Here is a 56,275-nt window from a genome sequence, read left to right on the forward strand (position 1 = left end):
AGTGTGCGTGACGGCGAACAGGTGCTTTATCACGAGTGCCTGGTGCGGATTCTCGGCGCGGACGATCATCCGATCGCGTATCCGTCAGCGTTCATTCCCAGTCTTGAACGACTAGAACTTATGCGTTTCCTCGACCGTTATGTCGTTGGCATGGCTTTCGAGTTCATGGAGTCGAACGTCGATCTGCGCCTGGGCGTCAATATTTCCGCGCAGAGCGTGAATGAAATTCGGTGGTGGGAATCGATTCTCCTGCTGCTCGAGAGCAGGCCCGATATTGCGTGTCGGCTCGTCGTGGAGATTACCGAGACCACGCAACTGTCGCCCGTGTCGGGGCGTGTGTTCGTCGAGCGCCTGCAGCGCATGGGCTGCAGCATTGCCGTGGACGATTTCGGCGATGGATTCAGCGTCGAGAATGGCGCCCGGATCGCTTCGCCGGACATCATCAAGATCGCCGGTCGCTTGTTGCCGACCGACGGTCGTGACCGGGTGCGACGCAATCGGTTCGAAAAAACGGTGGCCCGCGCCCGAAATCATGCAAGACAGGTGGTGGTGGAAGGCATAGAGGGCGTTGACGGGTTGCGCACGGCAGCGTTGGCCGGGGCGCAGTGGGTCCAAGGTTACCATACCGGCAGGCCGGATCGGTTAAGAAAAGTGGAGCGCTCTACCGCCGGAGCGGTAGAGAGATCGATGCAGCAGTTCGAGCGTGTCGCGGATGCATTGATGGATCGGCGGGACGAAAAAAAGGTCCGTGACGATGCGAGGGTTGCCTATGCGTTTGGGCTGTCAAGCGCGTTATATGGAAGACATTCCGCAATCGCCACGGGCTTGCACGACGGCCTGACCGACGTGATGCGAATGAATTCCGGTCATTCGAATATATCGATGCAGTTCCTTCAGTGTTTTGTGGTGCTTGGGCGACTCAATGGCCAGACATTGGCCGGGTCATTCAGATCAGGAGCCTCTTCGTGACACGGTGGACGGCGCCATCGAAGTCGAATATTTCATTCACGCGAAGTTGCTCAAACTTGAGGAATACATGGCAGGGTTAAACACTTGCCCGGCACCAGATGCAGGGCAACGCCTCGTCGTCGGCGTGTCGCTGTTCGTGCGCGGCGCAGGCCAGTCGCTGTGGGAAAACGGCATCTTCCAGAACTGCCTGCTGTTGATCCTGCTGCTGCGCCAGTCGCCGCTCGTCGCTCAAGCTGTGATGGTGAATGGCGGCGAGCAAGTTGCCGATCAACAGATGATGCTCGGCGAGTGGAACGTGCCGCTGCTGTCGATGGACGAAGCGCTCGAGCGCTGCGACGTGCTGATCGAAATGAGCGCGCAGTTCGGCGCGGACTATCTGCGCGCGTTCCGCGAGCGCGGCGGCAAGGTCGTCACGATGCGGGTCGGCAACGACTATGTGATCGACATCGAGCGCGCGATGTTCGACAAGCCGTCGGGCTTCCTGTTCTCGGGCGCGCCGTACGACGCGGTGTGGACGATTCCCGAATTCGAGCGCTCGTGCCTGCACTACTACCAGACGGGCCTGCGCGCGCCCGTCACGATCGTCCCGCACATCTGGCATCCGATGCTGTTCGACAAGGCGCGTGCGACGCTCGGCGCCGGTTTGTCGTTCGGCTATCAACCGGGCAAGCCGCGCTGGCGCGTGACGATGTTCGAGCCGAACATCTGCATGGTGAAGACGAGCATCATTCCGATGCTGGTCACCGAGGAAGCCTACCGCGCGAATCCGACATTCCTCGAATTCGTGCGCGTGTGCAACACGATCCACCTGAAGGATCACACGACGTTCATTCACTTCGCGAAGAGCCTCGACATCGTGAACCATGGCATCACGACGTTCGAAAGCCGTTATGCGGTGTACGAGTTCATGGCCGCGTACGGCGATGCGGTGGTATCGCACACGTGGGAGAACGCGCAGAACTACCTGTATTACGAGCTGCTGTACGGCGACTATCCGCTGATCCACAACTCGCCGTTCCTCGGCAAGGCCGGGTATTTCTATCCGGACTTCGACAGCCAGGCCGGCGGCCGCGCGCTGCTGCAGGCGTTCACCGGGCACGACGCGAATCTCGATGCGTACCGCGAGCAGGCGAAACGCGTGCTCGACTCGGTCAGTATCTACAACCCCTGCAACGTTGCCGAATATTCCGACGCGATTGCGTCGCTCTATCGCGCCGCATGACGCAACGCTCTCTCCGGACCTCAACATGAACGCACACCCGACCCTCTCCCGCGCGAAATGGCTGATCGGCTGCGCTGTCGCTGTGATCTCAATCGGTGCGTACGCGCAATCCGGTGGCGAATCGGCGGCTCGCGCGGCTACGCAAGCTACCCAGAGGACCGTGGTTTCCGGTGCGATCACGCCGGCGGCCGCGAGCGCAACCGCTGCTGCCGAGCTTGCCGCCTAGGCGCAGGCCGCGGACATGGAAGCGCTCGCATCCGATACGTGGCTCGTCACGCACACTAACGCGTCGGGAGCGCCTGCCGTCCAGGCCCTGCTCGACAGTGACGATCAGCGTCCGGCCGTGGTGGAACCCCTGCTGGCACGCTTCGGCAAGGGGCACTTCTCGGCGTCGCTGAGGGCGGGCGGGACGGGGGCGTCCGTCTGGCTCGACCGCCTCGACGCGCTGTTGCCGTTCATCGCGGTACCGGGTGCCGAACTCACCGTCGCGCCTCATCGCGTGATGCTCGGCGGACTGGCGCCGGATCGCGCGGAAGGCTGGCGGCAGCGTTTGCAGCAGGCGCTCGGGCCGGCTTTCGACGTGCAGGTGTTCGACAAGGCTGCCGCGGTTGCACGCGGGTCCGATTCGTTTCTGCATGCGATGAACGCGCTGCTTCAGGGTGATTCCACGTGCAACCCGTGGCAAGCGGCGGGTGTATTGAACCGGCAAATCGTCGACTTTACCGCCGGCGACGACAAGCTGCCGCCGTCCGCGGCCGAGAACCTTTCGATGTCCGCCCAGTTGATGAAGGCCTGTGCCGCACGCAATCAGATGCTCCGGCTCACGATTGCCGCCCATGCGGACCGTACGGACGACGGCGAGCGGCTGCTCGCGCTGACGCAGCGACGCGCTGATGCCATCCGGGGTTTTCTCGTGAATGCAGGCGTGCCGGCTGCGTCCCTGGTCACACGGGGATACGGCGCGGACCGTCCGGCGGCCGGCACGCTGACTGCCGCCGGTCGATTTGCCAACCGGCGCGTCGAGTTCACGCCGCTTTGAGCGAGGGGAGGCTTGTATGCGAAGCGATACGGCAATCGACGTGCATGATGACTTCACGATACCGGGCGCGATGTCGATCAAGGCATTGCATGCGGCACTCTCGCATGCGCAACGGACCTTCCTTGCGCAACTCGTCGAGTATGCATTGAGTGACGATGCATTCCTGGTCGCGTTACTGATCGTGCCACTGCTCGATTTCGGCCAGGGGCGGCCCATTCCCGACATCGACTTGCGTGCGGTCTGCGGCTTTACGGTCCGACGATGGACGGATGCGGTCGATGAACTCGTGGGCCTCGGCGCTCTGCAGCGCTCGCGGCCCCGCCTGCCGGCCCGGCGTATGTCTGCCTTCAGGCTGGGTAGCCAGTTCAGGCCGCGTCGCGTTCAAGCTGCTCACGATGGATGTCGCGATGTGTAGGCGTTCATTATTAGCGCTAGCCGTGCTCAGAAACGTTGCTAGCGGAAATTCTCAAAGAAGCCTCGGCGAACAGGGACTTTTTGAAGTTTTCTGGCGGCTGCTTAGCCGTTGCGTTTCTGCAACAGAAACTTGGCCGATGTTCACTAACGTTGCTAGCACGTTGCACGTGTTCTTTAATACTGCTAGCGCACGTGTCGCGTGGATTGATAGGGATCCATATGGCTTCGATCGAAGAGCGGGCCGCTCGAGCAGCGAAGATTGCGTCCGTGCTTCGACCGCTTGGCAACGGCGTGCTTTCCCGACAGCAGGCTGAACGAGCAGCACAGCTATTAGGCGTTCACTGCACCACCGTATATCGCCTGCGTCGACGTTTCCTCGCAGATCCGGTCGCCAGCACATTAGAGCCAAGGCAGCCGGGTAGGGCGACCGGGGGCAGACTGGACGCCGCCGTCGAATGCGTCATCGACGAGGCCGTGCACGAATGGCTCCCTGATCAGCGACACCTTGCGCATCCTGCAACTGATCTTGTACTTGAGGTGAAACGTCGCTGCAGCGTTGCAGGTCTATCGCCTCCAAGCAGGTCAACAATTGCTCGACGGTGGCTCTCCTATCGCGAGCAGGATGCTTTGGCACGAGCTGCGCTCCCGAACGCTGCAGTTGCCCCTGGCACATTCCAGGTCCGACATCCGTTAGATATCGTGCAGGTTGATCACACGCAAGCGGACATCCTGCTCGTTAGCGAACTGGACGGACAGATTATCGGTCGACCGTGGCTGTCTGTGGCTCTCGACGTTGCTACGAGATGTGTGCTTGGCTTTTATGTCGGAATGGAGAGGCCGGGGGCTGCGACGGTAAGCTTGCTCCTCTCGCGCGTAGTTCTGCGGAAAGAGCCGTGGCTCGAAAGACTAGGCGTCGAGGCTGACTGGCCGATGCGCGGTATCCCTCGAACGCTGCATCTTGATAACGCGGCCGAATTCAAAAGCCGTGCCCTTCGCAGTGGATGCCGCGAGTACGGCATTGAACTGATGTACCGACCGGTGGGCAAGCCGCACTTTGGTGGCCACATCGAGCGGCTGAACAGGACCTTGATGGAGCGCGTGCGTGGCCTCCCTGGTTCGACTGGATCGTCAGTCAAAGGGCGCAAGGCGCGCCAGGCCGAAAAGACAGCTTCACTTACGTTGAAGCAGTTCGAGCAGTGGCTGGCTGTCGAGATCGGCAGGCGTTATCACTGCGGCCCCCACCGCGGTTTGTTGGGACTTCAGCCCGTGCAAAAGTGGCAGGAAACATGGCGAGCATCGGATTCACGATGCTTGCCAGCTCAACCGGATGCCGAACTGAAGTTTCTGATCCGGTTCCTGCCAGTCGCATCCCGGACCATTCAGAGGGACGGCCTCAAGCTCTTCCTGATCCGCTATTGGCATCCCTTGTTCGCGGCATGGCGGGAAACACGCCGGTCCGTGACGATCCGCTATCACCCAGAAGACCTCTCGCGCATCTTCGTAAGCGCTGGCAGAGGCAGTTTCGTTGAAGTGCGATACGCGGACTTGCGTCGGCCTCCCATCTCGCTGTTCGAACAGCGAGCAGCTTTGCGAGCTATCCGGGCTAGGGGACAACGGGCAGTATCGGAGAGGGAGATATTCGAGACTGTTGAGCAGCAGCGACAACTGGTCGTCACTTCCCAGCGGGCTACTCGAGCGCGACGCCGCATGGCACGTCAAGCTGGCGGTTTGGTTCCGAAGCGCAGCATCGAAGATCTTTCACTCACTGAACAGCGGCAGGTCGAGCAGGTGAACTACGACGCACCAGTTACTGCGTATGACGTTGAACAGTGGTAGGGGGCCAGCATGAAGCAAGGTGATTTCGCGCATCTGCTACCCGCAGCAAGAGATCAGGTCCTACTCGGAAAAGAGGATCGCATAAAGGGTCTGCTACGTGACCGGTGGATCGACTATCCCCGAGCGACTGAAGCCTTGCAGCTACTGCAGCGGCTCTATGACACGCCGAGACGCGAGCGCATGCCGTGTCTTCTGCTGCACGGCGACTCGAATATCGGGAAAACCAAGATAACGGCCAAGTTCAGGCGAGCGCACCCCAACGAGTTCGACGAGAGAACCGGGGTAGAGCGGTGTCCGGTCGTGAGCGTACAGATGCCTCCCACCCCCGATCAGCACCGCTTTTACGCCGCCTTGCTCTTTGAGCTCGGTGCGCCACATAACCCCGCCGCGGGGCTTGCCACACTCGAGCGGCTCGCTCGCGACATCTTGCGGCGGATGTCGCCGCAGATGCTAATCGTAGACGAGGTTCATCACCTGCTCGCCGGAACGTACCGTGAGCAACGCGCCTCTTTGAACCTTCTAAAATACCTCGCCAACGACCTGCAGATTAGCATGGTCCTTGTCGGTACGCGCGATGCCGTTCTAGGGCTTCAGACCGATTCACAGATGATCAGCCGCTACAGACCATTCGAGATCCCAAGGTGGAGGGAAAGTGAAAGTCTTCGCAGGCTCATGGCTGCGTTCGAGAAAGTCTTGCCGCTACGAAAACCATCGAATCTGTCGCGACGTGAGATTGTCCAGCTCGTTCTCGAGATAAGCGGAGGGCTGACTGGCGCCATATCTACGATCCTCAACGAAGCAGCAGAGTTGGCGATCAGGAACGGTGACGAGTGCATCGATATCGCTCACCTTGAACAAGTTGCCCGCGCGCATGTCTGACACCCACAGGCCATGGCCCATCGCACCTCGCACCTCGCCCCTCGCCCCTTCCTGGAAGAGGCGTTTGGTAGCTGGTTGGGTCGAATCGCGGCGCGGTATCAGACGAGCGTAGACTTGATCTGGGAATCGGGCACAGGCGTAGTAGCGATGCCTAGCCTGACCAAGGCCGGCTGGATCCTCTTCCCCCAGTTCCATCCCCAACCCTGAGCCGTCTATCTCGCGTAGCGCGGCTCAACGACGGCATTCTGAGCATGATCCAGACGCCACATGAGTGGGTCTTCGACCAGAAGTACTTGGTGTATTGCTTCAGATGTCTTGTTCTGAACGACGCCGATGTCACTGCGTCACGGTGGAAGAGGGAGTGGCTCGATCCGTCAGCCGACTACTGCCGGGTGCACCACAGCCTGCTCGAGACTGTTCCGCAATCGATTTTCGCCAGAGCTCGGAATTTCGACGCCGCGCTGCGGGCGATATCACGTTATCGATGCCCACCGTTTAGGCTGAGCAAAACACTACGCTAGCAGTATTAGTGAACATTGCTAGCGCTCCGTTGGGCACGGTTAGCGTTAATTGTGAACTCCTACAGCGGCGGCCGTCGATCAGGGCGCGCTCGCGGGCGGAGAACGTAAAGAAAGTGTTGAGTTCGAACTCGGTCAGTTCATGCGGGAAGTGCCGCAGGCCGAGGTACGCCAGGGCGCCAGTGATCCATCATACGCACTCCTGCGCGAAATGGACTGTGAAGCGTAGCCAGAAAAATTTTGGTCCGCAACCCGATAGCTGCATGGCCGACGCTATGTAGAATCGTTATTAAATTATTAATAAAGTAATTTATCGATATTTGATTTATTTTTAAATCGCGATCATATCCATTCTTTCAATAAATCAACAATCGTCAAATCTCGTCAGCGGTAGTGACTTTCCACGATTCGCTGTGCTAAGTTCAACCCAAACGTTTTCTGGCGGCGGTTTGCTGTGTCTACCGAACGACTGCCAGAGAGAAACCAAGCACACCAAGAATCAAGAAAAATGCGAGTAGAGACCCTGCGACGGACGTTGGCCGAACGTCATGCTCTGCGCGAAAGCGCGCGCCAACAAGGCCTGATGAACCACCGCTTCGCCGCGCAACGCTCTTCGGATCGCGCGGCGCGACCGCTGTGGATGCGCGTCACGGCGATCATCATGGTTGCGGTGACCTACTTTGCGCCAGCCGTTTTCCTTGCCGACGAAGTCGCGCATGCGGCGCCGATCGTTGATCCGCGCGCGCCTATTCCTTTTCAGCCCACGATCACGCAGACGAGCTCAGGCGTGGCCGCGGTGAACATTGCCACGCCGAATTCAAACGGCGTGAGCCTGAATCAATATCAGTCGTTTGGAATCGATTCGAAAGGATTGGTGCTGAATAACAGCACCGTCGCGGGGACGCCCTTGCTGGGCGGGACCTTGGGCGCCAACCCGAATTTGAAAGGTCGGTCCGCTACGTTGATCATCAACCAGGTGACGTCGACCGGGCCAGCTACCGGCCTCTACGGCCCGCTCGAGGTATTTGGCGCGCCCGCTTCCGTCGTGATCGCGTCGCCCAACGGGGTTTCCGTGTCGGGTTTGAGCGTCACCAACGTCACGAACCTGACGCTGACCACGGGCACGCCCCAGTTTCTCACAGGGGTTGGCGGCACGGCAACCGACTTCGCGCATGCCGGGGCAGTTGCCTATGACGTTCGCTCGGGTTCGATTTCAATTTCGGGGCCGGCGGGCAACAACGGTACGCCCGGCGCGGGTATCGAAGGCACTGTGGGCAACCTGGATCTGATTGGCCAAACCGTTTCGATCCAGGCACCGCTGTATACGAATCAGCGCGTAAACGTCATTACTGGCAACCAGCTTGTATCCCCAACCGCTTCGGATGCGTCCGGCGTGACCTACGGCACTGCGTCGAACGGCGTGCCGAACATCGCGACGGCGATCCCGACGGCCAACGGCCTTGCGATCGACGCGAGCCAGTACGGATCTGTCACGAGCGGACAGATCTATATCGTGCAAAACGCCGCCGGACTGGGGGCGAACATGCAAGGCCCCCTGTCGGCGACGGCCGGCAACGTAGTCCTCAATGCGAACGGTGACATTCCGTCGGCAAGACCTTCGCGAACCAGAACGTCAATCTGACGAGCACGGGCACCACGACGATCACCGATACCGGCCTCGCAAACCAGAACTATACGGTCGCGGCGAACGGCGATATCAATGCAGATCGCATCGAGATTCTCGTCGGCGCACTCGACGACGCATCGAACGTGATACCGACCTTTCACGGTTTCGACGCGGAGCGAATCCCGTGGTTCGACGTGCGGGATGACCTGCCGCGTCATGCGGCGATGCCGTGATGTCTTTTGACACAAAAACCAGCCACCTTACAGGAGAGGTTTACATGCCGTCCAGTTCGTCGTTCAACACGTATAGCAAGTTGCTTAACCCGGAATTCCGTGCCCGGATCGACGCGATGCTCGCGCAGTTCGAGGCCGCGTTCTACGAGAAAATCGAGAAGGCGGGGGACATGCTGAAGCCCGACGCGTTCGATCTCGGCATGTACAAGCGGCACAACGTCGAGACGATCCTGCGCATCGCGCTCAAGCGAGCGGTCGACCCGCTTGTCGCGAACTACTGGGCGTCGCGCGATCCGCAGCTTTGCAAGGAGTGGGGCCTGTACGGTGCCGAGGAAGGCCGGCACGACCGAATGTTCGCGCGCGACCTGCATGAAGTCGGAATGACCGACGAGGAGATCTATGCAACGCGGCCGACGTTCGCGACCGAACTTCTGAACGGCTATTTCTATTACACGATGGCGACGGAGGGTCCGCTGGCGTCGATGGTCAGCGGTTTCTACTTGGAGTTCGTCGCCGGCCGCACGCAGCCCGATTGGCTCGACAGCGTCGAGGTACATCTCGGCAAGGATTTGACGAAGGGCGCACGGCGCCATTTGCAGCAGGATATCGAGGACGATCACGTCAACATGGTCTGGAACATGATCATGCGCACGGTCAAGACACCGGCGGACGAAGCGCGTTTCGTCGAGCACCTCGTCAAGATCAACGCGCTGTTCGTGTCGTATTTCGTCGAAGTCGCGCGCAGTGCGCGCATATCGGCGCCGAATCCGCTCGAGGCCGCTGTGACGACCCCGGTGGCGGCCATCGGCGTTGCAGCCGAAAGCGGTGCGCTCGCGTGATCCGTATCCCGTTCGTGCCGTGCGTGATCCGTCGCCGCGGCGCACGCGCCCAGATTCGTCAGTCCACTGCATGAGGTCCCGATGAAATTCGAATGGCCGTCGTCTTTGTCGCGACGGGACATGAATGAGCTGGTCGACTTGATGAATACGGTGTCGACGCGCGAGACGACACTCGGATTCTTCGAGCTGATCCCGGTGTCTGTCGGCCTCACGATGATGGAGGCGCTCGACGCCGACATCCGTGTGCGTGCCGTTGACCTGCTGATCGCGCGTGAGCAGCCGAGCAGCAGGATCATCGGCATGCTGATTCTCGCGCGTCAGGCGTTGCCGGCGCGGCGGCACATCGTCGAGATGAAGCGCTGCGTGATCGAACCCGCGTATCGCGGCCGATTCCTGATCGACGGTTGGCGGCTCGCGCTCGAGCGCGTGCGCGAGATGGGCTGCGACATGATCGTCATCGACGTGCGCAGCGACGGCAAGGCCGAGCAGCTCTGGCGTCGTCTCGGCTTCGTCGAGTACGGTCGGCTCGATGACTACGCTCGCGTGAACGGCCGCGTGATCACCGGCTATTTCCTGCGCGCGTACGTGGACGACGTGATCGCGCACCAGCAGCGCACGAACACATTCTGGCACCGCCGCGAAACGGCGGCCCGCGACGAGCCCGAGCTCGCGATCGCGTCCGGCCAGCAGGACGACGCATGACGCCGGGACGCCGCAGCGCGCTGGCGTCGCTCGGCGCGATGTGCGTGCAGGGCACGTGGGCCGCATATGCGAACCATGCGTTCGGGCCCTGGACCGCCGGTCGCGCGGCCGTGGTGCAGGGCATCTGCAGCTTCGGGATGACCTATGCGGTAACGCGGCTGATCGAGTGGTCGGTCGTGCGGTTCCGCACCGACGCGCCGACGCTGCGCGCCGCGAAGACCATCGTGCTCGCAATCGGCTGGATGCTGGGCGTGCAAGTGCTCGCGCACTGGCTGGCCGGCACGCCGCACATCGCCGTGACGATCGCGCCGGCGGCATCGCTCGGCGCGATCTATTGCACGGTCTACACGATCGGCCGCGTGAAGCTTGACGAATGGCCGGCCGGCGGCAGTGCAGGGGAATCAACCATGAACGACGGCGCGGCAGCAAACGCGACCGTGGCCGTCACCCACCTATCCGACAGGAATGCATGACATGGCAGGCAACATCGCTGTACTGACGAACGATCTCCAGTACGAACTGGTCAACAAGAACCCTGAGCGCATTCGTGCGGTGGCCGACGCGAAGGACGATTTCTGCCGCTTTCTCGACGGCATGCGCGCGCGCGGCTGCAAGATCGTGCACCTGCAGCTCATCAACAGGGAGGACGACAAGAATGCCGAGCGCTACAACGGTTATCTGCCGGTGACGAAAGGCAGCGAAGGCGCGCAGATCATTGCCGATTTCCTTGCCGAATCGGATCTGGTCGTCGAGAAGAACAAGGACAGCGGCTTCTATGAGACCGATCTTCACGAGATGCTCCAGGCGCGCGGCGTCGACACCGTGGTCGTGACCGGTATGCAGACGCAGATCTGCGTGCAAACCACGGCGGCGGATGCGTTTTTCCGTGGCTACAACATCTGGGTGCCGTCCGACTGCGTCGTGTCCGCGCAGGAAGCGGACAAGAATCGGGCGCTGGAATGGCTCGACGGCTACTGCGCGACCGTGACCGATTCGGCCGACGTGCTCCGCACGATCGACGAATTCGGCCACCTGCCGCGCAAGGTCATCAAGACGCCGTGACGTACGTGCCCGCCGGGCGCCGTGCCGCGCACGCGGCCGGCGGGCGAATGCAGGCACTCGAAATCATTCGATCGAACGAATCCATGAATATCAATGATCTTTCTCGTTCCACGGTCATGCTGGACCATGGCACGGGCGCCAAACTCAGCCGCGAACTGGTGGAGATGATCGTCTCGGTACTGGGCGATACCTATGTCGGCGAGATGGAGGACAGCGCGCTGCTGGACGTCGACGGCGGGCGCCTGGCGATGACGACCGACTCGTTCGTCGTCAATCCGCCGTTGTTCGGCAACGGCGACATCGGCAAGATTGCGGTGTGCGGCACCGTCAACGACCTGGCCGTGGTGGGGGCGACGCCGAAGTACCTGTCGCTCGCGCTGATACTCGAGGCGGGCTTGCCGTTCGGCACGCTCGTGCGCGTGCTGGAATCGATTCGCGACACAGCGCGCGAAGCAAACGTCAAGATCGTCGCGGGCGATACGAAGGTCGTCGGCAAGGGCGAGGCTGACCGGATCTTCATCAATACGACGGGCGTCGGCTTCGTGGGGCGCGCGCCGTTGCGCATGAAACAGGTGCGGCCGGGCGATCGCGTGATCCTGAGCGGCTGGATCGGCAATCACACGATCCATCTGCTGTCGATTCGCGAAGGGCTCGGCTTCGAGACGCGCGTCCTGAGCGATTGCGCGCCGCTCAACGGCATGCTGGCCGAACTGTTCGACGCGATGCCGGAGGGCGCGTTGCGCTCGGTGCGCGACGTCACGCGAGGCGGCCTGTCCGCCGTGATGCACGAATACGCGTCCGCGCTCGACGCGACGCTCGAAATTCGCGCAGCCGATCTGCCGATCCAGGCGGAGACTGCGATGGCAGCCGACATGCTCGGCATCGATCCGATCAACATGGCGAACGAAGGCTGCCTGTGCCTGTTCGTCGCGCCGGAACAGGTCGAGCAGGCGCTGACGGTGCTGCGCGGACATCCGTACGGCAGGCACGCGGTCGAAATCGGCGAGGTGCGCGATACGGGCAAGCGTGCTGTCGTCATGCGCGAGCGCAACGGTGAACTGCGCACGATCGACGAGCTCGCCGGCGCCGAACTGCCGCGCCTATGCTGACCGGAGGCGCAACCGCCGTCGCGCCACGCGCGGATCACGCCGGCGCGTGCGACGTGATCCGTTGGCGCATGCGCGTCACTGGCGTGGTGCAGGGCGTCGGATTCAGGCCGTTCATTTATCGGATCGCGACGTCGCGCGCCTTGCGCGGCTGGGTGCTGAACGATGCCGACGGCGTCCTGATCGAGGTGGAGGGCGCCGCGCACGTGCTGGCCGATTTCGACGCGGCGCTGCGATCGGACTTGCCGCCGCTCGCGCGATTGACGTCGCTGCGCTCGCACGGCGTCGCGCCGCTGCTCGACGAGACGGAACGCTTCGTGATCCGGCACAGCGAGCAGAGCGGCAGCCATCTCGCGCAATTGCCGGCGGATTCGCACGTGTGCGACGCCTGCCTGCGCGAAATGTCGGACCCCGCCGATCGCCGCTATCGCTATCCATTCATCAACTGCACGAATTGCGGGCCGCGCTTCTCGCTGATCGATGCGATTCCGTACGATCGCGACAACACGACCATGCGCGCGTTCACGATGTGCGAGTCGTGCGAGGCGGAGTACCGCGACCCGTCCGACCGCCGCTATCACGCGCAGCCGAACGCATGTCCGGTGTGCGGGCCGCGGGTCGGGCTGTACGACGCGCAGCAGATGCTGTCGGCCGGCGACGCCGCGCTGCGCGCGGCGATCGACGCATTGCGTGCGGGCCTGACGGTCGCCGTCAAGAGCGTCGGCGGATTCCATCTCGTGGCGGACGCACGCAATCCGGACGCGGTCGCGCGGCTGCGCGAACGCAAGCGACGCCGCTCGAAGCCGTTCGCGCTGATGATGCCGACGGTCGACGCGGTGCGGCGCCGAACCGAATGCAGCGAACTCGAGGCGCAATGGCTGACGTCGCCCGGGCGGCCGATCGTGCTGCTGCGCAAGCGGGACGGCGGCGATCTGGCGGAGAACGTCGCGCCGCGCAATCCGAACCTGGGCGTGATGTTGCCGTCGGCGCCGCTGCATTACCTGCTGCTGTCCGATCCCGACATGCCGGCGCTGGTGATGACGAGCGGTAATGTGTCCGGATTTCCGATCGCGTATCGCAACGAGGAAGCGCTCGCCCGCCTGTTCGAGGTATGCGATCGCGTGCTGCTGAACGATCGCGATATCGCGATTCGGATCGACGACTCGGTGATCCGCTGCTCGAGCCACCCGCAGCTGCCGGCGCCGCAGGTCAGTTTCCTGCGGCGCGCACGCGGCTTCGCACCGTACGCGATCGAGGTCGGCCGGACCATGGCGCCGGTCGTGGCCTACGGCGCGGAGCTGAAGACGACGGTCGCGCTGGCCGATCGCGAGCGGATCTACGTGAGCCAGCATATCGGCGATCTCGGCAACGAAGACACATTCCGTTCGCATCAGACGATCGCGTCGCACTTGGCCGACCTGTATCGCGTGTCGCCCGCCGTCGCCGCGTGCGATATGCATCCGTCGTTCCGCTCGACCCGGCTCGCGTCGGACACGCATGCGTCGCATCGGCAGATACAGCATCACCATGCGCACATGGCCGCGTGTCTCGCCGACAACGGACTCGACGGGCCGGCGATCGGCGTGATTCTCGACGGCGCGGGTTACGGCCCCGACGGCACGATCTGGGGCGGCGAGTTTCTCGTCGGCGACGCGCTTGACGTGCGGCGCGCGGGGCACCTGCGCTACCTGTCGCTGCTCGGCGGCGACAAGGCGGTGCACGAACCCGTGCGCACGGCGCTTGCGCTTGCGCTCGAATCGTTCGACGGCGATACGGGCGTGCTGGCACGCGTGCCCGCGTTCGCGGCGCTGGGCGGCGAAGCGCGGCACGTGTACGCGACGATGTGGCGCAACGGTCTCAACGTGACGCGCACGTCCAGCATGGGGCGCTTGTTCGACGGCGTGGCGGCGCTCGCGGGCGTCTGTTCGCGGGCGGAATACGAAGCGCACGGGCCGATTGAATTCGAGGGGCTGCTCGCGCGCGATCTCGCGATGAGCGAGCCGTACCGCCATGATGCGTGCGACACGCCCGCCGACGCACCCGTCGAGCTGGACTACCGGCTGATCGTGCGGCAGGTCGTGGCGGACGTGGCCGGCGGCGTCGAGCCGGCCGCGATCAGCCGGCGCTTTCATTCGACGATCGTGCAGGCGATCGCATCGCTCTGCGAACGGCTGCGCAGCCGGCATGCGCTCGACACGGTCGTGCTGAGCGGCGGCGTGTTCCTGAACGAATTCGTGCTGGTGAACGCGCTGGTCGAGCTCCGGCGCAGGGGTTTCGATGTGCATGCGCATCGCGACGTGCCGACCAACGACGGCGGCATTGCAGTCGGGCAGGCGGTCGTGGCGAGCGCGAGAATGGCGGCGGAACGCCGGTCAGTCGATTGAATAACGCTGTTTCTGGGATGACGCAGATGAATGCACCGCACACTGAATTACCCGATCGACCTGACATGTTCGAGTTCGTCCGGCAACGCGAGTCGAGCGCGCGCACCTATGCGAACGCGCTGGGCCGCGTATTCGTGAAAGGCCGGGGCGTGCACGTGGTCGACAGCGATGGAAACGAATATCTCGATTGCCTGTCGTGCGCGGGCACGCTGGCACTGGGCCACAATCACCCGTATGTCCGCGACCGGGTCATCGATTTCCTGCAATCGGACCAGTTGCTCCAGGCGCTCGACATCACGACGCCCGCGAAGAGCCGCTTCATCGAAGCGCTGTTCGACGCGCTGCCCGACGCGTTCGCGCGGCATGCCCGCATCCAGTTTTGCGGGCCGTCCGGCGCGGATGCGACCGAGGCCGTCGTCAAGTTGATGAAGACGGCCACCGGGCGGCGGTCGATCCTGGCGTTTCACGGCGGCTATCACGGCATGACCGCGGGCGCACTGGCGCTGACGGGCAACCTGACGGCGAAAGCAGAGGTCGCGTCGCTGATGCCGGACGTGCACTTCCTGCCGTATCCGTATGCGTATCGCTGCCCGTTCGGCACCGACGGCTCGGACACGGAAGCGCTGTCGCTCGCCTACATCGAGCGAGTGCTGAGCGATCCCGAGAGCGGCATCGTCGCGCCGGCCGCGATCGTCGTCGAGGCCGTGCAGGGCGAAGGCGGGGTGATTCCCGCGCCGGCCTCGTGGCTGCGCGGGCTGCGCGAGCTCACCGAACGTTTCGGCATCCCGCTCGTGATCGACGAGATCCAGACAGGATTCGGCCGTACCGGCACGATGTTCGCATTCGAGCACGCGGGCATCGTGCCTGACGCGATCCTGATCTCGAAGGCAATCGGCGGTGGGTTCCCGCTGTCCGCGGTGCTGTATCACGAGCGTTACGACGGCTGGAAAGCCGGCGCGCACGCGGGCACGTTTCGCGGCAACCAGATCGCAATGACCGCCGGCACCGCACTGCTCGAGGTGATGCGCGACGACGATATCGCGGGCCGCGCGCGGGAGCGGGGCCGGCAGCTCGAACTCGGCTTGCGCGAGCTGGCGAGCCGCTTTCCGGGTTTCGGCGACGTTCGCGGGCGTGGGCTGATGTGGGGCGTCGAGATCGTCGATCCGGACGGGCCGCCGGATCGCTCGGGGCGCCGGCCGGCCGACGGCGACACGACGCGCCGGCTGAAGCGGGCGTGCCTGGCGCGCGGGTTGATCGTCGAATCGGGCGGCCGTTTCGGTGCCGTGCTGCGCATGCTGCCGCCGCTGACGATCTCTGCGGACGAGATCGGCGAATTGCTTGCGAAGCTCGGGGCCGCCTGCGTGGACGTCTGGCCATCCGGGCAACCGGGTGCGGCGGATCGAGAGGCCGCATCCATGCTCGCCGAAGCGGAGTAACGTCAGAGCTGCGTCGGCGGCCGGCGCAGGTTTGCGCGGCCGGATGCCGCGGCGTCATTCTTTCCAGGAGCAGAACACCTTGCTGTATCGCGTCTTCCGTTGGTCGTTGCTGATCGTCGTCCTGCTGATTGCGGCGGGCGCGGGTGGGGTCGCCCTGTATGGCCGGGCGTCGCTGCCGGCGCTGGACGGCACCGTCATCGCTGGCGGGCCGGCCGGGGTCGGCGCGCGCGTCGAGATCGCGCGCGACCCGCACGGCATTCCGCATATCGTCGCGGCAACCGACGGCGACGCGTATTTTGCGCTGGGTTTCGTCCATGCGCAGGATCGGCTCTGGCAACTCGACATGAACCGGCGCATCGCGTCGGGAACGCTGGCCGAGGTCCTCGGCGCGCGCGCGCTGCCGGTCGACACCTTCATGCGCACGCTCGGCGTGCGGCGCAATGCCGAGCGCATCGTCCGCCATCTGTCGCCCGACGGCCGTTTCGCGCTGGAGCGCTATGCGGCGGGAATCAACTTCTATCTGCAAACGCGGCGCGGGGCGCTGCCGGTCGAGTACCTGATGACCGGCGCGCCGGCGCCCGCACCGTGGACGCCGGCCGACTCCGCCGCGTGGCTGTCGGTCCTCGCGTGGGACCTGAGCGGCAACATGGCAATGCAGATCGAGCGCATGCGGCTCGCGCAGAAGCTGCCGATCGAGCAGATCCACCAACTGATCACGACGTCGCCCGAGGATTCGACCCGGATGGCGACGACCGACTACGTGCCGCTGTACCGCAACCTGTCGACGCTCGCGGAGTCGGCCGTCGGTGCGCTCGCCGCGGCGCCGTCGCGGCGTGTCGAGGGTATCGGCTCGAACAACTGGGTGATCGCGGGCAGCCGCTCGGCCAGCGGCAAACCGATGCTCGCGAACGACCCGCACCTGACGCTGTCGACGCCGGGCCTGTTCTATTTGGCCCATCTGAAGTCGGATCGCCTGAATGTGGCCGGTGGTACGGTGCCCGGATTGCCGCTGGTGCTGATCGGCCACAACGAACGCATCGCTTGGGGGCTGACCAATACGGGCACGAGCGTCGAAGACCTCTTCATCGAGCAGGTGAATCCGGCGAAACGCGACCAATACCGTACGCCGGCCGGCTGGGCGCCGTTCTCCACGCGCACCGAGATCATCCGCGTGAAGGGGCAGGCGCCGGTGCGCTGGACCGTGCGCGAAACGCGCCACGGCCCCGTCGTCAGCGACGTCTCCGCAAAAGCGCGGGACGCGCTTCGCCAGTCCGACCAGTACGTGCTCGCACTGCAATGGACGGCCCTGATGCCGGACGACACCACGATGGAAGCGGGCATCGGCTTCGATCACGCGGGCAACTGGGACGCGTTTCTCGATGCCGCGTCGAAGTTCGGCGTGCCCCAGCAGAACGTCGTCTATGCGGATCGGGACGGCAACATCGGCTTCATCGCGCCCGGACGCGTGCCGCTGCGCGCGCGCGACAACGATCTGATGACCGAGGTGCCGGCGCCGGGATGGGCGGCCCGTTACGACTGGAACGGATTCGTTCCGTTCGCGGAATTGCCGCGGGCGTTCAACCCGCCGGAAGGTCGCATCGTGACGGCCAACAACCGGATCGTGCCGAACGGCTATCCGCATTTCCTGACCGGCGAGTGGGTGATGCCTTACCGGTACAGGCGCATCACCGCGCTGCTCGACGCGCGGGACAAACACACGCTGGACAGCTTTGAAGCGATCCAGGCCGACGTTCACTCGCTGTCACAGGACGATCTGCTCGGGCTGCTGATCGCGCAGGCGGGGCCGCAAGCCGATCCGGACGCCGCGCAGGCGCTGGCCTGGCTCAGTGCGTGGGATCGCGAAGCGCGTGCAGACCGGGCCGAGCCGCTGATCGCGAACGCATGGGAACGTGCGGTCACGCAGGCGATCTTCGAGCCGCGCTCCGGTCATGAGTTGTTCAAGGAGTACTGGGCGCAGCGCAACCTGCACCAGGCGCTGCTGAATGCGTTGCGCGATCCTGCGATTGGCGCAGCGTGGTGCCCGGCGGGGACGGGTACGCAGACCGCGCATCCGTGCGCCGCGCAGGTCGGTGCGTCGCTGCGGACCGCGTTGCGCGAGCTGACGCAGCGCTACGGCCGCGACATGCGTGCGTGGCGCTGGGGCGATGCCCACGCTGCGGTCGCGCCGCACCGGCCGTTCCATCAGGTGCCGTGGCTCGCGCGCTGGTTCGACGTGCGGGTGCCGGTGGGCGGCGACATGATGACGGTCAACGTCGGCGGCAACGATTTCAGCGATGAGGTCGCGCCATATCAGACGAAGATGGCCGCGGCGATGCGCATGGTAGTGGACATGGCCGACCCCGATGCTGCGCGCTTCGCGATGCCGGAGGGCCAGTCGGGCAACCGCTTTTCGATGTGGTACGCGGACATGATGCCGTTATGGGCAAGCGGTCGCTACGTCACGATTCCCACCAGTATCAGCAGCATACGTCAGTGCGACTGTAAGCGATTGATGCTTGGTCCGTCACGCGAGTGATGTCGCAAATGTGTAGCAAGCAAGGCTAACCCATCGAGACGTCGATGCAGTCGTCTCTCATCCTCCAGGAAATCTCAGATGAATCAGAAGAACGCGAATGAGGTGTGCAAACAGATGCTGGTCGGGGCAACGGCGCTTTTTTTTTGCTCATGTTGCGCGGGTTGCCCGACCAGGTATGTCAGACATCGAGGGCCGAATCGTATGATTTCTGCGTTTCGGGAAAGTGTGCCACGCTACGTCCGCATACCGTGACCCAGCAGGAAAGGCAGCATGACACCGATCGAGCAGGTGATACGCGACCCGAGCGCGTCGGACTGGCTAAAGAGAACTCTGGAGAGCGCCCTGCAGCGCGACCCGATCGATGCGGCTAACGACGCGGAAATTCTCGCAGAATTGCTGAGGTCGCGGGGGGACGCTATGGTCGCCGAACTTCGACGGTTGGATGGCTTTCCCCGGCGAGGTTAGGCAGAGTGTTAGTGACCCTGCCTCGATTGCACGTACAGCAAGAAGTTTGATAACTTTTTGCCTGTATGGAGAAGATCATGGCAGAGAACGTGGTACCGAGACGGCAGTACACGAAGGAATTCAAGGTGGAGGCGGTGCGGCTCGCTGAGAGCGTCGGTCAGCATGAAGCCGCTCGCAGGCTGGGCGTGCCGGTGGCGACGCTGGGGAACTGGTGTTGAAGCCCTTAAAAACTGCTAATCGTGTCCATAGATTACGCTAATGTAAGACACGGCCACGGCCCCGCGAGATAAGGCATTGCTGCCGTCTCGCGCGTCTTTTCATGCGTTGCGTTTTGGCAACGCGCGCACGATCCGATGTCCGTTTATTTTGCTAACGCGTTCTACCTGTCCTTTAATTCCGCTAACGCGTCTGACGAGGCTCGATTAGGAGCGGCAATGACGGTTTCCGAGGAAGCAGTTAGCAGAGCGGAAAAAGTAGCAGATGTCCTCCGGCCATTGGGGCGAGGACCGCTTTCGAAGAAGCGCGCGGTTTTGGCTGCCAATCTGCTCGGCGTCCACTGGACTACTGTTTATCGTCTGCGGCGGAAATTTCTGGCAAACCCGGTAGCGAGCGCGGTCATCCCGAAACGACGAGGCCCATCTGAGAGCAGCCATCGATTGGGAGGGGCCGTTGATGCAGTGATTGACGAAGTAGTGCACGTCTGGCTGCCCACTCAACGACATTTGGCGCATCCTGCAACCGATCTCGTGCTGGAGGTTCGACGCAGATGTGAGCTTGCCGGACTGCAACCACCAGGCCGAACCACCATAGGCCGGCGGTGGGCTCAGCATCGCGAGGCAGACGCCCTGCAGCGCGCGGCCCTTCCCAGCGCGCTGGCAGCGCCAGGTTCACTTGTCGCAAAGTATCCTCTGGAAATCGTTCAGGTCGACCATACCCAGGCGGACGTCGTTTTGGTTAGCGAACACGACAGACAGGTGATTGGCCGCCCGTGGCTGACTATCGCTCTGGACGTTGCAACCAGGTGCGTGTTGAGTTTTTACGTTGGTATGGAGCGTCCGGGAGCGGCTACCGTTGGTTTGCTGCTGACCAGGGCGGCACTGCCCAAAGGCCCCTGGCTCGCGAAGATCGAGGCGGACGCAGAGTGGCCAATGCGTGGGATTCCGAGCGTTCTACATCTGGACAACGCTGCCGAGTTCAAGAGCAGGGCGCTTCGCAGTGGATGTCGGGAATACGGTATCCACCTGATGTATCGTCCAGTCGGGCGGCCTCATTTTGGCGGCCATATTGAACGCCTGAACCGCACCCTGATGGAGCGTGTCCGGGGCTTACCGGGGGCGACTGGATCGTCTCCCAAAGGACGGAAGGCGCGAGAGTCTGAAAAGACGGCCTCGTTGACGCTTCGAGAATTCGAGCAATGGCTCGCGATCGAGATCGCCAGACGCTACCACCACGTTCCGCATCGCGGGCTGCTTGGAGCGACGCCAGCTGACACGTGGCGGATGCTTGCCCTTAGCCTTGATTCGCGGCAGCTTCCCGCTTCCAGCGACGCTGAGCTCAGGTTCCTGATTCGGTTTTTGCCTGTAGTGCAGAGGAAAATCCAGGCTGACGGACTGACGCTCTTCCATGTTCGTTATTGGCATCCGATTTTCGTCGCCTGGCGCCAGACGCGGCGGGCGGTCACCGTTCGGTATCATCCGGAGGACCTCTCGCGGGTTTTTGTGACAGCAGGGAGCGGCAACTACCTCGAAGTCCGTTACGCAGACATGCGGCGGCCGGCAATTTCTCTTTTTGAACACCGGGCAGCGTTGCATTCCATTAGGTTGGAAGGACAACAAACTGTTTCTGAGTCGCTGATCTTCAGGACAATAGAAGAGCAACGGCATGTAATTTCCAGAGCCAAACAGACAACGGCCCGTGCACGTCGACGGTCACGCAAAAAGATCGTCCCATTGGAAGAGTTGCGCGACAGGATTGTCCCGTACAGGCATGACTTGAAGGAGCAGGAGGCTGAGGCGGTCGACTACGCGACGCCAGTTCAGGCCTTCGATGTGGAGCAATGGTGAGGTGAAACATGAAGGGTGGGGCACTTGCGCATCTGCTACCGGCTGCCAGACAGCAAGCCGAGTTAGGGAACGACGAACGAATCCTTGGACTTCTTCGAGACCGCTGGATCGACTATCCCCGCGCGACGCAAGCCCTGCAGCAACTTGAGCGCCTCTTTGAGACGCCCCGCCGAGAGCGTATGCCGTGCCTGCTGTTGCACGGTGATTCAAATATTGGCAAGACGAAAATTACGGCCAAATTTCGCCGCGCACATCCAAGCGAGTTTGACGAGAAAAGCGGGGTCGAACGTTGTCCGGTCGTCGCGATGCAGATGCCACCGACCCCTGATCAGCATCGATTCTATTCAGGCTTACTGGTCGAGCTAGGTGCTCCGCACAATGCCGCTTCCGGCTTGGCAGCCCTTGAACGTTTAGCTCGCGAGATTCTCAGGCGGATGTCACCGCGCATGCTGGTCGTGGATGAGGTGCATCACCTACTTGCGGGCTCTTATCGCGAGCAGCGCGCGTCGCTGAACCTGCTGAAATTTCTGGCTAACGACCTTCAGATCAGCATGGTTCTGGTCGGCACCCGCGACGCGGTGCTGGCGCTTCAAACCGATACCCAGATGATTAGTCGGTATGTGCCGTTCGAAATACCACGGTGGCGGGAGAGCGATGGTCTACGGCGGCTTCTCGCGGCCTTCGAACGCGTGCTGCCACTGCGCAAGCCATCGGATCTCGCACGACGCGAGATCGTTCAGTTTGTTCTGAGCGCGAGCGGCGGACTTACCGGTGAGATATCCACGTTGCTGAACAATGCCGCCGAGCTATCAATTCGCAACGGCGACGAATTTATCGACATTACGCATCTCGAGCATGTCTGCCGAGTCGAGCAGTAACATCGTTCCATGGCCGATTGCCCCCAGGCCCTTCTACGAGGAGGCCTTTGGTGGCTGGTTAGGCCGTGTCGCGACGCGATATCAGGTGAGCGTTGCGATGCTGTGGCAGATGAGCTCGAGCGAGGCGCTGCCCTCGCTTGGGACTGCTGGATGGATTCTTTTTCCTCCGATTTCTCCGCCAGCGCTTCAACGATTCTCAACGCTCGCACGCCTTGATGAAGACAGATTGAGGCACATCCAGACGCCATCGGCCTGGCTCTTCAACTGGAGCTGCGTGCCGTACTGCTTCAGATGCCTCGTGCTGAACGACGCGGACGTTTCAGTGCCTCGCTGGAAACGTGAGTGGCTCGATCCGACAGCCGAATTCTGTAGCGTGCATCACACGGTTTTGGAAACAGTCCCCGCCTCTGTATTTCGGCTGTCGGGTCACTTTGCTGCCGCGCTGCGCGCGATTAGCCGTTATCGCGAGAAACGAGCGTTCAAGGACCGCAGATGGCTGCGGTAGCAGAATTAACGGACACGATTAGCGTTGCAGCGGACGCCATTAGCACAAACTTCGAACTTCAACAGCTGCACCGTGCCCAATCACGCGGTCAGGGAAATAGGGGTTTCCGTTTCCGGTTAGCGGGTTATCTGCGAAATACATCTGGAACCGTCTTTCGAAGTCGGCCGCTTGTTGTTCGCTGGATTCCTTATCGGGATCCTGGGTCACCATTTTGTAGTGCATCAGGCGGTTGCGTAACGCGAATAGCGCAGCGGCCGCCTTGTATCGCACGCCCTTCGTGTCGAGGGCGGGAAGATCGAGCAGGCGCAAGGCCAAGTCGTACTTTTCCATTACTGGCGCGAGTTCGACCTTGGGGACGTCGGCCCAGACCCGAGCGACGAACGTCGCCTTGTCTCTCCCGATGCGCAGGTGATTGCGGTCAGGCCGGTCACGGCATTCGGCAAACAACTCGTTCACGAAGGCTTCGACTGCAGCCGCGCTCATCATGATCGCACTCGTCGCAAACGCGTGATGCTCGGCGAGCACGGCCGGGCCATACCATTGCTTCGAGCGATGGTCTATTTCGAGTGAGTACGCCTTCTTTGTGAGCAGCGCCGCGCCAGTCAGGTAATTCATCGACAGGTACGTGCGCATTGTGATCTCGCCCGAATCGCTGAATTCCATGGTGCTCAAGGCCAGCTCCTGTATGAAAAAGGGGGCGATCGCTGCGTACCCCGTACCCTGATAATGCGTCTCGACGGGACTACCTATCCGTCGGCTCGGTGTTGAAGCTGCCGGGAGCATCGGCATCCGCGGCAGGGATCGAGGCCCGTAGGTGTGAGATCAGGGCCGACGAGCCTTTGTGTATAGCACGCTGCCAAGTCCGGATCCAAATCCAACCCAGACATAAGTGCCTGCCCTTGCTATTCAATCCGGTGCCTCGTCGGCGGTTGGCGTCGGCTTATGGTCTAGCCTACTGGCTTCCGCAGTTTCGAAAGTGTAGGTGACCTTTATCGTGTCGTCTCTTACCGGATCGGTCCCGTACAGGTCAATTTCTCCTGCGTGTAGGACGTCCTCCGCGGCATCTGGCCAAGGAAAGGGCGCCAGCACTATGTGGGCTTCCATCGGGAGCCGGACGTCATGCAGCGGACACGGAATATTGACCTGAAACCTCTGGTTACCGTACGACAACAGCAAATAGGCGTACGGTACACGGTCCGGAGCGTTGTGCTTGCGGGTGAGAAGATGGATTGCGAAGCTATCGGCAGGCGTGCTTGTCGCAACCAGCCATTCTGCTGAAGGTATCTGGATAAAGTCGTCGCCTGTCCTGGCACCCATCAGCCAGTCCCGCGTCTCACCAAAATTTGCGAACTCGTCATCCGGCATCACCGACAGGGCCATTTTCACGAATGTCTTAAGGACGGCGACTGGCACATATGGATCGCGTGTCAGTGAGAGGTTCACGACACAATGATCGTCGCTGGCCGTGAACGGTCGATCGTCTTCGTTTGCACCCGCGAATATCTCGAACCGATTGCCCGTCCGTTCAATTCGCCAGCCCGACGGCCCACCGCCTTTTAAAGTCGGAATGCCGGTCTTCCCGCGGCGCCCCGCCAGTAGTCGATTTGGCTTTGACCAGTTCCCGAAGTGGTTTTCGATGCCTGAACCAAAGAACCGGTTGCATGTGTCGCATTCATACTCACTGATGAGACGACGGTTGCCGATTGACTCGGGAACGGCATGCGCGACGTCCCCAAATGTGACCTGCGGTACGCCCTGGCCACAGAACCGGCAACACCGCGGTTCAGGACCTCGAAGAATGCGTTTCTTCTGGCTGGCGATGTTGACCTGTTCGAACGTGAAGCGCAGGCGATAGTTGCGCTCGTAGAAGGCAGCGGCCTTGCGATGGTACTCGGGTTTCATGGACACGCCATTGATCCTCTCGGGACTAGTGGAATCGGTGCGAGCGGAAATATCGGCGCCGTCGGTCGGCCCTGGCGTTGCTTCTTGCTAATTCGGGCCACGCGGTGCTTAGGTGCTGCAGTCTTGTCGCCTGCCAACGAGAATCGCGCTGATCGGCCACCCAGGGGGCGCGCCGATCAACGCATCGAATTTTAGGTGGAGCGCTTGATGTGGGCCTCGAGTGCCAGAGCCACTCTATATCGTTTCGCTCGCGACTCAGCAATGCCGACTTCAGTTGCGTTTCCGGGCGGAGGAACCTGTGCCCCGCGCTTGTACTCCGCGACAATCTTTCCCCATGATTCCGCGAGAACTTTTGGATTCTCGCTCGTGTTGAAAAGTGTCACGACTGCCCGTTCAAGCACCGCGAGCTTATCCTGAATCTCACCCATTTCCCGATTTTCAATCTCTGACATGGTTGGTCCTAGCGAAGTGTTGAGTACGCTGTGGGTGCGCGAACGTCGATATCGCACTCAGCACTTTTATTCTATCGTGCCGCGATATTCCTCTCTTCGATGGACGACCAGAATACATATAGAACATCAACTGGCGCGCGGCCGCGTTCGTACCCGTAGAAAAGTTCGTCCGATCGGAGTCTTATCACTCGCGAAGCAACCTCCGATCGTGCCGGATCTTCCTGTGGCACTGAATCGCCAGTGGCCTTACCGTTGCATCGGGCCATGATGGCCGCAACGATGTCATTTCGGTTCGAGAGCAGATGTTGATCGGTATTGGCCGGCACGGCAAACGCAGCCAGATTGTTTTCTTTCGCGATCTGTTTTCCGACGGCGAAAAATGCACGCACGATTGAAGTAGCGTCGTGCCCAGAATCGCCATCGGTGACGGTGTTGATGGCGCGCATGATGAGGGTCGGACGAGTAGCATCGATTGCCGCGATTGGCTCGACATAGAGCATGGCCATGGCAGAAAGTCGCTTTCTCGCCAGATCGAAGACCAGTAGATGCGAGTGCCGGCGCTCGTGCCACATGCGCACGTTGTCGCCACTGCAGAGTTTCGTTGCGACTTTCGCGAAGTAGGCTGCACCATGTTTTGAGATGACGGCACGGTAGCTGCCGTCGCCCGCAGCAAGTACTCCGCCGCTAAACGCTTCTAACTGGCGATGAATCCAGCGGCCATAGACTTCGCGAATGCGCTGCCCGGTCTGACCGAGCGCCATGACGAGATCCGGGGAGGGTGCCGCTTCGAGGCCGGTACCTTGTGATGTCGTGTCGACGAGCCGGCGCGAGAGCGTGTGGCTGGCTGGCTCGCTAAGCTGCCCGACTAACGTTTGGCTTGACCGGGGAACGGTATGCCCAAGCTCGACATCAAAGAAGTTCGCAAGGCGCTCCGCGGCCTCATAACGACGTTCCAGGTCGTGGGTCGTGAGGCTTAGCGCCTCGACTTCCGAGCCGAGCGCGTCGCAAAGCGCTTCGGGTAGCGTGCCCAGTATCGCACCCAGGTGGCGGACTAGCGTTTGCGGCGTCGACGCACGCTGGTTCTCACGCATCTGTCGAGGCGATAGACCATCTGACGCCCGGCCGACGTCGACGCTGATGAATTGACGGAAATTGCGCGCGTAGTCGAGTGCTTCCCGCAACGCAATGATTCCTTGCTGGTCAATTTCACGCTTTGGCTTCAGCTCGATACGCCGGCGCGCGAAGTGCATCTCGTAGGGGCGTAGCGCTAGCCCGGTCAGGTGAGAATCAAGCCCCGATAGTTCAGCCCAGGATTCGACGCAGCTCCGAAAGTCGAGACTGTAGACGGCGGAAATCGCATCGGCCTGCAGTTTGGAGATGACTTCCGTGCCGGGGCCGCGTCCATCGAGTAGGTCTGCCACTTCTCCATTAAACAGAGTCAGTTGCTCCTCGTAGGCGCGCATATCCCGCCACGTGGCACGAATCAGGCTCGCGGCGAGAATCCCGCCTGTCGCATTGAGTTGATGCCGCAGATGCGGCAGCGCCTTCTCTTCAAGTTCCGGCTCGAGCTCGGCCACCCGAGCCCAGTAAGCGTCGTATGTGGCATTGCCCGAGCCGGAAGTCGGTCGACGACATACCTCCGCACATTCATCGTATCGTGCGTTCCAGAAGGCGCTGGCGTTGCGATTGACGTGGACGAAATCGCCTCGCTCGGATGCGTCGTCGAGCAGGATCCGAGTCACCGGGGCGCGCCAGTTATGGTCCTGGACTGCCTCGATGCCTCTTGCTTTGCGGCGCCAGGTGCGTAACGCCTCGACCGTTGAATAGCCCCGTCCTTCAATGGCCCAGCCCAATACACCTTTCGCGATGCGCGCGAATGGGCGGATCTGCTGAAACTCGGCTCGTGACGTGACCTTGAGCATCTTTGCGAGGTATTCGAACGAATCGAGATGCTTGTCGCCAATTTCCAGTACCCACTTGGCGGCCGTATCTGGATCAGCGCTGGTGTCGCGCATTCGTCGATACAGGGCGAGGAGGCGACCGACGTTCGACGTTGTTATCGACGATGCATAGACCTTCTCGAAGGCTAGGACGCCGGCCGCGCTTCCGAGGTCGTGCGCTGCGAGTACGCCGAGAAACGATTCGAGTTCGTCCTCGGAGTGCTGCACGGCGTAGCTGAGGCAATGAGCGAGTTGATCGAATCCCAGCGCATGCGGATCGGCCAGAAGCAAGGTGATCGTGCGTATTGGGTCGGCGCGACGCTCGCAGGCGGTGAGTAGAAAGTATTGGGCTTGCGCCAGTGCCTCATGCGTGGCGCCGCGTGCTTTCAGAGCGTGGACGACCTGTTCGGCCTTTTCAGGCAGGGCGTCGCATTCAAGAAATTGGTCGAACAATGCCATCTTGGGCAACTCGCGCGCACCGAGAACGTCGATGACAAAGTTCCAGTTGCGTGCCTTATGCGCACGCCACAGTGTTTCGCCAAGCGCTTCGAAAATCTCGGGGCCGTCGTGGTAGCCGCGTGCAGAGAGCGCAGCCAGTGAGCGATTCAGATCGTCGGGCGAGCATCGATGCCAGAAGGGCAGTAGCCGAACCGTGCTGTTTCGCGGCACCCCAAGTTTGAGTAGACGTGCGATCGAGCGCTTTGCCTGTCGATTGGCAACGGTTCTATCCCAAGTATCGTATCCATCGCTTCGCAGTGGCTCGAGCCAGGCGAGTTCCTCGAGGGTGCGAATCACCCCAAGCTCAGTGAAGACCGTTAGATATTCGGAGTCGATGTTTTGGCAGATCTTCGCGAACTTAGTCAGCCCCTCGGCTGAACCTACACCAAGTCGTCGCGCGCTGCGAACAACGTGCTCGCCAATCATGCCGATTTCTTTGAGGTGTTCCTGCGAATCGGGCAGTGAGAAATGGCGTAGGAAGAAGTCGAACGCCGCGTCGAAGTAGATCTGGCGCCACCAACGCGAGCGCGTGAGCGCCGCGAACACACATCTCCTGCCTTGCGGTGTACCGACCGATCGTAGGCGGGCGGCGGTGCGACGCCACCAAACCATAGGCATCAATGCGCTGAGTGCGCCTTGGGCGATCCGCTCGCCACGTGTGAGGCCGGGTAGCGCGTCATCCGGGATGCGCAGTGCACGTTGGGCAAAGGCAGCCTCCTCCGGTTGACCGTAGATCGAGTGCTTTGAGAGGTGCTCAATCACATCGTGAGCATGATTGCGAAAGGCTTCGATGACGATTCGGCCGTACACCAACCCTCGTGGTGGAAGTGGCTGACACGCCCAAGGATCAATCTCGCGGGAGGCCTTTCGCCATGCCTGTTCGATCGAGTGGCGGACATTCGCGGAAGCAATCGCCTGCGTGCGATACGTTCGATAGGACTGTAGTTGCACCCGGGCGTCGTCGATAAACGCGGTCGGTGCGGTGAGCGTGGAGGCAGTTGGCATACGGTCGTTCTGGAGAAGTCAGCGTAACGCCGAAGCGTCAGAGTCTCTGATATCAGGTCGACGCTGGAGGCGCCGAGGCCGCTACTGGCGATTGTGAGGAAAAGCGGGCAAATGCGCGAGCGGCCGAGCGCAGATGGAACAATCCGTCGTTGTGCTGCGACGCTTCGCGCTTGTCGCCGAGGGTGCCGACCGTGTCAAATTGGTCTTGCATGTTTTCATAACGTAACATAACATAACGTAACACAAATTTTGGCGAAATGTTACGCTATGGCGCGCGAACCGAACATTACTCAAGATCAAGTAAGCAAGGTGGCGGAGCAGATCCGCGACGCCGGCGGCCGGCCGACCGCGCGCGCCATCCGCGAGCGCTTGGGCACGGGGTCGATGGCGACGGTGCTGAAGTTCTTTCAGGCGTGGCAGGATGCCCAGGTCCGGCCGGCCGAGGCGCCAGTGGTGCTCCCTCTAGCGTTGCAGCGGGGCTTGCTGGATTTCGTTGCCGCGGAGGTGGAGCGGAGTAAGGGCGATTTGCGAACGGACCTTGAAATCGCGAACCAAGCCAATGCGGATCTCATCCTTGAAGCGGAGCGGCAAACGGCGCTTGTCGATAATCTGTCCGCATCGCTCGAGAGCGCGTACGCAGATAAGGCCGTGCTGTCCGGGCGCCTTGAGCAGGTCGAGGCGGAGCGCGACGAGGCTCGTCATGAAGCGGCGGTTGAGCGTGCGGCGGCAGAGTCCGCTCGTACGGACTTGGCCAAGGCTCTGCTTCGATTAGAGGCAATGCCACGCTTGGAGGAGGACCTCAAGACCGTTCGTGATGCCTTGGAGAAAGAACGCGCGGCCCGTGTCAAAGCCGAGCAAGAGTCGGCGGTCTCAGCCACGAAATCGGACGCTGCGCGCGAAGCGCAAACCACACTCGAGCGCACGCTCGAAGAGTCCCGTCAACATGGTCGAGAGAGGGAGGCCGAGTTGGTCGACGTGAGGTCGGAGCTGAAAGAGGCTCGAGCCGCTATCGAGCTTTTGCGGAGCGAGCAACGTGTCGCTCTCAGTCGGCCGCGGGCGCGCGCGTCGTTGTCCGCGACGCGCGTCGATCGAAAGTCAACGGAGGGAAGGAAGTAGCCGCGAAGTTGAGATGTCTATTCTCGAACGTGAAGGCGTCACCAAAATTCGACGCCTCTAGCATCAGCTCGCTTGTACGCCGCTTCGTGAAAATCCTGCAGGTCAAACGCCCGGCGACGCGTGTCCAACGCGCAGATGGCCGCAGCCTCGACAACAAATCGAGCGGGCGCAAATCGATCTGGATCTATCGGGTTGCGGCGCACCCATCCGTGCATGCCCCACGCGTCGATTAGACCTCTATTAGCGAGCAGCCGATCGAACGCATCGACCCGCTCGAGGAAGCAGGCGCGCGTGTTCTCGTCTGAGAACACGTCGGTTGCCACGGTTGCGAGAGCAATTTCGTAGGGGCCGGGATCCATTCCGTAAAACGAGATCAGCATTCCCCGAATTTTCGAGACCCGATGTGCGTCGACCAACACCTCGCCGTCGTGGATCGCGCCAGCCAGCTCGAAGGCTGAGGAAAATAAGCGTGGCATCAACAAAGGGACAATCACGATGGCCTCCGGAGCGGTACCCAGTACGGTATAGGCGAGGGTGCCTCTCACGGCAAGCAGTCCCGATTTGTTGTTGAAACCCGAACACCATCGCCGAGCTGTGCAAGGGTGCGCTTCACAGAACGCCTGGCGTAGTCGATCGTGCAAGCGGGTTTGCGCTATCCCATTGAGGTGATCGTGCGAGCCAGACAACACTCCCTGCTAGCGGGCTTGATCGTGCTGCCTGAGCGCGACTATCAGGTGCTGCGTCGATGTGGGAACAACACGTACTGGTTTTGATGGCGACGCGATGAAAACCAGCGCTCGATACACGAAAGGACGCGTTGGCGCATGCCCATACAAGGAAAACGATGACGAAAGCGTATGACGAACAGCGGGTCCTCGAGCAGCAGGTTCGCGAGTGGACCATGGAACTGAAGCGCCTAGCCGGCCAGATCGCTGCGGCAAAAGGTATGCCGAGCGCAATCGTGATGATCACACCGATCGACGAGGACTACCAGGACGTCGTCCCCGAATTGATCGCGGAAGATGCGCTTCAGGTCCGTACCTACGGCTGGCCCGCCGGTTTCAACGTTGAGATTCTCAACCAAGCTGATTAGGAGTGGCGTGATGACTCGCAAGACCAACGAAAAGGCACCCGCGATGCCGGCGCCCGTGCGCGTCGACGGCATCGTGTTCTACGCCGCGCTGCATGAAGATCGCTGGATCGAAACGATCGGTGTCCCGTTCGAGCATTGCGGTCGCATCTGGGCTGTGCATCGCAGCATGCTGTCAGATCCGTATATGCCGGCGCTGTTCTCGGTATCTGATGTGGAAACGGGGCGAAGCATTGGCCGGATCATGGAAGGGTCGATTGAAGCCGCGCGCGCGGTGGCTATCGAGAAAATCGACCGAGCCACATCCGAGCAATGGAGCGCGATTTTCTCGGCCGAGCGATCCGCGAAGCCGCGCACGCGTCCGAGCGCTGCGACTGCCTGATCAATACGGAACGACACACAGCGATTCGCGTTTTCTCCGCTGCGCATTTACAGCCGAACCGAGTTCACCGTGCTGAAAGTGCGCCTCTACTTCGGCATCCACAGCCTGCAGACGCTTGAGGTCGACTTCGACGCATCGGGCGAGCAGGAGACAGCCGCGTGCGATGCGATTGTGCTGCTTTGCGCCTGCGCGACCGGGCTGCGGCGGGTCGAGGGCGCTGCGGCCGCCGTCGGCGCACTCACACGCGGCGTGCTTGAGGGCGCACTGGGCGATGGGTGGGGCCTGCCCGTGATGGGCAAGGGCAGGCGGGCACGCACCGTTCCTATGCCGCGGCGCATCATTGACGAGCAGCCAGCGCAGCTGCGCTAGTTATGTCGACGCCGGCCGCGGCGATGGGCACCGCGGCAGCAAACTTGGTCGGCCGTTCGTAGCATCGCGTCTGGTAGGAACGTGCAGGAAGGGAATGGGCGTGGTGTCGAGCAACGTGCCCGAGCGGGACCGGAGACTGATGGGTCTTTTCGGATCGACCGGCCTAACAAACTTTGTCAGTCGGCCCGGAGCCTCGTCGCGGCGTGTTGCGACGAAACAATGCTAAATTCATGCGACATAACAAACCGAGGGCTGTCTATGACCTACGCGTTTATTCGCGAAGGCGATACGACGTCGCATGGTGGACGCGTACTCGCCTGCACATCAACGAACATGATGTTCGGCAAACCCGTCGCGCTGCTTGGTGACATGGTGGCGTGTCCGAAATGTGGCGGCGTTTATCCGATCGTCGACGTGAAGGTGAGAAGCATGACCTTTGGGGGGCGGCCTGTCGCGACCGAAGGGGACAAGACGGCCTGCGGGGCGTCGCTGATCGCGTCGCAGGGATCTGCGCACGTCGAGCAGGTGTCCGGTGCGGCGGGCGGGATCGGTGGCGGAAAGAGCGTCGTGCCGCAGCAGGATTCGAGCGCGACCGATCGGTACCGTGGCCGATTTCAAGTCCTGAACAGCGAAACGGGCACTCCCGTTCCGAATCATCCCTACTCCTTCCGGACCCCCGGCGGTTCCACAATCTCCGGCCAGACCGACTCGCAAGGCTTCACGCAGTGGCACGAGTCTGCTGAGCCAGGGTCGATCACGTTTCACGGCGACGGGAGTGCCGAAGCGTGAGCAAGTGGTCAATCGGAGGCACGGCGCCAGGTGACGGCGAAACCAGTCGGGTCTACCTCAATTCGAAGCTGCGCCCAAAGGATCAGGCGAAGCTTTGCAGCCTGATGTGTTCATGCAAGAACAATCCGCCGCAGTCGGTGGACGGCAAAGACCTTCGACAGATCTGCGTTGCGTCAAAGCTGAAGCAGGAAGACCCCGACTTTAAGACCAGCATCTATAAGCCTGAGGTGAAGTACCTTATGACGGTTCGCCCGCCCTCACCGATCATGAGCCCTCGCACGCCGAACAAGACGCACGGTTGGCTCCCTCAATGGATCGAGGACAACTGGGTCGGAAAGTACGAGCGCGGCGTCGGCAACGTGCGGATACCCGATGTGGTGATCGTCAAGGATCGAGCGAAGGAACCGACCCAGGACAACCTCGATGCGGTGGTCGAAATGAAGTTCAAGGGGGACTCGTATTCAACGCGGCATCAAAGCCAAGACGAACTTATCGCCGGTCCCAATGCATCCGCAGTACTGTTGACGCCGGAGGATTGCGGGTGCCCTGACGACGACGGCAAAAAGCAGGAGAAGACCAGCGAGTTTCCGGTAGTCGGGCCCGCGCCGCGAGATGCTACCGACGGCGCGTCGAAGGCAGCCCCGTGGAGCCCGTTCGACGAGCTCGAGGGCGCGACGAAACGTTCGCGCAGTGTCTTTGGCCCACGGCCGCCCGACGGCGCTGCGCCAGCACCATCCCCGAGCCCGATTCCGCTATTCTGATGATCATGGACGAAACAGCACTTATCGAGTGGGCGAAGAATGCCCAAACTGACGCCTTGTTGAAAGGCGGAATGCTCTTGCCCAAGCAGCGTCACGACTACGTCGGCGCAGCGATGGTCGTGCGCGCGGCGCTGTTCTTTCCGAACGCATATCAGGAAGCCGTGCAGGGCGAGATTGCAAACTGCTTCGCGGCGTATGCGGCCTACGCGGGACCGCGCCTTCGCTGGCTCACGCAGGACGGCCGGAAGCCCGTGCAGCTGAAGGATGGGCAGGTGGACCCGAAGGCGTTTCGCGCGCGCGGCGACGCGGGCGTTACGGCCTACGTGTCTTCCGGCGAAAAGGCTGAGGATGCAGGGTTGTGGGAGTTCCGCGTGTTCGGAATCCTGGAGTATGAGGAGGCGATGTCCGAAGGGGGCGCCAGCGCACTGACCTTCTCGGTGCCAGTGCCATTTTTGGTCGCCCATCCTCGCGCGTTCCAGCAGCTGTTCGTTGACTTCGCGAAACGGCTGAACGCCTACAACGGCTATGCCGGATTCGCAGTAAATCTGAGCCTGTCGGAAGCTGAGGCCAACACGCCCACGGAATACTGGTTGGCCCGGCGCTACCTTGCGCTCGATGTCGGCAATCCGCTGCTCAACGCGACCCATCTGCGATCGAAACTGAAAACGGTGTCTTGGCTCACGTGCCTGGACAAGTCGCTGTTGGAGCAGGTCGGTGGGATCTCCGCGCTACGAAGCGAACTACCGCCGGACTGGTTCGCCCTGTATGACATGAACGGCGGGGTAGTGATTCAGGCCGGCCCTGAGCCAGAGGCCGGTGGTGCAGCCGATGAGGCTGGAAAGGGGTCACCGGTCGCGCCTGCGAACTACGTGGTCCTGAACAACGCATTGAAGGCGGTTCGCGCGACGACGGTGTGGCGGTTGCAGCGTGGCTTGATGGGGGCCTCGGCGCCATACTTTGATACGACTGCCGAGAGCGATGATTGGTTGCGCCGATTCGACATCGACGAGCGCGACGTGTTCGCCTACAAGGCGAAGCTGCTGGAGATGCCGAAGCTTGCGGCCTCGACGGTACTACCTGATCGTCTTTAAAGGAGGCACCGATGGCCGAATTCGTCCCTCAGCAGGGCACTGTCCGCGGTGCACATCTGCCGAATATCCAAGCCACGTATATCGACTTGCATCGCCTGTTGGCGATCTTTCTCGCGAGTAAGGAGTTTGCGGAACGGATCGAAGCGGCACAAGGGCATAACGCTGAGCTGCGCGATCCGCTTTTCGTTCTCCAGGAATGCGAGGAGGACGAGATTTCGCGGATTTTGTTAAGCCTCGCGGTCACTGCCCGCGCCGTCGATGATGCACACAATCAGGTGCTCGAACTCGTTGCAGGCGTGTGCGGAGCGCTGATCCGTGACATGACAGCGCCTGACGTGACTATCGCGCTGGAGTTGCGCGAAGCCTGCAACAAGATCATTCACGCAGACCACTGGCATTTCGATCTCGAAACCAATGAACAGGATCGGTCGTACCTCACACCGACGATGTACATCTATGGCAGGAGCCAGGGCGGTCGGAATTGGAAAGCGATTTTGGACGTCGTCGAGTTCGCCAAACAGTATGTCAATAGCGTTGCGCTCGTGCGGAATGCCGCACGTGGATAGTGTCCTCAACAATCGTATCTTTGGATCTCGATAAGATGCTCGTATCGTCCAGTGAATATTCGGCTGTGTTCCTGAGGACCAGGCATCTTCTGCTTGATTCTTGCATCCTCAATGACTTAGCTACGGACGCGAGAACGCAGTCGGTGCTTGAGCGCGCAGCTACGACCTACAATTTTGTGTATTGCGCTGTTTCAATGTTGGAGGTCGGATTCGGGCCGGTCGGAAAACGCGATGAGAAGCAACACCAACTTGCGCGAAGAGTTTATGCCGACAAGGAGGTCGTGCGGCTTACGGACCGACTGGTTTCCGAATATGAGCAAACTGGGGCACCGTTCGCCGCCGGCAGCGTCTACTCATGGACACCCCAGCATCATGAGTGGTTCGCTGCCCGGGATGGCTTGCTGCGTGCAATGGAAACTCGGAACTTGGGCGGGAAAGCTGCTAGGGAACTGAGTAACGATGCAATTATTTTCTTCTCAGCTTGGAATTCGCGAAGCGTCGTGATCACGAACAACGTAAAAGATTTTCAGCTTTTCAATGAAGTTATGTTTGGGGCGGACCCGCGTCGGCAGTTGCCGATCTACACCCTCGGCGATCTTGAGCGGTCGCTTGAAAATGACGTGAGCTTTCCTGAAAATCTTACTGCGACATAAACGAACGACTAGCGGTATCCGGTTATTGGAGCTCGGCTCTGTTGCGTGTGGCCCCGGCTGAGCATTGCGCTCGTTTGAATTTGAGCTGACCTTCAGCAAAACTCGCGCGCGGTCGTCGGCAGCGCGCCGAGTAGCGCGGTCCGGTCGACGAGCTTGCTCGCGATCAGGTGCCGCACTTTCCCTTCTGCCTGCCATACGCCGTATACGGCCAGCAACGCGGCGCCGAGCGCTTCCTTCCGAAACTTCTCCAGCAGGCCGGGCCATAGGATCACGTTGACCTGGCCCGTCTCGTCGTCGAGCGTCATGAACAGCACGCCATTCGCCGTGCCCGGCCGTTGCCGAACCGTGACCAGTCCGCACGCACGCGCGAGCTGGCCGCTGCGCAACGTCGCCAGCTGCTCGGCCGACTGCAGATGATCCAGCGCGAGGCGATCGCGCAGCAGTGCCAGCGGATGCCGGCCGAGCGTGAAGCCCATCGCGCGATAGTCCGTCACGATCTCGTGACCCTCCGATGCCAGAGGCAATGCCGGCACCGCGTCGTCACATTCGGTGCCGCGCAGCAGATCTCGATCAGGCACGGCGGCGACAGCCAGCCAGAGCGCGTCGCGTCGGTTATCGCCGGCGAGCGAGCGAAGTGCGTTCGCGCGCGCGAGCACCTGTAGGTCGTGCCGGTCGAGCTGCGCGCGGCGCGCCAGGTCCGCGACGTCGACGAATGGTGTCAACCTCGGCCGTAATTTCCCCAGAAGTGTCGAAGTAAAATTCCCCACCCTGTTCGGACGGTGATCAACCGGCGACGTGATCGAATGGGTTCCTTCGGGGGCGGCCCGGGCGCCGGCGAGCCGGTTCAGCGGGCACGGGGTTCAGGGAAGACAGACGGTTGCGCAGATGGTCCGGCAGCAGATCGGCGTGTTCTCGCAGGCGGTACGATGTGCCTTCGATCTGCACGACGATCGCGTGGTGCAGCAGCCGGTCGAGCAACGCCGCGGCCACCACGCTGTCGCCGAACACGTCACCCCATTCACCGAAGCTGCGGTTGGACGTCAGGATGATCGCGCAGCGCTCGTAGCAGGCGTTGACGAGCTGGAAGAACAGATTGCCGCCGTTGGAGCCGATGGGCAGGTAGCCGATCTCGTCGACGATGAGCAGGCTGTTACGGGCAAGGAAGCGCACGCGCTGCGCCAAGTTGCCTTCCCGTTCGGCCTTGGCCATCGAGTTCACGATCTCGGCCAGAGAGCCGAAGTAGACGCTCTTGCCCGCGCGTACGGCTTCCACGCCCAGCGCAATGGACAGGTGCGATTTGCCCGTGCCGGGCGGCCCCAGGAAGTGAACGGTCTGTCGTCGTTCGATGAACTCGAGTTGCGCAAGCGTCATGATGCGATCGCGATCCAGGCTCGGCTGGAAGCTGAAGTCGTAGCCGGCCAGCGTCTTGATCGTGCCGAGCCGCGCGGTCTGCAGCGCCATCCGGATGCGGCGTGTTTCGCGTGTCGTGAACTCCTCGCCCAGCAACGTTTCCAGCACTTCGAGCATCGAACTGTCGCCTTGCTCGAAGCGGTTCAGGGTGGCATCCAGCGTTTCGAGCGCGCGCGGCATGCGCAGGCCGACGAGATAGCGCCGGATGCGCTCCAGTGTCGAGGCAGGCATGCTGTTCATGCGGTCCTCCCGGCTTCTGCGAGACGTCTTGCGACCTGGTCATAGAACGACAAGGGCCGGCGAGCCACGCTCGCCGTCACCGATGGCACGGGGTGCCGTGCCGGCTGCTTACGCTGGTTTGCACGCCGATGACCGGGCAACAGCGAGGTTCGTCGCCGGCCTTCCAACACGGGATGCACCGCCAGCAGTTCACCGTCCTCGTAGATACGGATCTCGTGAGCCAGACTGTGGACGTCGAGCACGCGCTTGCGCGTACGATCGGGCACGCTGTAGTAGTTGCCACCGACCGAGACGAGACCTTCGTGGCTCACGCGCCGCTCAAGCCGGATCACGCCGTTGAAGGTGCCGGCCGGCAACGCCTGCAGCGTAGGACGCTCCTCACTGAAGTGCTGAGCGACGACGCGGTGCGTGGTGCCGTGCACGCGGACATTGGCAACCGTGTCGAGCCACTCGCGCAGTTGGCGGTTCAGGTCGGCGAGGTTCTGGAAGCGGCGCGCCAGGAAGAAGTCCTGCCGGATATAGCGATACGGCCGCTCGACCTTGCCCTTGGTCTTGGCGCGATACGCCTTGCAGGCGCGCGGCGCGAAGCCGTAGTGCTGCGCAAACGCGACCAGCTTCGCGTTGTAGACGATGTGCTTCGCGACTTCGCCCAGCACGGCCGCCTTCATCCGGTCGTACAGAATCTCGCGCGGAGCGCCGCCGAGGTGCTCGAACGCTTCCATGTGGCAGCGCAGGACGGTCTGTAGGTCCTGATGCTCGACGAAACGTCCCCAGAGATAGCGGCTGTGCCCAAGCACGATCGAGAACAGCCAGATCGAACGCCGCTGGCCGGGCGCGTCATCGAACTCGACATTGAAGTGCGCGAAATCCACTTGAGCCTGATGACCGGCGGGCGTCTCAAAGCGCACCTCGAAGCCGCGTTGGCGCGGCGGCCGGACTTCCCGAACCAGGTCGCCCAGCGCCGTGCGGCCGCCGGTATACCCCATGGCCCGGATCTCGCGCAGCAGACGTTCGACGCTCAGGTCGGGAAACTCGCGTACACGTTCGGTGACGTAGTGGACGAACGGATCGACCACGCACGGTCGCGGCGCGCGCGGACCGTAACGCGGTGCCTGAACGCCATTCCTGATGTATTTACGAACGGTCTTGCGGTCCATACTCAGTCGAGCAGCGATGGCCGAAATACTCAGCCCTTGCCGATGCAATTCCAGAATCGTCATCACTTCCTCCAGCTCGACCACCGACACCCCCACGACGGATCTCAAGGGCAATATGGTCGGCGATCGACAGGACGGCGCCGCTACCGCGGCGCCGTCAGATAAAAAACTGGGGAAAATTACTTCGACGAAAGTGGGGAGTATCTATCCGACGCTGACAAATGGTCGCGCAGCGCGTGCGAGCTCGATGCGGCCGGCCACGTCTTCGCGCATGCCGCGCAACAGCGAGAAGCCGAGGCGCACGGGCGACGATGTGGTCGGCCCTTCGAGCGCGGAGTCCCACGTGCTCACATTCACGTCGACCGGCAACACCTCAACGCCGCGACGTCGCGCGTCCTGTAGCAGCTGCGAAGGCGTGTAGAAGCCCATCGGCTGGCTATTCAGCAGCGCGGCGAGGAATACCGCTGGCTCGTGCCGGCGCAGCCACGCACTCGAGTAGACGAGCAGGGCGAAGCTGGCCGCGTGGCTTTCCGGGAAGCCGTAATCGCCGAAACCCTTGATCTGCGCGAAGATCGCCTCGGCGAACTCGTGATCGTAGCCGCGCGCGAGCATGCCGCTGACCAGGCGCTCGTGATACGGCTCCAAGCCGCCCTTGCGCTTCCAGGCCGCCATCGCGCGACGCAGCTGGTCGGCCTCGCCGGCGGAGAAACCGGCCGCCAGCATCGCCACCTGCATGACTTGCTCCTGGAAGATCGGCACGCCGAGCGTGCGCTTCAGCGCCTTCTCCACGTCGGGCGACGGATAGGTAACGGGTTCGAGGCCCTGACGCCGGCGCAGGAACGGATGGACCATGCCCCCTTGGACCGGGCCCGGCCTGACGATCGCCACTTCGATCACCAGGTCGTAGAAGCATTGCGGCCGCAGGCGCGGCAGCATCGACATCTGCGCGCGCGATTCCACCTGGAACACGCCCATGCTGTCGCCGTCGCACAGCATGTCGTAGGTCGGCTTGTCCTCGGCCGGAATGTCCTGCAACTCGAATGTCTCGCCGCGCTTCTCCGAGATCATGTCGAGCGCGCGGCGCACCATCGACAGCATGCCGAGCGCGAGCACGTCGATCTTCAGGATCCCGAGCGCCTCGATGTCGTCCTTGTCCCACTGGATGATCGAGCGATCGTCCATCGCGGCGTTTTCGACCGGCACGAGGCGCGTGAGCTTGCCGCGGCTGATCACGAAGCCGCCCGAGTGCTGCGATAGGTGCCGTGGGTAGCCGAGCAGCTGTGCGGCGAACGCGGCCCACTGTTGGTTAAGCGGCGCCTCCGGATCGAGTCCGGCTTCGGCGAAGCGCTGCAGCAGATCCGCACGCGAATCGAACCAGTGGTGTTGCTTGGCGACGCGATCGACGATCGCAGGATCCACACCGAGCGCCTTGCCGGCTTCCCGCAACGCGCTGCGCGGTCGGTATGTCGTGACGGCGGCCGTCAGCGCGGCGCGATCTCGACCGTACTTCCGGTAGATGTACTGCATGACCTCTTCGCGGCGCTGATGCTCGAAATCGACGTCGATGTCCGGCGGCTCGTTGCGCTCCTTGCTGATGAACCGTTCGAACAGCATCGATTGCCGCGACGGGTCGACCTCGGTTACGCCGAGGCAATAGCAAACGGACGAGTTCGCGGCCGAGCCGCGTCCCTGGCACAAGATCCCTTGCTCGCGCGCGAACTGTACGATGTCGTAGACGGTCAGGAAATACGCCTCGTATTTCAGGTCGGCGATCAGCTGCAGCTCGTGCTCGATCTGCGCCTGGACGTCGATCGGGATGCCGGCGGGAAAGCGCCGGCGCGCGCCGATGTAGGTCTGCTCGCGCAGGTACGTCGCCGGGTCGGTGCCGGCCGGTACCAGTTCGTCGGGATACTCGTATTTCAGGTCGTCGAGCGAGAACGTGCAGCGCCGCGCGACGCGCACGGTTTCCTCGAGCGCGCCGGCGGGATAGAGGTTGGCGAGCCGCAGACGCGATCGCAGATGACGCTCGGCGTCCGGCGCGAGCTCGTATCCGCATTCCGATACCGGGCGGCCGACCCGGATCCCCGTCAGCACATCCTGCAGCGGTTTGCGCGATCGCACATGCATGAGCGGCCAGCTGGTGGCCACCGCCGGCACGCCGTGGCGCGCGGCGACTCGCTCGATCACGCCGCGGTGGATGTCGTCCATCGCGCGAGCGTGCAGTGTCAGCGCGACCCATGCGCGATCGCCAAACACGCGTGCGAACCATTCGACCTGCGCGTCGAGGCGCTGCTCATTGGCCGGGAAGTCGGGCGACAGGATCGCCAGGCAATCTGGCAAGCCGCGCAGGTGTGCGTATGGTGCGTCGGGATGGTCGACGTCGAGCGGCGCGAGTCGATACGAACCCTTCTTACCGCGCATGCGACCGAGCGAAATGAACTCGCAGAGATTGCCATAACCGTCGCGATTCATCGCGAGCGCGGTGAAGGCGAGCGCCGGCGAGCCGTCTGCGGCCGTCAGCCGAAAGTGCGAGCCAACGATCAGCGGCATGTTCGCCGCCTTCGCTTCGACGTGCGCGCGCACGACGCCGGCGAGCGAGCACTCGTCGGTAATTGCGATCGCGCTGTAGCCGAGCTGCGCCGCGCGCGCGACGTATTCCTCCGCGCGCGACGCACCGTGCAAGAAGGAGAAGTCGCTGGCGACTTGGAGTTCAGCGTAGGCGGGCAGGGCGCCGAAATTGCCGGCGTTCATGGCGGATCAGCCGAACAGACCGTGCAGGAAGAAGCGCGCTTCGCTCTCGTCGCTGGCTGTCGGCCGCTCCTTGTAGATCCAGTAGCAGATGCCGTTGTCGTCCTCGGCGACGAAGTAGTCGCGCGTCACGGTCTGTCCGTCCTGCCAGCCGCCTTCGATGCGCTCGCCGGGAGAGACCATGCGCAGCGGCGTGCCGTAGAACGGTCGATGCTTGCGCGTGAGCAGCGGCACAGGCTTGGAAAGCAGCCAGGCCGGGCGCGGCAGGTCCGCCGGCAGCGGTGCCGGCTTCGGCGCGTCGCGCATCGGCACCCATCGGGCGGCCGGCTCCGGACGGTAGTCGGCCATGGGAGCCGGTACGAGCACGTTCTCGGCACCGAGCCGCGCAGTCAGCAGTTCGAGCAACCGCGCGTGATCCTGCGGCGTGCCGCCGGGCTCCGGGAACAGCGAGTCGCTCGGTGCGGCCGCTTCCTGTACGCTACGGGCGATCAGGCGCACCGCAATCACGGGCCCGGCGAGCTCGACGTGGCCGAGCCTTTCTTTGACCAGCCGCGTCAGGTGTTCCTCGAAGCGGGTAGGGGCGCCCAACGCGATCTCGATCTCGGTCGGCGCGATCGCGTCCCGCCCGCGCTCGTGCTCGAGCAGCAACGCGAACGCGGCGACGTCCAGCTGCTTCGCGGTGAGCCAGCCGGTCAGCTGCAGGATCAGCCGGCGCGCGACGAAAAGCAGCGCCTCGGCGTGCTCGACGCGGTCCATCAGTTCGACGCGCGTGTCGAACGATGGCGGCATTTCGAGCCAGTCGTAGGCGGCCGGCGCGGTGCCGGCGACCTGGTCGAGCCAGTCGAGCAGCTGCGTGCCGCAGCGCTTTTTCAGCCCGGCACGCGGCAAGCGCTGCAGATCGGCCAGCGTTTCGCAGCCGATATCCTCAAACCAGCTCGCGTAGCGTCGGGCGTCCGGTGCCACGGCGAGGGGCACGCGCGCGAGCGCGCGGCGCAGCGACCGCGCGGACAGCGCGAGGCCACCGCGCAGGCCGCGAGCCACCATCCACGCGGCCGGGCCCGACGACGCGACCGATATCGCCGCGGTGACGCCGAACGACGCGACGACGTCGCGCACGCGCTGGCGCAGCGCACGGATGCCGTGAAAGAGGCGCAGGCTCGCCGTCACGTCGAGCACCACCACGGCTTCGTCAGCGTCGACGACGCTTGGCGTGAACTGCAGGAGCGCATAGGCAACCCCGAGCGCGAGCTCGCGCTCGCGCGCGGCGTCGCGCTCGCGGATCTGCACGTCCGGCGCGAGGGACAGCACGCCACCGCGCCGCATGCCGGCGACCACGCCGAGCGCACGCGCGGCACGATCGAGCGCCACAACCCGGCCGCCCTCGAGCACGACGAGCCTGCGCGCATCGTCAGGCGACGGCGCCGGCGATCGCGGCCGGAACACTTCTAGGTTGAGGTGCGGCAGATGCACGCCGATCCAAATGGTATGAACGCCTCCCACCCATCGTCCATCCGCCGTCGGTGGGGTCTCATGGGTGTCGGGATCCATGGCGCGTGAAATCGGCGATGATGATGTCCCCCGTGGCCCTTACAGGAGCTTCGCGATGAACCGCATTCCAGTCGGTGTCGATATTGCGAAATCGGTATTTCAGGTGCATCACCTGGACGAGAACACAGGCGCTACCGTGAACAAGGCGATAAAGCGTTCTGCTTTCCTCGACTACTTCGCGAATAGAAATCCGTGCCTGATCGGCATGGAGGCCTGTGGCGGAGCCCAGCACTGGGCGAGGCGTCTCATGGAAATGGGGCATGATGTTCGGCTGATGCCCGGGCGCTTCGTAAAGGCATTCAATATCGGCAACAAAAACGACTCGGCCGATGCGCGCGCAATCTGGCTTGCAGTACAACAACCCGGAAAGGGCGTCGCGGTTAAGACCGAAGGTCAACAGGCGGTTCTTGCGATGCACCGGGTGCGACAGCAGCTGGTGAAGGTGCGAACGATGCAGATCAATTCGCTCCGCGGGCTTTTGACCGAATACGGAGAAGTCATGAGCCGAAGTCGCAAGGGACTCGACAGCGCCATTCCAGATGTACTCGCACGCCTTGCAAACCGCCTTCCTACGATGTTGATCGAGACGCTGCGGGAGCAATGGAACAACCTGGTCAAGCTCGATGAGCAAATAGGTGTGATCGAGCGCAGGCTTCAGATGTGGATGCGTGCGGACCCGTCGAGCGGCAGGCTTGCTGAGATTCCAGGTGTCGGCGTCCTGACGGCAACGGCCGCGGTAGCGACGATTGGCGATCCCCGAGCATTCCGGTCTGGACGGGAATTCGCCGCGTATCTGGGTTTGGTCCCGCGGCAATCCGGCTCCGGAGGCAAGGTTCTTCTCCATGGCATCAGCAAACGTGGAGATTCTTATCTCAGGACGCTGCTGATCCACTGCGCGCGGAGCGTGCTCGTACACGCTAAGGACCCCGGGAAGTGGATCGATCAGCTGAGGATGCGCCGACCACCGAACGTCGTCGTGGTTGCGATCGCAAACAAGATCGCCAGAGTGATTTGGGCTGTACTTGCCCACGGACGTCCGTACGAGCGGGACTTTCGCATTGGAGGATTGCATGGGCACGTAGAGCCTTCAGCGGCATAAAGCTTTGCAGGGAGGAACGTCCCAAGGTTGCGCAGGCAATTGAACGTGATGACGCCACAGGTAGGACCGGGACTCGCGAAACCTGGATGCAAGTCAGAACTTCAAGTTCGTGATCCAAATGAGGTGCGAGTCAGCGGATATCATCGGGGCCCGCAGCGATTTCAGCTGCATTGAGGCCGGATATAAAGCTGCAGCCCATCCTGTTAGTCGGAGCGCTCGAGAACCTGCTCAAACGGGAGGCGTTCATATAAAGACTTGCATGGCGGTTCAACAAAATCGGCGAGGGGGACAAGGGGACGAACAGCGGCGTATCGCGTGCAGGCCCGCGGCGCTTCACGAACGTGACGTCGATGCCGTCACGCTTGGGCGCCAGCGCGAGCCGCAAGGGTGCCGGCGACGCGTCGCGCGCCGCGGCCGCCGGCCGGAAGAGGTAGAACAGCGCCTGGCCGCTCTGCGCGGCTAGGTTGAGCCGCCGTAATGCGTCCGCGCGGACGTGCGGCTGCCAAAGCAGCACGGCGGCGCACGTGCCGGCGCGCAGCGCCTGTTCGGCGGCCCATAGCGCGTCGGCCGTGCGCGGCGCCGGCAGCGTCACGAAGCCGCCCGGGTCGATGCCCCAATACGCGAGTGCCAACGGTTGCAGTGCATGCGGCGGCTGGATCAGCATGACCGGCTTGCCGGCCGTGCGCGCGAGCACCGGCGCCAGCAGTCGCAGCTCGCCGATTCCAGGCTGCGGCGCGAGCAGTTCGATCAGCGCGCCGGCCGGCCAGCCGCCGCCCGGCAGTTCGGCCGTCAGTTCCGGATGGCCCGTGTCGATGCCGCGGGTACTCGAGCGAGCCAGTTGGCTGGCGCGCCATAGACCTGGATGGATTGCTTCTGGATGAGCGAGGGCGGGGTGCATGGGGTCTGTTACGCAAAATACTGTATATTTGTACAGTATATGACAGAGATAACCGCCCCTCCAACCCCCGCGTTTACGCTGCGAGCTGGTGCTCGTAGTACGGCCGCTCACGGTCGGCCAGGATCTCACGTAGTTGAGCGCGCCGGCTTGGATCGGGCGTCAGCCAGGCGTCAACGTTCGAGGATTTAATGGGGACGATACACCTGTCGTGTCCGGCAGCCGCCACTTCAGGCGGTGGGTCGTCGGTGATCGCCGCAAACGACCAGAGGTCGTCCGCGCCCGGGATCTCGGTGCGCGTCCACAGGCAGGCGACCTGCATGTGTTGCGGGGGCGTCGGGTCGAAGCGCAGCACGACGTTCTGGCCGTCGCGCTTCACGTTTTCAAAAAACGCGTCGACCAGTACTAGGCCATGCGTGAAGCCGAAGACTTTGCGCCAGGCCGTGGAAAGTGAATCTACGCGGCTGTTATAACAACCGGGCTTCGCCCTCTCATCTGCCTCGGTCCACCCCGGTATGCGGCATCGATATCGCATCGGTACGATCAGCCGCTTGCCTTCGAGCTCGATCAGCACGGGCGCATACCAGCCGGGATAAATCCGCGAGTCGCGCTCCTGCAGGTCCGTCCGACGAAGATCGTCGAGCCCGCGCATCGCTGCTTCGATCTTGTCCGTGGCGATCCGGACGTCCTCGCTGGCCTTCTTCGTGACCATCGCGGCGAGCTTCTTCTCGGCCGCGGCGAGCCGCGCGCGCTGCTCGAACAGATCGGTCTCCAGCTTCCGTGTTCGCCGGCTTCGATACGCGGCGATCGCCGCCGAGATTTCGTCATCGACACCGGCGAACGCGGCCTCGACCGCTTTCGGGATCTTGATGTCGGCCCCGGATGCGCGCGCGAAGAAGATGCGCCTGAACGTCTCGATGTCCATGTCGGCGCCATAGCGCCGCACGTACTCCCGGTAGTTGGCTTGGATCTTTGCGGAATAGCACATTGCCGTGTCCCCTAAGCAACCGTTCAGGGACAGGGTACCGCAAGTTTTGAGCATGGGCCTGCCACTGTCGCGACGTTCGGCCGACCGCCGAACATTCTCCGGGCAAGATCGTCGCGAGGACGAGCCATCAGGCGTCCTCTCCGGGCCACCACGGTTTCGCCGCACGCTCGACCAGATAGTCGTCGAGATTTTTGCCTTCCAGCCATTTCGGTCTCGGCCCGAATCCGGACCATTGCTTGCCCGAAGAGGCGTCGTAGTACTTCGCTTGCGCCCGCGGCTTGCGCGATTTCCGAAAGCCTGCGGCTCGCAGCAGTTCATCTTCGGTAATGCCGTAGAGCGCCACGCGCTCCTGGACATCTGCCAAGTACGCCTGCTTCTCTTCCTTCTTCACGTCGGCGAGTCGCATATTCAATTCGCGGAGTTGAGCCTGTAGGTCTGGTAGTTCGGTCGTCACGATTGTTGTCGAGTAATTGCAATAGGACGGAATGGTAATGGAAGGCCAGCGCCGCGCCGAATTTTCCGAGGTTGCCTTGTAGGACGGCGTGGTAGGCTCGAAAAAGAGCATGCACGGTTTTCTCTCTGAATGATCCCGATTTCCGTCCTGTTCAGAGAGCCATCATGCCCAACGTCATAAAACGAGCTGCCGTTCTGTCGCCCGGCCAGATTCGTCATCTGCTGCGCGTCACTGAAGCGACCAGCAGGCATCCGGCGCGCGACGCCGTGATTCTTCTGCTTGGACTGAGCGTCGGCATGCGGATCACTGAGGTCGCGCAAATCACGGTGGCCGACGTCATGTTCCGCAGTGGTGCGCTCCGCACGGAAGTCTCTCTTCGAGCGGCAATTACCAAGGGCTGTCGCCAGCGCGCCGTCTATTTTTCTGCCCGCAATCTGGTCGACGCGATTGAGCGGTACCTGGAGTACCGAGTCGCGCACGAACTGGGGACCACTCTAGACAGCCCTCGCTTTCGCGGACTGATTCCTGACCTTCCGCTGATTCTCAGCCGCAAGGGCTATCCGTATGCGCTGAATCGAAAAATACGGATCTCGGCTGACGGCGAGCCGATGGACTACTGGGCGGCGGACTCTCTTCAAGCGTACGTGACGAGCCTCTACAAAGCAGCGGGGCTCAGGGCTTCCAGCCACAGTGGACGGCGTACGTTCGCGACGCGGTTGCTGGGCCGCGGTGCGACGATCGAGCAAGTCCAACTGTTGCTGGGTCATGAATCGATCGACGACACCCGGCGTTACATCGACGTCGACAGCGCAGTTCTGTCCCGGATTTTCGAGGCGGCAATTTGATGACGCGTCTGGTATATAGTACTGCCATGGTACTAGAAAAACTTTCTAAAGGTCTCTTCGAACGCTGGCTGGAGATTGAGGCGGCCGCTGGCAAGCCGCTCAAGCAAACGCTCGACGAGATTAATGCCGCATGCGGCACGGCATACCGTCATAACTGGCCTGCCAAGATGGCAGAAGCCGGGTATTCGCTCGAGCGCATCCCTGTGGCCGTGCGCCGCCATATGATGCGGACCGTGTTGCCGGCGGAGCTGAGCGCGCGAGGCGTCACTGTCTCGCCGCAGATCGTTGAGCAGCTGATAAAAGCTTTGACATAGTACCGCTACGGTACTATTATCTGACTAAGGTCGGCGTTCGTATGCCGATAATGAATCGGGGGTTAGGCGATGCCGCGCTGCATGGTTGGTCACGGAGTCTATGACGTAGGTCTGTATCGGACTCAAAAGCGGGGTCGCGTCTGCGCAGAGCGGACGCAGTGGCCGGTCATCAAGACGCCGGGTACACGTATCGAATGGTCCACGCTGAGAGAATGGATGGACGCGTGGCGGCGGATCAACGGCCGCTCGGCTAGTTCGAAACGGCACCAGCAACGCGCAGCACACGTCGCCGAGCTCGCTTCGAACATGAGCGTGGTCAATCGCGAGACGGATGTGGAGACGCTTGCAGCAGCCAAGAGGCTCATCGAGCGCGAGAACCTTCTTCCGCCGCGCGGCATGCGCGAAGGGCATCCTGCGACGGAGATCTTGCAGCGTGTCGGTACCGTGCTTGGCGAGCGTCGTCGTGCTGCTGCTGAGCGCGATGCCAACGTCGACGTGAACTGCTGGAAAGCTGCAGCATAAAGACGAGGAAAAAGGAAATTCCTGCGACGCAGATGATGCAGATTGACGAAACCAAGTTCACGCGAAAAAGAGTGATGGTCACGACACGACTGCCGAAGTTTGCCGTGGCCGACCCGACGACACCATGGGTGATGTTGGAAGCGGAAGATGGTAGCGGGCTGACGGTCGCGCTGATGGGGCCGGACAGCCCCGAGTCGCGCGCCGACGCTGCGCGCATGATGAAGTTGTGGAATGACGCGCTCGACGCGCACTAACGGACTCGGAAAACAGAAAATCCCATGTCAGCATCCGTAACCAGAAGCTTCAAATTCCAGTCCCGCAGTCCGCTAACCGGCACCTGGCGTACCTACCGCGTGAGCGTGACGTCGTCGCCGACCGGGTACGCCGCGCGGGTGACCGAGCTCGTGGCAGGAGGCGGCGAAGTGCCGGTGATGCTTCCGGACGGTCCTCGCTACGGGCTGTCGCCGTCGAACTTCCATGCGCTGCGCCGGCACTATCGCGGCGAGCTCGTGGGCGAGATCCGGGCCGAGCTGCGCCGGGACGCGGTACAGGCCATCAACCGTTTGCCGCACGCAGCCGGCCTCGACGCGTGTGACTGCTACATCCGCGCCGAGCAAGAGGCGGAAACTTGGCCACAGGGCTATCCGGGTGCCCAGCACGATGATCTTTCCGACATGACGGCCTGGGAACCGGCCGCCGTCGTGTCGCAGCGATGACGGTAGCAAGGAAAACGCCCATGAAGACAATTCGGTGGATGCTCGCTACCTATCTACCGATGCCTGCGGCACTCGAAACGGCGCTTGCGGATGGCACGGTGCGTACCGTCCACAATGAACATGGGGAGACGGCATATTTCATCGCGCCGAGCGTCGCGGATAAGGAAACGATCCGCCGCGCCATTGCTCAACGGAAGTTGTGGGAGCTGGTCGCGGTGTGCGGGGTCGGCCTCGCGATCGGCACGGCTGCGGCGGGCGTGGCCCATTACTTTTCAATGTGATCGGGCAACGGAAAAATACCATGTCCAACCTGACTGTTGCCGACGCACTTCGGCTCGCGATCAATGCACTCCGGGACGTCGCCGAATCGCGAAAGTTGCCTTGTGGTGTCGAGCTGGACGCAGCGACCGCTGAGCTACACGCGGACGCGGCTGACATACTGGATGAATCGCTCGAGCAGCTGCGCGGGCACGAATAGGAAAACGGAGGACGCGATGGTGTTCGACACGATGAAGCGCGAATTGCGCGAGCTGTTCGACCATGTTCGGCGAACGACCGAATGGGAGACGTCGGTCGCATGCGGGAAGGTGAATCTCGCGGAAGTTTCGGCTGACGCTCGCTCCGCGCACCACGCACGCTTGGAGCGGATTGTTGAGCTGCGCGCGAAGTACGACTTGTAACGGAAAACCACACTATGGGCTACTTGAACCCTCTCTTGAAGCTCCCGGCTGGTCAAGCGCTCCTTGCGCTGCCGGTCGAGCAGCGTGCGCCTCTCGAAGCCGTGTTACGCGAACTGCGCGACCAGGCGAACGTGGAGGCCGAGAACGCTTGGCGCCGGCGAAAGGGACCGATGGCCGCGTATTGGCGTGCAGTTGCGACCTACGCGCGCCACACTGCTCACGCGCTCAGCACCGCATGCCAGAAGCGAACGGCTGACGTCTAGGAACACGGACATGAATGGCAAGCACGGGTTTAAGAAGCCGACGATCAAGGACAACGGGCGGGCGTATGTACGGCTGTTCCAGTGCTTCGAGACACCGGAGAGCTGGCTTGATTTCTTGAATCGATACACCATTCAGCATCAGCCGTTCGGTGTGCGTCGGAACGGAGACTGCGCCGTGTGTGTGATTGACCCCGCAACGGGTGATTTAGCTGACCTCGGTTTGGATATTCCCAATCAGATCACGTACCACACCTTTGCGGCAGAGCGCAGCTTCTGGAACGAGAGATATGCGAGCGGCACGCACCGAAGGCATCGGACCATAGAGGTCGGTTACGACCGCCCATCGAAAGATGAAGTCGTACCTAGATAGGAAAACGCCGGCCATGCCGGCGCAAGGAAAAGAGAGAACATGAACTCCAAACCGACAGGCTACCTAGCTCTAATTGCGCAACGAGAGGCACTGGATGCGCAAATCAACGCCGCTCGCGAAGCCGAACGTTCAGCGGCGATCGGACAGATCAAGGCCCTGATGAAGGAGTTCGATCTCAGCGTTCAGGATCTGCAAGAGAAAGGGCAAAAGCGCGATTCGAGGCGCGTGCCGACCGTTCCGAAGTACCGCGACCCTGCTACAGGTAAAACCTGGTCTGGCAGGGGGCGACAGCCAGCATGGCTCGGTAACGATCCTGCAGCGCTCCTAATTCAGCCCGACCTGCTCGCCATCTGAGTAGGGTAGCCGCTCTTCGACCATTGATAGGAAAGGAACTGTACAAAGATCTCATGAAACGCGGGAAACCAAAACTTACCCGTCAGGACGCCGAGCGTCTTTTTACGGGATTACCAAGCGGGAACTCGAGCATGTCGGGCCGGCCGGTGAATCCATTCGAAGCCAGCGCGTCCGATACGGCCCAGCGCGCCGATGACGAAACCCGGCTCTGGAAAGACAATCTGATCACGCTACCGAGCGCGATCGCTTTGCCTGCCGGCTACGCGTCGCTGTCCCACTTGTGCGACGCGATAGCGCGCATTTTGCGGGTGAGATGGGTGAGGGAAGCTGACCACGAGGTTGTTGCCGAGTTTCCTGAAGGATGGAAAGCCGTTCGCCCAGCCACGGGCCCCATTGAACTGCGAGATCCGTCGAACGTGGTGCGAGCAGTGTATGGCTGGGCGGAGGATGCCGAACTGCGGCTGTTGCCACGCTATCTGGTCGAGACACAGTCGAACAGTTCGAGCGGGATGGGCAGCTTGCTGGTACGCGATCGTGCCACTGGGCGGATTCTCGAACGTTCCTCGATCTGGTCGTCACTGACAGGCAGCAACCATCCGGATTGGGCTCGGCTTTCAGGGTGGCTCAGCTTGCGCTATCCGCAACATCTGGATCCGTTACGGTACTGGGACGATTGTGAGGCTAATCCCGACCTGGTCGGCACCTAGGAAACCAACCGGAGAAAACGATGCAGCACAAAGGCGATTTGACTGTTGACGGCGACCACGAAACGACTGGACAAGTCACTGGCACTACCTATGTTCGGCCCGGCGGCCGACTGATAGCGAATGGCCAACTCACGGGCGGCTTGATCATTGAACCGGGCGGAATCGCTGTCGTGCACGGGCAAGTCGCACGGAACGTCATCAATCACGGGACGCTGACCCTCTATGGGCAAGTAGTAGGAAAGGTCATTGGCCACTCTCCGGTAAATGACGTCCGCCCTGACCAGATTGTCGGAAACGACCTAGAGGTGCCTTTTCGAGGGACGACAGTTTCATGGACCAGCAGCCAATAAGCCACGGAAAACAGTAAAAGGAGCGATGCTCATATGGCGAAGACCGCTTATCCGAGCACGGATAAACAGCCGATGCAAACCCTTGATTTTCGGCTCGCAAACGGCGCGATTGTGCGCACTGTCCTCAAGCCGCAGCCTGACGCGAGTCGTACGCAGGTTGCCAACGTGGACCTTGACTATACAAATGCCGGGAGCGCATGGCTCATGCCCGTCGCGAGACAAGCGCAGCCGCTCACCGTCTTCCAGGCCGGCGTGCTCGCGTATCAAATCGCACAACATGAAGCTCAACAGGCCGGTGGCATCAGCATCGACGAAGCCAAACTTGAAGGGGAAGAGTTTCTTGAGGTTGCGGACGTCGAGCAGATCACTGGCAACTCAATGCCCGTGACGAAATTCTGATAGGAAAACAGCGAGCCAGGCGGCGCTCACGAACAACTCAAACATGGAGAATACAATTGACGAAATATCGATGCGAAAGCGTGACCGATCCGGTATCCGGCAAGGTCTTTATCGAAGTGTTTTACCCAACGGACGCGGAGCAGGTGTTTCGCACCAGTCCGGCACACTTTGCGACGCACGAGGACGCTGAGAAACAGTTCAAGGAATTCGCCGGCGAGGTATTGCCTGACTTTGCCCAACTGCCTGCCGACCCGAGCAACAATGGATGGGTCCTTGGCTTTGCCGTTGTCAGCAACTCACCGTGGCATTTCGGTGGCATCTACACGTCGCAAGACGAAGCAGAGCGCATTGCGGGCCATTTGGGTGGCTCTTATGAAGTTCGGTACGGCTCTCACCAGATCGATTCCGACAACTTCGTCGCCGTCAACCGTTAGGCAACGGAAATCGGAAAAGTATGGATTGGATCCCAGCCCTCTTAAAGCATCTGGCGATCGCGCGGTCGGCCGTAGTGGCAGCCTTTCTGACTGCTACAACCCTGCTGCTCCTACCTCGCGTCGCACCGACCTATTTGCCTCAATTGCCGGTTAGCTGGGCGCCTCTTTTGGCGGCGGCATGCTTGTTCAGTGGATGTCTGCTCGTGATTTGGGGCAGCGAGGCCGCTATATCAATAGCAAAACGATATTTGGCGGCAGCAAGGGCATCACGCGCCCTCAAGGCTGATCTCGACCGGCATGAACTTGCAGTGGTCCAATTTCTTGGTTGCAATCCGGCAGAGCCGATGGATCTCGACAGGATTGACTACGCGGCAGCGCCGACAACCCGACTCGAACTGATGGTGGTGGTGAAGGAACTTTCAGACAAAGGTCTAGTAGAGCTAAATCCCTTTGCTCCAAACCTCGTGACACTAACCGACGTTGGGAGAAAACGTGCGCTGGAGATTCAACGTAGCCAACGCGGCAACATGTAGGAAAACAACTTGACGCACGAGCGTCCCGTACGGCCGGTCGCCGAAAACAAACAGAGCAAAACCACCATGATGATCGAAATCCCTATCAAACAAGTGACGACGAAGACGGTTGGCGGCCTCGATGCGACGATTGACGCAATGTCTCCGACGTCGACCGACTGCCTCGTCGGCACGCTGAAGACAGCTAACGGCGTCAAGCAAGTCTCGTGGGATAAGAACGGGATCTGCCGCGACCACACTCCCGACAGCAATCTCGATATGGGGGTCAACGAGCACATTTACGCTGCGTCCGTCGCAGGCGCGTTGAATGAACAGTTCGAAGCACAAATGAAAAAGCGGGATCAGAGCTAGTCACCCGCCGGCGACACGGAAAACTCATGCGCACGATAGGACTTTCGATTCTCATCGTCACGGCGCTATTGTGCGTGACGTTTTGCTGGAAGCGCGCGGGCGGACTGATACTGCTTACGATGACTTTTCTCAGCCTCGCTATGTATTGGTCTTTCTCAGTCATGCTGAGCGACGGAGCGAAGTCGTGGCTGTCGGCCGGACTGCTGCTATGGATCGCCGGCTTCGCTTGCTTTGTTCGCGTGAGGCTCATCGGCCACGCCGCGCTGTCCTAAACCACGGAAAACGGAAGAGAGCTTATGAAGGCGTGGATTCTGACACCCGGTGTTGAGAAAAAATAAAGTTGCACAGTACCTTGCTTGATTTCAAAGGGATTTTCCCGGCCCGCCCGCTTCATCTGCTCTAGGTTGTATAGTGATCTCTGTGATTTATAAGGGAAAAGCCGCGAAAAAAAGAGGGTGAATTCGCGAATTTTCCTGACGTGGCTTCAGTTCAACGCAGCCGTTACGCGGGCTGCTCGAACCCGTTCCGGCCTTGTTGCGCTTGCATTGGTACCGGCAACGGCGACTTTGCATCGCTTGCGATGAACGGTTTCAGCTGGTTCCACGCAGCGGTGTAGCGGTGTGCCGGAATCGATGTCAACTGCTGATCGTGCAACGCCGGTACCGATTCAATGTATCCGGCTTGGTGCGACCAGGAGATCGCTACGTCAGCGGTGGGCCGGAACCGGCCGGTCGTGAATCAATATCTCATCCAGGCATACCCACGTGAGCAACGCCGAGACGGCAATCGCGGCAGTGAGCGCGAGCAGTCGCGAACGCGTTCGCGACTGACGCGGTTCGTTCTCACTTGGCTTCGGCGGGCGTTCCCGAATTACTTGCTTCAGGTCGCCGATGCCCGTCGAAAACTGGAACGTGGAACGCCTGTCGTTTTCCATCCTGTCGTATCCGTTCGATGTTTGCCGCGATCACGGGCCTTCGGCCTCGTCCCATTGCGCCAGAAGGTCGGCGGGGATGGCCTTGACAGCTTCCGCGTAGCGTTTTCCGACAAACTGTTCGGCGCGCTTGAGCAAGACCGGGACGGGGCTGCTGGGTTCATTTGTCTCGAACCAGTCTCGTGCTGCACTGATCAATGCCAGAGCCGCCTGGCGGTCGCTGGGCGCGCCGTCAGCGCGCGACGCGACGGATGGCGGTTGGGCTGTGTCGAGGCCCTCGCCGTTGAGTTGCGCCGGCAGGGATTCCGCCGCATGCGCTTCTTCCGACGTGTTCCCATCGGGATCGGCGGCGCCGAATGCCGATGTGTCATCCGGTGCGGATTCAATGTGCGATTCGCCTTGCTGCAGCAACTGAAGGAGGCGCATCAATGACGAGAAGTCGGGCAGGTACGATTCAAGATGGGCGGCGCACCACATGTTGATCGCGGCGAGGTTCGAAATTGCCTCGTCGAAGGCCGACATGGCCGCCGGCTGTTGCAGACGTAGATCCTGCAACTGCTGCTCGACCGAGTCGGGTGCGATGGCGTCGGCCGGGCGCGGATGCGCGAACGCGCGCTCAACGTCCCGTACCTGCAGTCGCGTGGCGGTCGACTTCATCAGCACGATCTCGCGCACGTCGGTCAGCAGCCCGTCCGGGTCCGCGAGACCCTGCAACGCGTTCATTCGCATGTCGAGCGCGGCCTCGCGATCGTCGTCAACGCCCGCCTGTGGATGGATGGCGTCCGGAAACGTCTGCAGCCATCTGGCGAGCAGTCCCGTCCCTTCCGCGAGACCCACCGCACCGCCCAAGCGCGCGCGGCAACGCGTGTAGAGCACGGCCACACGCATGTCCTTCGTGCGGAGCATCAGGCGCCGGCAGTCCCGTTCGATTTCGCTCCAGTTGAGCGGTTCGGGTCCGCCGACGAACGCGCCGTACTGCACGTCCTGCCTGGGCGCAGCGCCCGCGAATAGGACGACGAAATCATGGTCGTATTCGAGATCCGGGCCGCAGGGCGCGCCGTCGCTCACGGGCGTGAGCCAGTCGAAGTGCGGCGCTGTCGTGACGGGGGCCTGGCCGGGTTTGCTGTGCACGGCGGAGTGTTTCTTGCTCATGGTCAATTTTCGGAATCAGGTGCGCGGCGATTGAAATGGCGCACGTAACGCTCGGGCTCGAAGCGCATGCCGGTAATGGGTTTATGCGGGTCCGGGCGTCCCAGCCATCCGGACCAGCCGATGCGTTGCCGGCCCCCCATCACTGCCGGTGGCGCACTCTCGGGCTTGATGCGCAGCTCGAGCTCCCATTCGAGCTCGTAGCCGACGAACGCCCGCACCCATTCGACGAGCCGCGGCAGATCCTCGCCCTGGGGCGTAAAGCGTAGATAGGCGTCGAGATCGACCGGCCCGATGACGATGCGAAACCGATGCTGACGATCAGGGGCGACCCGGCCGAGCATCGCACCTTGCCCCATGGTTGCTGCCGCTCCTGGGCGTCCCATGCGGCCGCGGTCGACGGGATCGATTTCGATCCAGTGAAACACGTTTTCCTCGATCGTGACCGGTACGCCAAAGTAGCGTTCGAGCGTCGAGCGCAAGCCGTCCGGATTGCGCGACTCGCGCACAAGGTGCGGCGACGCGGCCAGACGCGCGTGGGACGGAAGGGGGCGCTGGCTACACTCGGCCACGTCCTGTCCGGTGAGGCTTGCGATGTAAAACGAGAACCGCTCGTCGCTAGGTCGGTCAAGGCCGGCAGTCGACTGGGCAGAGGCCCATGCGCGATAGAACAGCGTGAAAAAGCGGTGATGGAAGATGTCGAAAAAATCGACCGTCGTCATGTCCCGCCGGCTGTCCTCGCGATCCTTCGCGATCTCGGTGACGTGGATGGGTAGCGGACCATTGGGGCCGAGCATGCCGAGGCCGAACAGGCGCACCTTTAGCCGTCCCGCGGCTTCTTGTGCGCTCGCGACTTCACGCGGCGCAAACGCAAGGCTCGGCTGCTGACCGAGCCGGAACGGCTCGGAGCGCGGCCGGCGTGCGGTGCCGATCGGGTCGATCGCCGGGTTCGCGCCGATGCGTCGCAATAGAGACAGGAACCCGAAGCGCCACGGTTCGGCCTGCAGCCGTTCGAGCAGCTCGGGCGACAGCGTGCTGTCGCGCAGCAGCGCGGGTAGCGTGGCGCGCTTCATCACAGCACTCCGCGCGTGCCGGTGCGCACGGGCCAGCGTGCAATACGACCGCGCTGCATTGAATGCAATTCGGTTTGCGTAAAGCTGTTGATCGAGACGTGCCGTGCGAGCCAGTGCTCCAGAATGACCCCAAAGAGATAGGGGCTCACACCGGAGAAGCCGGTTTCGTCGACGGTCAACGCGCATTCGATGCCGCGCCCGAACGTCATCGGGCCAGCCCCCGGCAGCTTGCGCGTCACGGGGCGCGTTTTCACGCCGACGAGGCTTTCCACTTGCCGGCCTTGTCCGGAATCGCCATCGGCAAGGTACAGGCGAAGCAGGTCACGCAGACCCTGTCCACCTGCTCGATGATCGAGATCGTCGAGCGGCAGGTAGTTGAAATTGAGCTGGCGGATCAAGCGCCAGGCCATCTCGCGCT

60 protein-coding genes and 3 pseudogenes (2 of these 63 only partly in view) are annotated in these 56,275 nt (G+C 62.0%); 46 read left to right on the top strand and 17 right to left on the bottom strand.

The window, feature by feature from the left end:
- From DIE08_RS13995 to DIE08_RS14100, 20 genes and pseudogenes are all read left to right on the top strand, one after another.
- Positions 1-969, top strand: the 3' portion of a protein-coding gene (locus DIE08_RS13995; protein ID WP_175753926.1) for an EAL domain-containing protein. It extends 120 nt beyond the left edge of the window; the window shows 969 of its 1,089 coding nt (coding positions 121-1,089); its start codon lies beyond the left edge, outside the window; the stop codon is at positions 967-969.
- A gap of 67 nt (positions 970-1,036) precedes the next feature.
- Positions 1,037-2,191: a DUF2827 domain-containing protein gene (locus tag DIE08_RS14000; RefSeq protein WP_124902285.1), complete on the top strand. Its 1,155-nt coding sequence runs from the start codon at positions 1,037-1,039 to the stop codon at positions 2,189-2,191.
- Between the two features lie 241 nt (positions 2,192-2,432).
- Positions 2,433-3,230, top strand: coding sequence for an OmpA family protein (locus DIE08_RS14010; RefSeq protein WP_124902225.1), 798 nt, complete (start codon positions 2,433-2,435; stop codon positions 3,228-3,230).
- A gap of 16 nt (positions 3,231-3,246) precedes the next feature.
- The gene (locus DIE08_RS14015; RefSeq protein WP_124902226.1) at positions 3,247-3,645 is read left to right on the top strand and encodes a hypothetical protein; all 399 of its coding nucleotides are present in this window, start codon (positions 3,247-3,249) and stop codon (positions 3,643-3,645) included.
- Between the two features lie 218 nt (positions 3,646-3,863).
- On the top strand, positions 3,864-5,480 hold the full coding sequence (locus tag DIE08_RS14020; RefSeq protein ID WP_175753927.1) for a Mu transposase C-terminal domain-containing protein: 1,617 nt from the start codon (positions 3,864-3,866) through the stop codon (positions 5,478-5,480).
- Positions 5,481-5,489: 9 nt separating this feature from the next.
- Positions 5,490-6,359 (top strand): TniB family NTP-binding protein, encoded by an 870-nt coding sequence (locus DIE08_RS14025; RefSeq protein ID WP_124902228.1) that lies wholly within the window; start codon positions 5,490-5,492, stop codon positions 6,357-6,359.
- Positions 6,360-7,385: 1,026 nt separating this feature from the next.
- Entirely contained in the window at positions 7,386-8,519 is a 1,134-nt protein-coding gene (locus DIE08_RS14035; protein WP_244102005.1) for a filamentous hemagglutinin N-terminal domain-containing protein, read from the top strand.
- A gap of 262 nt (positions 8,520-8,781) precedes the next feature.
- Positions 8,782-9,576: a hypothetical protein gene (locus DIE08_RS14040; protein ID WP_124902229.1), complete on the top strand. Its 795-nt coding sequence runs from the start codon at positions 8,782-8,784 to the stop codon at positions 9,574-9,576.
- Positions 9,577-9,696: 120 nt separating this feature from the next.
- Entirely contained in the window at positions 9,697-10,278 is a 582-nt protein-coding gene (locus tag DIE08_RS14045; RefSeq protein ID WP_244102006.1) for an N-acetyltransferase, read from the top strand.
- Positions 10,275-10,751 (top strand): hypothetical protein, encoded by a 477-nt coding sequence (locus tag DIE08_RS14050; RefSeq protein WP_124902231.1) that lies wholly within the window; start codon positions 10,275-10,277, stop codon positions 10,749-10,751. Before DIE08_RS14045 ends, DIE08_RS14050 begins: the two co-directional genes overlap by 4 nt.
- A 1-nt stretch (position 10,752) precedes the next feature.
- Positions 10,753-11,340, top strand: coding sequence for an isochorismatase family cysteine hydrolase (locus DIE08_RS14055; protein ID WP_124902232.1), 588 nt, complete (start codon positions 10,753-10,755; stop codon positions 11,338-11,340).
- A gap of 83 nt (positions 11,341-11,423) precedes the next feature.
- The gene (gene hypE, locus DIE08_RS14060) at positions 11,424-12,449 is read left to right on the top strand and encodes a hydrogenase expression/formation protein HypE (RefSeq protein WP_124902233.1); all 1,026 of its coding nucleotides are present in this window, start codon (positions 11,424-11,426) and stop codon (positions 12,447-12,449) included.
- A 68-nt stretch (positions 12,450-12,517) separates the two neighbouring features.
- Positions 12,518-14,830, top strand: a complete 2,313-nt coding sequence (hypF, locus tag DIE08_RS14065) for a carbamoyltransferase HypF (protein ID WP_244102007.1) — start codon at positions 12,518-12,520, stop codon at positions 14,828-14,830.
- 65 nt (positions 14,831-14,895) lie between these two features.
- Positions 14,896-16,266, top strand: a complete 1,371-nt coding sequence (locus DIE08_RS14070; protein ID WP_124902235.1) for a diaminobutyrate--2-oxoglutarate transaminase family protein — start codon at positions 14,896-14,898, stop codon at positions 16,264-16,266.
- Between the two features lie 79 nt (positions 16,267-16,345).
- Positions 16,346-18,802 (top strand): penicillin acylase family protein, encoded by a 2,457-nt coding sequence (locus tag DIE08_RS14075; RefSeq protein ID WP_244102008.1) that lies wholly within the window; start codon positions 16,346-16,348, stop codon positions 18,800-18,802.
- Positions 18,803-19,072: 270 nt separating this feature from the next.
- The gene (locus DIE08_RS14080; protein ID WP_124902237.1) at positions 19,073-19,267 is read left to right on the top strand and encodes a hypothetical protein; all 195 of its coding nucleotides are present in this window, start codon (positions 19,073-19,075) and stop codon (positions 19,265-19,267) included.
- A 65-nt stretch (positions 19,268-19,332) separates the two neighbouring features.
- Positions 19,333-19,482, top strand: a pseudogene (locus tag DIE08_RS14085) (transposase); the annotation flags it as partial.
- Between the two features lie 219 nt (positions 19,483-19,701).
- Positions 19,702-21,330: a Mu transposase C-terminal domain-containing protein gene (locus DIE08_RS14090; RefSeq protein WP_059517750.1), complete on the top strand. Its 1,629-nt coding sequence runs from the start codon at positions 19,702-19,704 to the stop codon at positions 21,328-21,330.
- 8 nt (positions 21,331-21,338) lie between these two features.
- Positions 21,339-22,208, top strand: a complete 870-nt coding sequence (locus DIE08_RS14095; protein WP_009687734.1) for a TniB family NTP-binding protein — start codon at positions 21,339-21,341, stop codon at positions 22,206-22,208.
- On the top strand, positions 22,186-22,713 hold the full coding sequence (locus DIE08_RS14100) for a TniQ family protein (protein WP_124902238.1): 528 nt from the start codon (positions 22,186-22,188) through the stop codon (positions 22,711-22,713). The genes DIE08_RS14095 and DIE08_RS14100 overlap by 23 nt, the downstream gene beginning before the upstream one ends.
- Before the next feature lie 39 nt (positions 22,714-22,752).
- On the opposite strand, the gene DIE08_RS14105 is transcribed toward DIE08_RS14100, so the two are convergent.
- The 4 genes from DIE08_RS14105 to DIE08_RS14120 all read right to left on the bottom strand — a co-directional run bounded on the left by DIE08_RS14105 (position 22,753) and on the right by DIE08_RS14120 (position 28,510).
- A complete protein-coding gene (locus DIE08_RS14105) occupies positions 22,753-23,385 on the bottom strand; it encodes a hypothetical protein (RefSeq protein WP_124902239.1) in 633 nt (210 codons plus the stop codon).
- Positions 23,386-23,619: 234 nt separating this feature from the next.
- On the bottom strand, positions 23,620-24,615 hold the full coding sequence (locus tag DIE08_RS14110; protein WP_260436526.1) for an HNH endonuclease: 996 nt from the start codon (positions 24,613-24,615) through the stop codon (positions 23,620-23,622).
- A 191-nt stretch (positions 24,616-24,806) separates the two neighbouring features.
- Positions 24,807-25,067 (bottom strand): hypothetical protein, encoded by a 261-nt coding sequence (locus DIE08_RS14115; protein WP_124902241.1) that lies wholly within the window; start codon positions 25,065-25,067, stop codon positions 24,807-24,809.
- A 71-nt stretch (positions 25,068-25,138) separates the two neighbouring features.
- A complete protein-coding gene (locus tag DIE08_RS14120) occupies positions 25,139-28,510 on the bottom strand; it encodes a hypothetical protein (protein WP_124902242.1) in 3,372 nt (1,123 codons plus the stop codon).
- A gap of 267 nt (positions 28,511-28,777) precedes the next feature.
- On the opposite strand from DIE08_RS14120, the gene DIE08_RS14125 reads away from it, so the two are divergent.
- Positions 28,778-29,626 carry a DNA-binding protein gene (locus tag DIE08_RS14125; protein ID WP_124902243.1) on the top strand — a complete coding sequence of 283 codons (849 nt, stop codon included), beginning with the start codon at positions 28,778-28,780 and terminating at the stop codon, positions 29,624-29,626.
- Between the two features lie 38 nt (positions 29,627-29,664).
- Here the strand turns inward: DIE08_RS14125 and DIE08_RS14130 are convergent, their stop codons facing one another.
- A complete protein-coding gene (locus tag DIE08_RS14130; RefSeq protein WP_260436521.1) occupies positions 29,665-30,171 on the bottom strand; it encodes a hypothetical protein in 507 nt (168 codons plus the stop codon).
- Between the two features lie 299 nt (positions 30,172-30,470).
- On the opposite strand from DIE08_RS14130, the gene DIE08_RS14135 reads away from it, so the two are divergent.
- The 8 genes from DIE08_RS14135 (at position 30,471) to DIE08_RS14170 (ending at position 35,327) form a co-directional block, all read left to right on the top strand.
- Positions 30,471-30,719, top strand: a complete 249-nt coding sequence (locus tag DIE08_RS14135; protein WP_124902244.1) for a hypothetical protein — start codon at positions 30,471-30,473, stop codon at positions 30,717-30,719.
- 43 nt (positions 30,720-30,762) lie between these two features.
- Complete coding sequence (locus tag DIE08_RS14140; RefSeq protein WP_260436522.1) at positions 30,763-31,098, top strand: hypothetical protein; 336 nt, start codon at positions 30,763-30,765, stop codon at positions 31,096-31,098.
- A 69-nt stretch (positions 31,099-31,167) separates the two neighbouring features.
- Complete coding sequence (locus tag DIE08_RS14145; protein ID WP_185715861.1) at positions 31,168-31,467, top strand: hypothetical protein; 300 nt, start codon at positions 31,168-31,170, stop codon at positions 31,465-31,467.
- Between the two features lie 258 nt (positions 31,468-31,725).
- The gene (locus DIE08_RS14150; protein WP_124902245.1) at positions 31,726-32,256 is read left to right on the top strand and encodes a PAAR domain-containing protein; all 531 of its coding nucleotides are present in this window, start codon (positions 31,726-31,728) and stop codon (positions 32,254-32,256) included.
- The gene (locus DIE08_RS14155; protein WP_124902246.1) at positions 32,253-33,017 is read left to right on the top strand and encodes a VRR-NUC domain-containing protein; all 765 of its coding nucleotides are present in this window, start codon (positions 32,253-32,255) and stop codon (positions 33,015-33,017) included. The genes DIE08_RS14150 and DIE08_RS14155 overlap by 4 nt, the downstream gene beginning before the upstream one ends.
- Positions 33,017-34,108, top strand: coding sequence for a DUF3396 domain-containing protein (locus DIE08_RS14160; RefSeq protein ID WP_260436523.1), 1,092 nt, complete (start codon positions 33,017-33,019; stop codon positions 34,106-34,108). The genes DIE08_RS14155 and DIE08_RS14160 overlap by 1 nt, the downstream gene beginning before the upstream one ends.
- An 11-nt stretch (positions 34,109-34,119) precedes the next feature.
- On the top strand, positions 34,120-34,674 hold the full coding sequence (locus DIE08_RS14165; RefSeq protein WP_124902247.1) for a hypothetical protein: 555 nt from the start codon (positions 34,120-34,122) through the stop codon (positions 34,672-34,674).
- Positions 34,675-34,709: 35 nt separating this feature from the next.
- On the top strand, positions 34,710-35,327 hold the full coding sequence (locus DIE08_RS14170; protein ID WP_124902248.1) for a hypothetical protein: 618 nt from the start codon (positions 34,710-34,712) through the stop codon (positions 35,325-35,327).
- Between the two features lie 92 nt (positions 35,328-35,419).
- On the opposite strand, the pseudogene DIE08_RS14175 reads toward DIE08_RS14170, so the two are convergent.
- The 5 genes and pseudogenes from DIE08_RS14175 to DIE08_RS14200 form a co-directional block, all read right to left on the bottom strand.
- Positions 35,420-36,043: pseudogene (locus tag DIE08_RS14175) on the bottom strand (OB-fold nucleic acid binding domain-containing protein); the annotation flags it as partial.
- Positions 36,044-36,110: 67 nt separating this feature from the next.
- Positions 36,111-36,977 carry an IS21-like element ISBcen28 family helper ATPase IstB gene (gene istB / locus DIE08_RS14180; protein WP_062910598.1) on the bottom strand — a complete coding sequence of 289 codons (867 nt, stop codon included), beginning with the start codon at positions 36,975-36,977 and terminating at the stop codon, positions 36,111-36,113.
- Positions 36,974-38,230, bottom strand: coding sequence for an IS21 family transposase (gene istA / locus DIE08_RS14185; protein WP_124902249.1), 1,257 nt, complete (start codon positions 38,228-38,230; stop codon positions 36,974-36,976). The genes istB and istA overlap by 4 nt, the downstream gene beginning before the upstream one ends.
- A gap of 114 nt (positions 38,231-38,344) precedes the next feature.
- Positions 38,345-40,885: pseudogene (locus DIE08_RS14195) on the bottom strand (error-prone DNA polymerase); the annotation flags it as partial.
- A gap of 6 nt (positions 40,886-40,891) precedes the next feature.
- The gene (locus DIE08_RS14200) at positions 40,892-42,352 is read right to left on the bottom strand and encodes a DNA polymerase Y family protein (protein WP_124902250.1); all 1,461 of its coding nucleotides are present in this window, start codon (positions 42,350-42,352) and stop codon (positions 40,892-40,894) included.
- Between the two features lie 133 nt (positions 42,353-42,485).
- On the opposite strand from DIE08_RS14200, the gene DIE08_RS14205 reads away from it, so the two are divergent.
- A complete protein-coding gene (locus DIE08_RS14205; protein ID WP_124902251.1) occupies positions 42,486-43,529 on the top strand; it encodes an IS110 family transposase in 1,044 nt (347 codons plus the stop codon).
- A 130-nt stretch (positions 43,530-43,659) separates the two neighbouring features.
- Here DIE08_RS14205 and imuA read toward each other — a convergent pair whose 3' ends face one another.
- The 3 genes from imuA to DIE08_RS14220 form a co-directional block, all read right to left on the bottom strand.
- Entirely contained in the window at positions 43,660-44,427 is a 768-nt protein-coding gene (imuA, locus tag DIE08_RS14210; protein WP_260436524.1) for a translesion DNA synthesis-associated protein ImuA, read from the bottom strand.
- A 73-nt stretch (positions 44,428-44,500) separates the two neighbouring features.
- A complete protein-coding gene (locus tag DIE08_RS14215) occupies positions 44,501-45,412 on the bottom strand; it encodes an SOS response-associated peptidase family protein (protein ID WP_124902252.1) in 912 nt (303 codons plus the stop codon).
- 127 nt (positions 45,413-45,539) lie between these two features.
- Positions 45,540-45,866: an H-NS family nucleoid-associated regulatory protein gene (locus DIE08_RS14220; RefSeq protein WP_124902289.1), complete on the bottom strand. Its 327-nt coding sequence runs from the start codon at positions 45,864-45,866 to the stop codon at positions 45,540-45,542.
- Between the two features lie 164 nt (positions 45,867-46,030).
- Here DIE08_RS14220 and DIE08_RS14225 point away from each other — a divergent pair, with 164 nt between their 5' ends.
- The 16 genes from DIE08_RS14225 (at position 46,031) to DIE08_RS14305 (ending at position 52,976) form a co-directional block, all read left to right on the top strand.
- Positions 46,031-46,711, top strand: coding sequence for a site-specific integrase (locus DIE08_RS14225; RefSeq protein ID WP_124902253.1), 681 nt, complete (start codon positions 46,031-46,033; stop codon positions 46,709-46,711).
- On the top strand, positions 46,711-47,025 hold the full coding sequence (locus DIE08_RS14230; RefSeq protein WP_124902254.1) for a hypothetical protein: 315 nt from the start codon (positions 46,711-46,713) through the stop codon (positions 47,023-47,025). The genes DIE08_RS14225 and DIE08_RS14230 overlap by 1 nt, the downstream gene beginning before the upstream one ends.
- 306 nt (positions 47,026-47,331) lie before the next feature.
- Entirely contained in the window at positions 47,332-47,547 is a 216-nt protein-coding gene (locus tag DIE08_RS35660) for a hypothetical protein (RefSeq protein ID WP_185715862.1), read from the top strand.
- Between the two features lie 32 nt (positions 47,548-47,579).
- Positions 47,580-47,801: a hypothetical protein gene (locus DIE08_RS14240; RefSeq protein ID WP_124902255.1), complete on the top strand. Its 222-nt coding sequence runs from the start codon at positions 47,580-47,582 to the stop codon at positions 47,799-47,801.
- 24 nt (positions 47,802-47,825) lie between these two features.
- On the top strand, positions 47,826-48,263 hold the full coding sequence (locus DIE08_RS14245) for a hypothetical protein (protein ID WP_124902256.1): 438 nt from the start codon (positions 47,826-47,828) through the stop codon (positions 48,261-48,263).
- A 20-nt stretch (positions 48,264-48,283) separates the two neighbouring features.
- Positions 48,284-48,544, top strand: coding sequence for a hypothetical protein (locus DIE08_RS14250; protein ID WP_124902257.1), 261 nt, complete (start codon positions 48,284-48,286; stop codon positions 48,542-48,544).
- Between the two features lie 20 nt (positions 48,545-48,564).
- Positions 48,565-48,741 carry a hypothetical protein gene (locus DIE08_RS35665; RefSeq protein WP_185715863.1) on the top strand — a complete coding sequence of 59 codons (177 nt, stop codon included), beginning with the start codon at positions 48,565-48,567 and terminating at the stop codon, positions 48,739-48,741.
- A 16-nt stretch (positions 48,742-48,757) separates the two neighbouring features.
- Entirely contained in the window at positions 48,758-48,943 is a 186-nt protein-coding gene (locus DIE08_RS14255; RefSeq protein ID WP_060024221.1) for a hypothetical protein, read from the top strand.
- Between the two features lie 273 nt (positions 48,944-49,216).
- Positions 49,217-49,576: a hypothetical protein gene (locus DIE08_RS14265; protein WP_124902259.1), complete on the top strand. Its 360-nt coding sequence runs from the start codon at positions 49,217-49,219 to the stop codon at positions 49,574-49,576.
- Positions 49,577-49,615: 39 nt separating this feature from the next.
- Positions 49,616-49,930, top strand: a complete 315-nt coding sequence (locus DIE08_RS14270) for an H-NS histone family protein (protein ID WP_124902260.1) — start codon at positions 49,616-49,618, stop codon at positions 49,928-49,930.
- 53 nt (positions 49,931-49,983) lie between these two features.
- Positions 49,984-50,637 (top strand): hypothetical protein, encoded by a 654-nt coding sequence (locus tag DIE08_RS14275; protein WP_124902261.1) that lies wholly within the window; start codon positions 49,984-49,986, stop codon positions 50,635-50,637.
- A gap of 383 nt (positions 50,638-51,020) precedes the next feature.
- On the top strand, positions 51,021-51,386 hold the full coding sequence (locus DIE08_RS14285; protein ID WP_124902263.1) for a hypothetical protein: 366 nt from the start codon (positions 51,021-51,023) through the stop codon (positions 51,384-51,386).
- Positions 51,387-51,442: 56 nt separating this feature from the next.
- Complete coding sequence (locus tag DIE08_RS35920; RefSeq protein ID WP_221622506.1) at positions 51,443-51,820, top strand: hypothetical protein; 378 nt, start codon at positions 51,443-51,445, stop codon at positions 51,818-51,820.
- 20 nt (positions 51,821-51,840) lie between these two features.
- Positions 51,841-52,353: a hypothetical protein gene (locus DIE08_RS14295; protein WP_124902264.1), complete on the top strand. Its 513-nt coding sequence runs from the start codon at positions 51,841-51,843 to the stop codon at positions 52,351-52,353.
- Positions 52,354-52,362: 9 nt separating this feature from the next.
- Positions 52,363-52,704, top strand: a complete 342-nt coding sequence (locus tag DIE08_RS14300; protein ID WP_124902265.1) for a hypothetical protein — start codon at positions 52,363-52,365, stop codon at positions 52,702-52,704.
- Between the two features lie 26 nt (positions 52,705-52,730).
- Positions 52,731-52,976 (top strand): hypothetical protein, encoded by a 246-nt coding sequence (locus tag DIE08_RS14305; protein WP_124902266.1) that lies wholly within the window; start codon positions 52,731-52,733, stop codon positions 52,974-52,976.
- Between the two features lie 434 nt (positions 52,977-53,410).
- On the opposite strand, the gene DIE08_RS14310 is transcribed toward DIE08_RS14305, so the two are convergent.
- The 4 genes in view from DIE08_RS14310 to tssF are tightly spaced (at most 30 nt apart) and all read right to left on the bottom strand, a layout consistent with a single transcriptional unit that may run on beyond the window.
- Positions 53,411-53,638 carry a hypothetical protein gene (locus tag DIE08_RS14310; protein ID WP_124902267.1) on the bottom strand — a complete coding sequence of 76 codons (228 nt, stop codon included), beginning with the start codon at positions 53,636-53,638 and terminating at the stop codon, positions 53,411-53,413.
- Between the two features lie 30 nt (positions 53,639-53,668).
- Complete coding sequence (locus tag DIE08_RS14315; protein ID WP_124902268.1) at positions 53,669-54,787, bottom strand: ImpA family type VI secretion system protein; 1,119 nt, start codon at positions 54,785-54,787, stop codon at positions 53,669-53,671.
- A 2-nt stretch (positions 54,788-54,789) separates the two neighbouring features.
- Positions 54,790-55,857 (bottom strand): type VI secretion system baseplate subunit TssG, encoded by a 1,068-nt coding sequence (tssG, locus tag DIE08_RS14320; protein ID WP_124902269.1) that lies wholly within the window; start codon positions 55,855-55,857, stop codon positions 54,790-54,792.
- On the bottom strand, positions 55,857-56,275 hold the end of the coding sequence (tssF, locus tag DIE08_RS14325) for a type VI secretion system baseplate subunit TssF (RefSeq protein WP_124902270.1). It continues 1,471 nt past the right edge of the window; only the last 419 of its 1,890 coding nucleotides appear in the window; its start codon lies off the right edge, out of view — the gene reads right to left on this strand; the stop codon is at positions 55,857-55,859. The genes tssG and tssF overlap by 1 nt, the downstream gene beginning before the upstream one ends.

Source organism: Burkholderia sp. Bp9004 (assembly GCF_003858025.1).
GTDB classification, from domain to species: domain Bacteria; phylum Pseudomonadota; class Gammaproteobacteria; order Burkholderiales; family Burkholderiaceae; genus Burkholderia; species Burkholderia diffusa.

Excerpts from the sequence above, each read along its gene's own strand:
- DIE08_RS14015 (WP_124902226.1), top strand. The coding sequence starts at position 3,247 with ATGCGAAGCGATACGGCAATCGACGTGCATGATGACTTCACGATACCG.
- DIE08_RS14090 (WP_059517750.1), top strand. The coding sequence starts at position 19,702 with ATGACGGTTTCCGAGGAAGCAGTTAGCAGAGCGGAAAAAGTAGCAGAT.
- DIE08_RS14160 (WP_260436523.1), top strand. The coding sequence starts at position 33,017 with ATGATCATGGACGAAACAGCACTTATCGAGTGGGCGAAGAATGCCCAA.
- DIE08_RS14315 (WP_124902268.1), bottom strand. The coding sequence starts at position 54,787 with ATGAGCAAGAAACACTCCGCCGTGCACAGCAAACCCGGCCAGGCCCCC.
- hypE (WP_124902233.1), top strand. The coding sequence starts at position 11,424 with ATGAATATCAATGATCTTTCTCGTTCCACGGTCATGCTGGACCATGGC.
- DIE08_RS14000 (WP_124902285.1), top strand. The coding sequence starts at position 1,037 with ATGGCAGGGTTAAACACTTGCCCGGCACCAGATGCAGGGCAACGCCTC.
- DIE08_RS14275 (WP_124902261.1), top strand. The coding sequence starts at position 49,984 with ATGAAACGCGGGAAACCAAAACTTACCCGTCAGGACGCCGAGCGTCTT.
- DIE08_RS14170 (WP_124902248.1), top strand. The coding sequence starts at position 34,710 with ATGCTCGTATCGTCCAGTGAATATTCGGCTGTGTTCCTGAGGACCAGG.
- DIE08_RS35665 (WP_185715863.1), top strand. The coding sequence starts at position 48,565 with ATGTCCAACCTGACTGTTGCCGACGCACTTCGGCTCGCGATCAATGCA.
- DIE08_RS14100 (WP_124902238.1), top strand. The coding sequence starts at position 22,186 with ATGTCTGCCGAGTCGAGCAGTAACATCGTTCCATGGCCGATTGCCCCC.
- DIE08_RS14240 (WP_124902255.1), top strand. The coding sequence starts at position 47,580 with ATGATGCAGATTGACGAAACCAAGTTCACGCGAAAAAGAGTGATGGTC.
- DIE08_RS14205 (WP_124902251.1), top strand. The coding sequence starts at position 42,486 with ATGAACCGCATTCCAGTCGGTGTCGATATTGCGAAATCGGTATTTCAG.
- DIE08_RS14265 (WP_124902259.1), top strand. The coding sequence starts at position 49,217 with ATGAATGGCAAGCACGGGTTTAAGAAGCCGACGATCAAGGACAACGGG.
- DIE08_RS14020 (WP_175753927.1), top strand. The coding sequence starts at position 3,864 with ATGGCTTCGATCGAAGAGCGGGCCGCTCGAGCAGCGAAGATTGCGTCC.
- DIE08_RS14225 (WP_124902253.1), top strand. The coding sequence starts at position 46,031 with ATGCCCAACGTCATAAAACGAGCTGCCGTTCTGTCGCCCGGCCAGATT.
- istB (WP_062910598.1), bottom strand. The coding sequence starts at position 36,977 with ATGAACAGCATGCCTGCCTCGACACTGGAGCGCATCCGGCGCTATCTC.
- tssG (WP_124902269.1), bottom strand. The coding sequence starts at position 55,857 with ATGAAGCGCGCCACGCTACCCGCGCTGCTGCGCGACAGCACGCTGTCG.
- DIE08_RS14050 (WP_124902231.1), top strand. The coding sequence starts at position 10,275 with ATGACGCCGGGACGCCGCAGCGCGCTGGCGTCGCTCGGCGCGATGTGC.
- DIE08_RS14045 (WP_244102006.1), top strand. The coding sequence starts at position 9,697 with ATGAATGAGCTGGTCGACTTGATGAATACGGTGTCGACGCGCGAGACG.
- DIE08_RS14115 (WP_124902241.1), bottom strand. The coding sequence starts at position 25,067 with ATGTCAGAGATTGAAAATCGGGAAATGGGTGAGATTCAGGATAAGCTC.
- DIE08_RS14125 (WP_124902243.1), top strand. The coding sequence starts at position 28,778 with ATGGCGCGCGAACCGAACATTACTCAAGATCAAGTAAGCAAGGTGGCG.
- DIE08_RS14135 (WP_124902244.1), top strand. The coding sequence starts at position 30,471 with ATGACGAAAGCGTATGACGAACAGCGGGTCCTCGAGCAGCAGGTTCGC.
- DIE08_RS14165 (WP_124902247.1), top strand. The coding sequence starts at position 34,120 with ATGGCCGAATTCGTCCCTCAGCAGGGCACTGTCCGCGGTGCACATCTG.
- DIE08_RS14270 (WP_124902260.1), top strand. The coding sequence starts at position 49,616 with ATGAACTCCAAACCGACAGGCTACCTAGCTCTAATTGCGCAACGAGAG.
- imuA (WP_260436524.1), bottom strand. The coding sequence starts at position 44,427 with ATGCACCCCGCCCTCGCTCATCCAGAAGCAATCCATCCAGGTCTATGG.
- DIE08_RS14055 (WP_124902232.1), top strand. The coding sequence starts at position 10,753 with ATGGCAGGCAACATCGCTGTACTGACGAACGATCTCCAGTACGAACTG.
- DIE08_RS14295 (WP_124902264.1), top strand. The coding sequence starts at position 51,841 with ATGGATTGGATCCCAGCCCTCTTAAAGCATCTGGCGATCGCGCGGTCG.
- DIE08_RS14150 (WP_124902245.1), top strand. The coding sequence starts at position 31,726 with ATGACCTACGCGTTTATTCGCGAAGGCGATACGACGTCGCATGGTGGA.
- DIE08_RS14310 (WP_124902267.1), bottom strand. The coding sequence starts at position 53,638 with ATGGAAAACGACAGGCGTTCCACGTTCCAGTTTTCGACGGGCATCGGC.
- DIE08_RS14120 (WP_124902242.1), bottom strand. The coding sequence starts at position 28,510 with ATGCCAACTGCCTCCACGCTCACCGCACCGACCGCGTTTATCGACGAC.
- DIE08_RS14255 (WP_060024221.1), top strand. The coding sequence starts at position 48,758 with ATGGTGTTCGACACGATGAAGCGCGAATTGCGCGAGCTGTTCGACCAT.
- DIE08_RS14140 (WP_260436522.1), top strand. The coding sequence starts at position 30,763 with ATGCCGGCGCCCGTGCGCGTCGACGGCATCGTGTTCTACGCCGCGCTG.
- DIE08_RS14230 (WP_124902254.1), top strand. The coding sequence starts at position 46,711 with ATGACGCGTCTGGTATATAGTACTGCCATGGTACTAGAAAAACTTTCT.
- hypF (WP_244102007.1), top strand. The coding sequence starts at position 12,518 with ATGCGCGTCACTGGCGTGGTGCAGGGCGTCGGATTCAGGCCGTTCATT.
- DIE08_RS14095 (WP_009687734.1), top strand. The coding sequence starts at position 21,339 with ATGAAGGGTGGGGCACTTGCGCATCTGCTACCGGCTGCCAGACAGCAA.
- DIE08_RS14250 (WP_124902257.1), top strand. The coding sequence starts at position 48,284 with ATGAAGACAATTCGGTGGATGCTCGCTACCTATCTACCGATGCCTGCG.
- DIE08_RS14080 (WP_124902237.1), top strand. The coding sequence starts at position 19,073 with ATGACACCGATCGAGCAGGTGATACGCGACCCGAGCGCGTCGGACTGG.
- DIE08_RS14040 (WP_124902229.1), top strand. The coding sequence starts at position 8,782 with ATGCCGTCCAGTTCGTCGTTCAACACGTATAGCAAGTTGCTTAACCCG.
- DIE08_RS14285 (WP_124902263.1), top strand. The coding sequence starts at position 51,021 with ATGGCGAAGACCGCTTATCCGAGCACGGATAAACAGCCGATGCAAACC.
- DIE08_RS35660 (WP_185715862.1), top strand. The coding sequence starts at position 47,332 with ATGAGCGTGGTCAATCGCGAGACGGATGTGGAGACGCTTGCAGCAGCC.
- DIE08_RS14110 (WP_260436526.1), bottom strand. The coding sequence starts at position 24,615 with ATGAAACCCGAGTACCATCGCAAGGCCGCTGCCTTCTACGAGCGCAAC.
- DIE08_RS14025 (WP_124902228.1), top strand. The coding sequence starts at position 5,490 with ATGAAGCAAGGTGATTTCGCGCATCTGCTACCCGCAGCAAGAGATCAG.
- DIE08_RS14215 (WP_124902252.1), bottom strand. The coding sequence starts at position 45,412 with ATGTGCTATTCCGCAAAGATCCAAGCCAACTACCGGGAGTACGTGCGG.
- DIE08_RS14305 (WP_124902266.1), top strand. The coding sequence starts at position 52,731 with ATGCGCACGATAGGACTTTCGATTCTCATCGTCACGGCGCTATTGTGC.
- DIE08_RS14010 (WP_124902225.1), top strand. The coding sequence starts at position 2,433 with ATGGAAGCGCTCGCATCCGATACGTGGCTCGTCACGCACACTAACGCG.
- DIE08_RS14070 (WP_124902235.1), top strand. The coding sequence starts at position 14,896 with ATGTTCGAGTTCGTCCGGCAACGCGAGTCGAGCGCGCGCACCTATGCG.
- DIE08_RS14035 (WP_244102005.1), top strand. The coding sequence starts at position 7,386 with ATGCGAGTAGAGACCCTGCGACGGACGTTGGCCGAACGTCATGCTCTG.
- DIE08_RS14245 (WP_124902256.1), top strand. The coding sequence starts at position 47,826 with ATGTCAGCATCCGTAACCAGAAGCTTCAAATTCCAGTCCCGCAGTCCG.